The sequence below is a fragment of the Serratia bockelmannii genome, assembly GCF_008011855.1.
Classification (GTDB): Bacteria; Pseudomonadota; Gammaproteobacteria; order Enterobacterales; family Enterobacteriaceae; genus Serratia; species Serratia bockelmannii.
The window spans coordinates 1-57,671 of sequence record NZ_VOUX01000025.1 but is presented as its reverse complement, the minus strand read 5'-3'; the positions used below and the strand labels follow the sequence as shown (position 1 = coordinate 57,671).

Here is a 57,671-nt window from a genome sequence, read left to right as displayed (position 1 = left end):
GCCGCGTGCCACACCTTACGCAGTTGGCTGCCGTCCCGGGCACCGTAGGCGTGGCCGGAATGGGCCTCCACCGCATAAGCGAAGCCGTCGAGCGCATAGGCGGTAAACGTCAGCAGGTTCATCAACACCGCGTTAACCGCCACCACATCGCTCCCCAGGCGAGCGCCGAAAATGGTCAGCGACGCAAAACACAGCTGCAGCAGCAATGAGCGCAACATGATGTCGCGATTGAGCGCCAGCAGGCGGCGCAGATCGCCACGCCAGGCCTGACGCAGCATCGCCAGGGTAATACCGCGCAGACGCATCACTCGCCACGCCAGCCACAGGCCGAGCAATAGCGTGGCATATTCGGCGATGGCGGTGGCCGCCGCCGCCCCTCGTACGTTCCAGCCCAGGCCCATCACCAGCCAGATATCCAGCACGATGTTCAGCAGGTTGCCGACGATCAGCAGGATCACCGGCGCACGCACGTACTGCACGCCGAGCAGCCAGCCCAGCAGCACCAGGTTGGCCAGCGCCGCCGGTGCGCTCAACCAGCGGATCTCAAGAAAACGCCGCGCCTGCTCCAGCACCTCGCCATCGCCGCCGACGATCCGCAGCGCCAGTTCAATCAGCGGGTAGCGCAACAGGACGATCGCCCCCCCGGCCAACAACGCCAGCAGCAGCGGTTGCATAAAGGCGCGCGCCAGCGCCTGCGGGTTCTTCGCTCCCAGCGCCTGCGCCGCGAGGCCGGTGGTGCTCATGCGCAGGAACAGCAGCAGCATGAACAGGAAGCTGGTCGCCACCGCGCCGATCGCCACGCCTCCCAAATAGATCGGGCTGTCGAGGTGGCCGATCACCGCGGTGTCCACCAGCCCGAGCAGCGGCACGGTGATATTGGAGAAAATCATCGGCAGGGCGAGGCGCCACAGGGCTTTATCGGTGTCGCTGGTGAAGGCGGAAATCAGGCGCATGATGGGATGTTCCTGTGACAGAGTGACAAAGGGCGAAGTCAGAAACAAAAACGCCCCAAAACAGGGGCGATTGATACAGGGAGCGGCGGTGATGGCGCGGCGATTAAATCCAGTCGCCGTTGCGGATCACGCCGACCGCCAGCCCTTCGATCGTGAAATTCTGCTGGCGCAGATCGACCACGATCGGTTGGAATTCATTGTTCTCCGGCAGCAGCTCAACCACGTTACCGTGCTTTTTCAAGCGCTTGACCGTCACTTCGTCTTCGATGCGCGCGACCACGACCTGGCCGTTGCGCACGTCTTGCGTTTTGTGCACCGCCAGCAGATCGCCGTCCAGAATGCCGATGTCGCGCATCGACATGCCGTTCACCCGCAACAGGAAATCGGCGCTCGGTTTAAACAGGGAAGGATCCACCTGGTAGTGCCCTTCGATGTGCTGCTGCGCCAGCAGCGGTTCGCCGGCGGCGACGCGACCGATCAGCGGCAACCCTTCTTCTTCTTCCATCAACAGGCGGATACCGCGCGACGCACCGGAGACGATTTCGATCACGCCTTTGCGTGCCAGCGCCTTCAGGTGCTCTTCGGCGGCGTTAGGCGAACGGAACCCCAGACGCATCGCGATCTCGGCACGCGTTGGCGGCATGCCCGTTTGCGAAATATGATCGCGAATCAGATCGTAGACCTCTTGCTGTCTGGTAGTTAGTGCTTTCATTCCGCCCCCTGTTTGTTTATACAGTCTTGCTGTGAGTATATACAGGTAAGCGCGGATTGGGAACCGAAGAATAAATAAAAATCAGTCAGTAGGCGACTTTCGTCAGCCAAAATGCTGCCACAAGACCGTACCCCAAACGAACAGCGCCAGCACGATCGCCAGCGACACCGCCGCCGATCCCATGTCCTTGGCCCGCCCGGACAGCTCATGGTGTTCGCTGCCGATGCGATCCACCACCGCCTCGATCGCGCTGTTCAGGATCTCGACGATCATCACCAGCGCCACCGATCCGATCAATAAAATGCGCGCTATCGCACCCACGTCCAGCCAGACAGCCAGTATGATAGCCAGGAGGGTCACCACCAGTTCCTGGCGGAACGCCGCCTCGTGTTGCCAGGCGGCGGAAAGCCCTTTATAAGAATAGCCGGCGGCCTTGATGATGCGGGTCAATCCGGTTGCTTGGTTTGCCATGTTTTCGTGCCTTTCTCAGAGGTCGGTCATAATAAAAAGAGTCTAGAACAGTCCGCGCTGACGGCTCTCGGTTTTCGAACACCACAGATCTGCTACCCGGTTTCTGGTATGCTTGCGGCGCATTGCTAACAAGAGGCTTCACGTTGTTATGTCAGGTTGGCGTAAAATTTATTATAAAATATTGAATTTACCACTTAAATTGTTGGTAAGAAGTAAGGTCATCCCTTCAGATCCGGTTACCGAGCTAGGGTTGGATCCCTCACGGCCGATTTTGTATGTTTTACCTTACAATTCCAAGGCGGATTTGCTGACGCTGCGCACCCAGTGCCTGGCGCAGGATCTGCCCGATCCGCTCAACGCGCTGGAGATCGACGGCACCGTGCTGCCGAGCTACGTGTTCATTCACGACGGCCCGCGCGTGTTCCGCTACTACACCCCGAAAGAAGAGTCGGTAAAGCTGTTCCACGACTATCTGGATCTGCATCGCAGCAATCCGGATCTCGACATTCAGATGCTGCCGGTTTCGGTCATGTTCGGCCGTTCGCCGGGCCGCGAAGGTCACGGCACGCCACACCTGCGTCTGTTGAACGGCGTGCAGAAATTCTTCGCCGTACTGTGGCTCGGCCGCGACAGCTTCGTGCGTTTCTCCAACACCGTTTCGCTGCGCCGCATGGCCACCGAGCACGGCACGGATAAAACCATCGCGCAGAAACTGGCGCGCGTGGCGCGCATGCACTTCTCGCGTCAGCGCCTGGCCGCGGTAGGCCCGAGCCTGCCGGCCCGTCAGGACCTGTTCAACAAGCTGTTGGCGTCCAAAGCGATCGAAAAAGCGGTCGAGGACGAAGCGCGCAGCAAGAAGATCTCGCACGAGAAGGCCCAGCAGAACGCCATCGCGCTGATGGAAGAGATCGCCGCCGATTTCTCCTACGAAACCGTGCGTCTGTCCGACCGCGTGCTGAGCTGGACCTGGAACCGGCTGTATCAGGGAATCAACGTCACCAACGCCGAGCGTGTGCGCCAGCTGGCGCAGGACGGCCACGAGATCGTCTACGTGCCCTGCCACCGCAGTCACATGGACTATCTGCTGCTGTCCTACGTGCTGTATCACCAGGGCCTGGTGCCGCCGCACATCGCTGCGGGCATCAACCTCAACTTCTGGCCGGCCGGCCCGATCTTCCGTCGCCTGGGCGCGTTCTTCATCCGCCGCACCTTTAAAGGCAACAAGCTGTACTCGACGGTGTTCCGCGAATACCTCGGCGAGCTGTTCACTCGCGGTTACTCGGTGGAATACTTCGTGGAAGGCGGCCGCTCCCGCACCGGGCGCTTGCTGGAGCCGAAGACCGGCACCCTGTCGATGACCATCCAGGCGATGCTGCGCGGCGGCACCCGTCCGATCACGCTGGTGCCGATCTACATCGGCTACGAGCACGTGATGGAAGTGGGTACCTACGCCAAAGAGCTGCGCGGCGCCACCAAGGAAAAAGAGAGCCTGCTGCAGATGCTGCGCGGCCTGCGCAAGCTGCGCAATCTGGGCCAGGGTTACGTCAACTTCGGCGAACCGCTGCCGTTGACAGCTTACCTCAACCAGCACGTGCCGCAGTGGCGCGAGTCGATCGATCCGATCGAAGCTCAGCGCCCAAGCTGGTTGACGCCGACGGTCAACGATCTCGCCGGCCAGATCATGGTGCGCATCAACAACGCCGCCGCGGCCAACGCCATGAACCTGTGTTCCACCGCGCTGCTGGCCTCGCGCCAGCGTTCGCTGACCCGCGAACAATTGCTCGAGCAGCTCGAGTGCTACCTGCAGCTGATGCGCAACGCGCCTTACGCCCATGACGTCACCGTACCATCGCAGACGCCGGACGAGCTGCTGGATCACGCGCTGAACATGAACAAGTTCGAGGTGGAAAAGGACAACATCGGCGACATCATCATCCTGCCGCGCGAGCAGGCGGTGCTGATGACCTATTACCGCAACAACATCCACCACCTGCTGGTGTTGCCGTCGCTGATCGCCAGCATCGTCATGCATCATCGCCGGGTATCGCGCGCCGAACTGCTGCGCCAGATTGGCATGATTTACCCGATGCTGAAAGCCGAGCTGTTCCTGCATAACGACAAGGAGCAGCTGCCGGACGTGCTGCGGCCGATGATCGACGAGCTGATCCGTCAACAGCTTATCTGCGACAAAGGCGACGAGCTGGTGCTGAACCCGGCGCGCATTCGCCCGCTGCAGCTGCTGGCCGCCGGGGTGCGCGAAACCCTGCAACGCTACGCCATCACCATGTCGATCCTCAGCGCCAACCCGAGCATCAACCGCGGCGCGCTGGAGAAAGAGAGCCGCATCATGGCGCAGCGTCTGTCGGTGCTGCACGGCATCAACGCGCCGGAGTTCTTCGACAAGGCGGTATTCTCCACCCTGGTGGCGACGCTGCGCGAAGAAGGCTATATCAACGACAGCGGCGATGCGATCCGCGAGCACACCCTCGAGGTGTACAACATGCTGAGCGATCTGATCACGCCGGAAATCAAGCTGACCATCGAAAGCGTCAACATGCCGGAAGAGACCACCATCCTGCCGCAAACCGATGCGGGAGAAGAGCAAGACGAGTGATTTCGCCCGGCGCAGAAACACAAAAGGCACCCCGAGAGGTGCCTTTTTTCTTGCTGCAGGAAACCGTTACGCCGGCAGATAGCTCAGCGCGATGCCGATAAATACCACCAGCCCGACATAATTGTTCTGCAGGAAGGCCTTGAAGCAGGCTTCGCGCTCGCGCCCGGCAATCTGCTTCTGCTGGTGAATGAACAGCGCGCCCGCCAGCAACAGCGACCAGTAAAACGCGCCGCCGAGCTGCGCCAGATAACCGACCCACACCAGCAGCAACAGCGTCGCGAACTGCAACAGCCCGACGATCAGCTTGTCATAACGCCCGAACAGGATAGCGGTGGACTTGATGCCTATTTTCAGATCATCGTCGCGATCGACCATCGCATACAGCGTGTCATAGGCCACCGTCCAGCAGATGTTCGCCAGCAGCAGCAGCCAGCAGCTGAGCGGCAGCGATTCGCTGACCGCCGCATAGCCCATCGGAATGCCCCAGCCGAACGCGGCGCCCAGCACGAACTGCGGCAGGTTGGTCACCCGCTTCATAAACGGATACACCCAGGCCAGCGCCAGCGCCGCCAGCGACAGCCAGATGGTCATCGCATTCAGCGTCAACACCAGGCAGAACGAAATCAGCACCAGCACCACGAACAGCACCTTGGCCTCTTTCGCGCTCACCCGGCCGCTCGGCATCGGCCGCCCGGCGGTGCGCTTTACGTAGCCGTCCACCGCGCGATCGGCGTAGTCATTCACTACGCAGCCGGCGGCGCGCATCAGGAACACGCCGAGCACGAACACCACCAGAATCGACAGCGGCGGCACGCCTTTCCCGGCCAGCCACAGCGCCCACAGCGTCGGCCACAACAGCAACAGCGTGCCGATCGGTTTATCAATGCGCATCAAATGGCTGTAAGCCCGCCATTTACTTTGAGTCACGCTTCCCTCCAACGTCTTGCTCTCCTCTCTTATGCGGGGACCGCTGAATACAGCGGTGAAGCCGGTAAAAACAGTTCGGTCAGCAGCAGCGGCTTGCCCGCCAACCGCAGCCGTGAACGACGCGCCCACAGCGCATCCTGCCGGCCGATATGGATATAGTCGCGCGTCAGCTCGCCGCTGCTGAACAGGTAGCGCCCCAGCGGCAGCGTCCCCAGATCCACCAGCGCCTGGTCGGGGCCGGTCAGCGTATGTTCCGGGATCACCGTGCGCCCCAGCAGCCAGGGCTGGTCGTCGCCCAGCAGCACCACTTCGCGCAGCCAGTAGCGCGGGCTGTCGGGCAGGTGGTTCGCCTCGTCGCCCAGCGCCTCGCGCGTGACGAAGCATTCGCGCTGCGGTTCAACGCGCACCTGGGCGCAATGGCGTTCAAATCGGCGGGTCATGGAGCCTAACTCCATCAGCCAGTCGCTGACGGCGGCGGGCGCCGGAGGATCCTGTTCGGACAACCACTCCAGCGGCGGCAGGATGGAATCCCTGATGCCAGACATTGTTTTACTCCTCGCCTGAACCGCGGCCGGTGTGGCGCGCCAGGCGATACAAACTGTTAACAGGCCCCCATTGTAGCGCAGAAATGCGAAAGCGGCAGGCTGATTCGTGGCGAAAACGGCAGGCCTATCGGCCGGAAAAACCGGGGTTCTGTCATCTTTTTGCCATCCGCCTTCTCTATCTTCATTTCCCGGCGCGCTGACGATTCTGTGATCGCCCGCAAAGTTTCAGCTTCCTCGCGTTGTGTTATCTACGCGCGTAGATACCCTGATACAGCAGCGTTGAATCGCCATGCGTCCGACATGATTTGTCGGCACACCTTTGTTGCCGGCACCAGGGAAACCATCTTTAACCGCGCCCCTCCAGGCGCAGAACAAAAGAGGATAGCACTGCCATGAGCGAAACAACGCTTGCCCCTTCACAGACCGCCGACGCCGCGCTGGCGGCCGATGAACGCCTGGCAACCAAAGAGGGGCGCAGCCAATTTTGGCGCGCCACCTTCTCCTGCTGGCTCGGCACCGCCATGGAATACGTCGACTTCGCGCTGTACGGCCTGGCGGCCGGCATGGTGTTCGGCGACGTGTTCTTCCCGGAAGCCACGCCGCTGGTGGCGCTGCTGGCCAGTTTCGCCACCTACTCCGTCGGCTTCGTCGCGCGGCCGATCGGCGCGCTGGTGTTCGGCTGGATCGGCGACCGCAAAGGCCGCCGCGTGGTGCTGATCACCACCGTGGCGCTGATGGGCCTCTCCACCACATTGATCGGTCTGATCCCGTCCTATGCGCAAATCGGCGTCTGGGCGCCCACCTGCCTAGTGATCCTGCGCTTCGCGCAGGGGTTCGGTGCCGGTGCGGAACTGTCCGGCGGCGCGGTGATGCTGGCGGAATACGCGCCGGCCAAACGGCGCGGGCTGGTGGCGTCGATCATCGCCATCGGCTCGAACAGCGGCACCCTGCTGGCGTCGCTGGTATGGCTGCTGGTGCTGCAGCTGGACAAGGAAGATCTGATGAGCTGGGGCTGGCGCATTCCGTTCCTCGCTAGCATTCTGATCGCCGGTGCGGCGCTGTACCTGCGTCGCCACGTGCGGGAAACGCCGGTCTTCGAACGCGAGCTACAGCAAAACCACCAGCGCATGCTGGACGCCGCCCAGGCCGCGCCGGATACGCGCAGCTACCTGCAGCGCACCAAGGCGTTCTGGGTGATGCTCGGCCTGCGCATCGGCGAAAACGGCCCTTCCTACCTGTGCCAGGGCTTTATCGTCGGCTATGTCGCCAAGGTGCTGATGGTCGATAAATCGGTGCCGGCGCTGGCGGTGTTGATCGCCTCGCTGTGCGGTTTTCTGGTGATCCCGCTGGCCGGCTGGCTGTCCGATCGCTTCGGCCGCCGCATCACCTACCGGTGGTTCTGCCTGCTGCTGGTGCTGTACGCCTTCCCAGCGTTCTGGTTGCTCGACAGCCGTGAACCGGCGATCGTCATCTCGGTGATCGTGGTCGGCATGTGCATCGCATCGCTGGGGATCTTCGGCGTGCAGGCGGCCTACGGCGTCGAATTGTTCGGCGTGAAGAACCGCTACTCCAAAATGGCGTTCGCCAAGGAGCTCGGCTCGATCCTCTCCGGCGGCACCGCGCCGCTGATCGCCACCGCGCTGCTGTCCGGTTTCGGTCACTGGTGGCCTGTCGCCTGCTATTTTGTTGTAATGGCGGCCATCGGCTTAATCACCACCTTCTTTGCTCCCGAAACCCGCGGCCGCGATCTCAACCTGCCGCAGGATGCCGCGTAACGAGAAGGCGAACAGGATCCCAATTTGGATAATCACTCCGCGCGACGCGTTACCCGCGCCGACGTGGCCCGCGTAGCGGGCACCTCCGTCGCCGTGGTCAGCTATGTGATCAACAACGGCCCGCGCCCGGTGGCGGAAGCCACCCGGCTGCGCGTGCTGGCGGCGATCGAGCAGACCGGCTACCGGCCTAACGACATCGCGCGGGCATTGGCCTCCGGCAGCACGCAAACCTACGGGCTGGTGGTGCCGGATATTTCCAACCCTTTCTTCGCCACGCTGGCGCGGGCGCTGCAGCAAGAGGCCTTCAGCCGCGGCCGCGTGCTGCTGCTGGGTGACGCCGGCGATGACCGGCAGCGTGAGTATGAGCTGATCAACAACCTGCTGCGCCGCCAGGTCGACGGCCTGCTGTACACCAGCGTCGATCGCCATCCGTGGTTCGAGCTGATCCGCGCCTCCGGCACGCCCTGCGTGATGATAGACACCATCGACAGCCAGGCCGGCGTCTGCGCCATCCGCGTCGACGAGCGCGACGCCGCCTGCCAGGCGACCCGCCATCTGCTGCAGCACGGCTATCGCGACATCGGCATTTTTATCGGCCCGCTGACCATGCTCAACGCGCAGGATCGCCTGAACGGCTGGCGCGATGCGCTGCTGGAGGCGGGCATTGTGCCGCGCGACGAGTGGATTTTCGAGGTGCCCTACACCCGCCAAGGCGGCTACCAGGCCACCCAGTGCCTGGTGCAAGGCCCACGCCCACGCGCCGTTTTCACCTCTAACGAACAGCAGGCGCTCGGCTGCCTGTCGGCGCTGGCAGAGCATGGGTTGCGCGCACCGGACGATCTGGCGCTGATTTGTTTTAACGGCACGCAGCAATCCGAATTCAGCGTGCCGCCGCTCAGCGCGGTCGAGCAGCCGATCGACGCCATGGCCAAGCGGGCCATCGCCATGCTGGCCGCCGGTGCCGCGCCCGCCGAGCTGCATGAATTCGCTTTTCAACTGCGCATCCGCCATTCATGCGGCTGTTAGCGGGTTTTCAGGACACCTTATATGCGTTTAATCATTGATTGCGATCCCGGCAATGGCGTCCCCGGCGCCAACGTCGACGACGGGCTGGCGCTGGCCCTGGCGCTGGCGGCCAAACCGCAGCTGCAGCTGGAGCTGATCAGCATCGTGGCCGGCAACACCCCGCGCGAAGTGGGCTTCGCCGTCGCCACCGATCTGCTGGCGCAGAGCGGCTATCAGGTTCCTGTCGCCCTCGGCGCGGCGCGCGCCCTGAGTGAGCCGCCGGAGCCGTGGCGCGCGCATCTGGACCGCCCGATCGCCGATCCCAAGCTGGCAGCGCTGTGGCGCGACTTGCCCGCGCCCTCACTCGCCAACGCGCCCGCACCGGACGCCGCCATCGCCATCGGCGAGCTGATCTGCCGCCATCCCGGCGAGATCACGCTGGCGGCGATCGGCCCGCTGACCAACGTTGCGCACGCCATGCAGCTTTACCCGCAGATGGCGCAGGCGGTGAAAGAGATCGTAATCATGGGTGGCGTATTCAACGTCGACGGGTACATCAAGGACACCAATTTCGGCCTGGATCCGGAAGCGGCACGGCTGGTGCTGAACAGCGGCGCCGCTATCACGCTGGCGCCGCTGGATGTCACCACCCAGACCATGCTGACCCAGGCGGATCTGGCCGCACTGACGCAGCCGGATACGCCGCTGTGCCGCTATTTGCGCGCCACCACGCAGCCGTGGATCGACTATTCGCGCCATACGCGGCGCCTGCCGGGCTGCTGGATCCATGATGCGCTGGTGATCGCCTGGCTGCTGGAACCGCAGCTGGTCACGACCGAAATGTTCCATGTGGATGTGGCGCTGGAAGGGGCGTTGACGCGCGGCAGCTCACGCCGTTGGCGGCCGGACAGCCTGCGCCTGACGGTCGGCATGCAGGCGCCGCAGGGCAAGCCGGTGCGCGTCATGCAGCAGGTAGACAACGCCCGTCTGTTGGCGTTGATCGGCGCAACGCTGGCCCGCGGATGAAAAAAGGTGCGCCAAGGCGCACCAATCATCGAGCCAGCATCGGCAGCGCCGGGTGTTACCCCTTGCCTTTAACGCTGCTGATAAACGTTTTACGCGCGGTGGTCGAGCCCAGTTTCTCGGCCTCATTCATCAGTTTCAGCGCCTTGTCGATATCGCCCGCCTTCACCGCCTGCTTGATGCCATTATTGAAGTAGCTTTCGGTATCGTTGAGCATCGGCTCCGCCGGTTTCTCCGGCGTCGGTGCCGGCGCCGCCACGGCGGCCGGTGCGGTTGATCCCACCACCACCGGCGCCACGGTCGGCGCAGGCTGCAGCATACCGATCATCACGTTGCCGGTGCCCTGTTCCGCGGTCACCTTGAGCTTCAGCGTGCCGCTCGTCGCGTGGCCGGCGATTGGATCCGGGATATCCGGCACCGCGTTGCCCACGCCCTGCGCATAGGCCTTGGCCGGGTTAGTCAACTGCGTGGTTTTCGCCAAGTCCTGCCGAGTGGTGTACACCAGCAGGTAAATCTGTTTTTGACCAAGCGCCGGCGTCAGTTTCAACGTGCCTTCGAGGCGATCGGAGGACATTGCTCCCGGCGGCTGGTAAGGGAAATAGCTGCTCGGGTAATACGCCGCCGGGCGCAGATGCTCGTCCAGCACCAGCACACTCGGCGCGTACAGCGAATTGTTTTTAGCGAGGCTGCTCAGCGTCACCTCCAGCGAGCCGCGATCGGCCGGCAGCGTATAGGCGGCGATCGCCCCCTGAATCTCGCCCTGATTGAGTTGCGGACTGACGGCGTCGAGCTTCACCTCTTGCGACACCGGCGGTTGCAGCGGCTGCCACGGCAGGCTTTGCAGCGTGGCGGCGCTGATGGCCGGGGCGACGGAAACGTTAGCCGGCGTCTCGGCGTTGGCCGCCAGAGGCGCGCCGACGGTCAGCGCCAGCGACAGGCAGAGTGACAGCAGATTCTTTTTCATCGTTATATCCTCTTTCAGCGCCGCGGCGGATCAGGCAAGAGATCCGGCCGCGGCGAATGCGGTTGGGGGAGAGCCGGCGGCCCTCCCCGTCCTGTCGTCGTTACCACCAAATTTCCATCTGGGCGCCGAAGGTGACTTCGTCATCCTTGCCGCGGCTGAAGGTATGCATGCTGGTGTCGTTGTAAGCGGTGCCAGCGTTATACCCGGTGTCATCGCCGGTGGCGTAGCCCCACTTCTCATCCCACTTGGCGTAGGTGGCGAACAGGCGGATGGCCGGACGCGACCAAATGCTGTTGCCCGCCTGCCATTGCTGCGCCAGGGTCACTTTATACTGGCCGTTGCGATCGCCGGTGCGCTGAGATTTGACGTTGTCATAGCCCGCCTCCAGCAAGGTGCTCATGATCGGCGTCCATTTGTACATCGGGCGTACGCCCACGGTGTACCAGGTGGTGCCGTTGTTGTTGTCGCGGTCGATGTCCTGGAACATGGCGACGTACATCAGTGCCCACTGATCGTTGAAGTCGATGGCACCGTGATCCAACACGCGGATCATCTTGCCGTTGTTATCAATGGTGGCGCCTTCGTTGCGGCCGTTGTTCTGCGAGGTCATCGAGTCGGTGGCGTACTGCAGCACGAACTTGTTGTAACCGTTCAGGATACTCTGCGTGTGTTCGGCGGTGAACATCCAGCCGTCTTTGCTGGCGCCGTCGGCCAGGCGGTAGTTATCCTGCGCATTGGCGCGGCCGTAGTCCACGCCCAGCTCCAGGGTGCCGCCCGGGTTCAGCTCCAGCCCGGCCAAGCGCACGTCGAAGGTGTCGTTGACGGTTGGACGCTGTTTCCATTCGTTATCCAGGTAGCCGTAAGAGCCGCCGGACTCCGAGTTGCGGGTCACGGCAGCGGACAGCTTGCCGAAGCCCAGATCGATGTTTTCCAGACCGGCGCCCGGGCCGGAGATATCCCAGTAGTAGAAGTCGATCATGTGAACGTCATGACGCTGATAGAAGCGCTTACCGGCCCACAGCGTGGAGCCCGGCAGCCACTCGATCAGGTTTTTACCCTGCACGTTGACTTCGCGGAAGCCCGGGGTCACATCTTCCCAGTCGGAACGCTGCGAGACCGAATAGGCCAGGTTAGTGTCGAAATAGAAGCTCTTGTCGCCTTCTTTCCACACTTCCTGCCCCAGTTTCAGTTCGGCGTAGGTTTCGCATTCGTTGCCGAGACGGTATTTACTCGCGGCGCCGGTGGCCTTGAAGCACTGTTGCTCACCGCCGCTGCCGGTCCAGCCGATGCCGGAACGGGCATAACCGTGGAAATCCACGGCCAGCGCCTGAGTAGAGAGAACACCGGCGGCGACAGCCAGTGCCAGAGGAAGTTTGCGCAGAGTAGTCATCATTATTCTCCTGTTATACCGACTTTGATGCTTTAAACGCCCGGCTCCTGGTGCAGCCGTTTACATGCCGTACCGTCTTCACGGAACAGGTGGCAGCGGTGAGGCGGCAGGCCGATGGCGAATGTGGCACCTTCTTCTACCAGCACCACGTCATTCTGGCGGTACACCAGGTTTTGACGGATGGCCGGGATTTGGATGTGGATTTGCGTCTCGTTGCCGAGCTGCTCCACCACCTGTACGTCGCCGGTAAGCCGCACTTCTGAGGCTTCGCCGGGCAGCAGATGTTCAGGGCGAATGCCCAGTGACAGGTTGGCGCCGGGTTGAACGCCCGCGCCTTCCACCGGCAGCCAAACCAGCTGGCGGTTGGGCAGTTCGACCTGCACCTGTTGCGGCTCCGCCGCGGTCACCTTGACCGGCAGGAAGTTCATCTTCGGCGAGCCGATAAACCCGGCGACGAAGCGGTTGGCCGGGTAGTGATACAGTTCCAGCGGCTTGCCGACCTGCGCCACGCGACCGGCGTCGAGCACCACGATCTTGTCGGCCAGCGTCATCGCTTCGACCTGATCGTGGGTGACGTAAATCATGGTGCGCTGCAGGCGCTTGTGCAGACGGGAGATCTCGATGCGCATCTGCACCCGCAGCGCGGCGTCGAGGTTGGACAGCGGTTCGTCAAGCAGGAATACGTCCGGCTCGGCCACCAGCGTGCGGCCGATCGCCACGCGCTGACGCTGCCCGCCGGACAGCGCCTTCGGCCGCCGGTCGAGCAGGTGCGCCAGTTGCAGCACCTCGGAGACCTGGTTCACCCGTTGATTGATTTCCGCTTTCTTGGCGCCGGCCAGCTTCAGGCCGAACGACATGTTGTCCGCCACCGACAGGTGCGGATACAGCGCATAGGATTGGAACACCATGCCGATGCCGCGCTCGGAAGGCGGCACCTCATTCATACGTTTCTCGCCGATCAGCAGCTCGCCGGAGGTGATGTCCTCCAGCCCGGCGATCATGCGCAGCAGCGTCGATTTACCGCAGCCCGAAGGCCCGACAAACACCACAAACTCGCCGTCTTCGATGGTCAGATTGACGTCTTTGGAAATCACGGCCTCACCGAAGGCCTTATAAACGCTGCGCAGTGTCACGCTAGCCATGCGTTACTCCCCTGCTTTCGCAGTTAACATGTCGTGTGAAAATGGCGGAGGCAAAGCCCGCCAAAAACCATTGATGACCCTCTTGCTGCGCGCCGTGCTGCCATGCCAACGGCAAGGTCGCCTCAGACGGCGCGGCCGCCTGAGTATAAGGCTGCAGGTTTATCAGCGCTTCAAGGCATTGATCCTGATGGGTAATAAGTAAGCGCACCACGCCATCGCGCTGGCTGACTTCGTTCAGTTCGCCGTGCTGGATGAGCGGCGAACGACGCAGGGCCAACAGCGCCTGGCAGTAACGTAAGGTGGAGTGGCTGTCGTGCTGTTGGCGGCTGATGGCCAATGCGCGGTGTTCGATCGCCACCTGTTGATACCAGCTGATTTCGCCGGCGGTGACCTGTTCGGGGGCTTCGTGCCACGGCATCGGCGTTTGCGCGCCGCGCGGATCTTGCAGGCCGGCGGCATGCGGCAGCCCCAGCTCCTCGCCCTGATACAGGCAGATTGGCGCCGGTAGCATCGCCAGCAGCGTCAGAAAGGCGGCGGCGGAACGCAGGTCGCCCTGCCCCCAGCGGCTGACCACCCGGGGCTGATCGGCGTCCCCGGTGCTCCACAGGCTGTCCGCCAACGTGGTACGACGGGCGTGCAGCACCGCCACCAGCTTCTCCGCGCTGAACGGCATCACGTCCAGCGCCAGCGCACCGTGGGCGAACCGCCGCGGCGCGACGGCATTGCGAACGCGATTGGCTTCATCGCCGTACCACAGCGTCAGCCCTTCGCCCGTCACCGTCGCCTCGGCCCCCGGCGCCAGCGTCTGCGGCAGCAACAGGCCGTCGATCGACAGCGCTTTCAGATACGGCAGCGCCGCCAGCATGCCGTGCGCGTCGCCCACGCCGTCCCCGTTTCCGTCACGGAAACTGGCCGGATGGATCCGGTACAGGGTGGGCTGAGTAGCGATAGGCGTTGACGACATAAATCCGGTATCCCTGCTGCGCGTAGCGTTGAAAATCAATGGGCCGATAGTGCGGGAGTCGCCGGAAAGGGTAATCATCCGTAACAAGATTTTTCATGGGGGAGGAGGCGGGAGGATGAGAGAACGATCGCGGCGATGAGAAGTTCCGCGCTTAAGGCAATTCTGTGATCCGGCTGGCAAAAATCGCCCCCCTATTTTGTGCCTGACGCCACAGAATAGAGCGCAACGTTAACTGGATCACACTCCTCATCTCAGGGGCGTAGAGGGGGGGAGGATGAGAATATGTCGCGTTGTGACCCACTATTACCGCGAAACGTCTCTCCTTGATTTATGTGCCCACAAAAAGAAGGACTGGATTATGACTCGCAGCATTACCCTCGCCCGCACGCTGGCGCTCTCGGCACTGGCCACCCTGGTGCTCTCTTCTTCCGCCTTCGCCAAGATCGAGGAAGGCAAACTGGTTATCTGGATCAACGGCGACAAGGGCTATAACGGCCTGGCCGAAGTCGGCAAGAAATTCGAAAAAGACACCGGCATCAAAGTCACCGTCGAGCACCCGGACAAGCTGGAAGAGAAATACCCGCAGGTGGCCGCCACCGGTGACGGCCCTGACATCATCTTCTGGGCCCACGACCGCTTCGGCGGCTATGCGCAGTCCGGCCTGTTGGCCGAAATCCACCCGTCCAAAGCCTTCCAGGACAAGCTGTTCCCGTTCACCTGGGACGCCGTGCGCTATGACGGCAAGCTGATCGGCTACCCGATCGCCGTCGAGGCGCTGTCGCTGATTTATAACAAAGACCTGGTCAAACAGCCGCCGAAGACCTGGGAAGAAATCCCGGCGCTGGACAAACAGCTGCGCGCCAACGGCAAGAGCGCCATCATGTGGAACCTGCAGGAACCCTACTTCACCTGGCCTATCATCGCCGCCGACGGCGGTTATGCCTTCAAGTATGAAAACGGCAAATACAACATCAAGGATGTCGGCGTCGCCAATGCCGGTTCGCAGGCCGGTCTGCAGTTCATCGTCGATCTGGTGAAAAACAAACACATCAACGCCGATACCGACTACTCGATCGCCGAAGCCGCGTTCAACAAAGGCCAGACCGCGATGACCATCAACGGGCCGTGGGCCTGGAACAACATCGAGCAGAGCAAAATCAACTACGGCGTGACGCTGTTGCCGACCTTCAAAGGCAAGCCGTCCAAGCCGTTCGTCGGCGTGCTGACTGCCGGCATCAACGCCGCCAGCCCGAATAAAGAGCTGGCGACCGAGTTCCTCGAGAACTACCTGTTGACCAACGAAGGGCTGGCGGACGTCAACAAAGACAAGCCGCTGGGCGCGGTGGCGCTGAAGTCCTACCAGGAAGCGCTGGCCAAAGATCCGAAGATCGCCGCCACCATGCAGAACTCGCAAAACGGGGAAATCATGCCGAACATCCCGCAGATGAGCGCCTTCTGGTACGCCGAACGCAGCGCGGTGATCAACGCCGTCAGCGGCCGTCAGACGGTGAAAGCCGCGCTGGACGACGTGCAGACCCGTATCACCAAGTAACGACGTCGTGCGGGGTGCCACGGTGCCCCGCCGTTGCTTCACAGAAAGGAACGCCCTATGCAATTCGCTCACGCCGGGACGCCCGCGCGTAAAAAATCGAAGTGGTGGCAAAGCGACGCGCTGAAATGGCTGGTGGTCGGCCTGTTCAGCCTGGTGACCTGCTACCTGATTGTGTTGATGTATGCACAGGGTGAATACCTGTTCGCCATCCTGACGCTGATCCTGGTCAGCGCCGGGCTTTACGTCTTCGCCAACCGCCGCGCCTACGCCTGGCGCTATGTGTATCCCGGCGTCGCCGGCATGGGGCTGTTCGTCCTGTTCCCGCTGATTTGCACCATCGCCATCGCTTTCACCAACTACAGCAGCACCAACCAGCTGACTTTTGAACGCGCGCAATCGGTGCTGATGCAGCGCCAGTTCCAGAGCGGCCAAACCTTTACCTTTGGCCTCTACCCGGCGGAAAACCAGCAGTGGCGCCTGCAGCTGACGCCACCGGACAGTGAACAGCCGCTGATCTCCGAGCCTTTCCGCCTCGACGCCGCCGCGCCGCAAACCCTGAAACTGACGGCGCAGAACGCCGCGCCGCAGGGCGAACGCGCCACGCTGCGGGTGATTACCCAGAACCGGCAGGCGCTGAGCCAGCTGGTGGCGCAACTGCCCGACGGCGGGGAATTGCGCATGAGCTCCCTGCGCCAGTTCTCCGGCACCCGCCCGCTGTATGCGCTGGACAAAGACGGCAGCACGCTGACCAACAACCAGACCCAGGTACGCTACCGGCCAAACGGCGACACCGGCTTCTATCAGGCGATCAACGCCGACGGCGGCTGGGCGCAGGAAACCCTGAGCCCGGGTTATACCGTCACCACCGGCTGGAAAAACTTCCTGCGGGTGCTGCAGGACGAGGGCATTAAGAAACCGTTCGTGTCGATCTTCATCTGGACCATCGTGTTCTCGGTGATGACGGTGATCCTCACCGTGGCGGTCGGCATGGTGCTGGCCTGCGTGGTGCAGTGGGAGGCGCTGAAAGGCAAGGCGATCTACCGCGTGCTGCTGATCCTGCCCTATGCGGTGCCGTCATTCATCTCGATCCTGATCTTCAAAGGCTTGTTCAACCAAAGCTTCGGCGAGATCAACATGATGCTCAGCCATCTATTCGGCATCAAACCGGCCTGGTTCAGCGATCCGCTCACCGCCAAGAGCATGATCCTGATCGTCAACACCTGGCTCGGCTACCCCTACATGATGATCCTGTGCATGGGGCTGCTGAAGGCGATCCCGGACGATCTGTACGAAGCCTCGGCGATGGACGGCGCCAACCCGTGGCAAAACTTCTTCCGCATCACCTTACCGCTGCTGATCAAGCCGCTGACGCCGCTGATGATCGCCAGCTTCGCCTTCAACTTTAACAACTTCGTGCTGATCCAGCTGCTGACCAACGGCGGCCCGGACATGATCGGCACCACCACGCCGGCCGGCTATACCGATCTGCTGGTCAGCTACACCTACCGCATCGCCTTCGAAGGCGGCGGCGGGCAAGACTTCGGGCTGGCGGCCGCCATCGCCACGCTGATCTTCCTGTTGGTGGGCGCGCTGGCGATCCTGAATTTGAAAGCCAGCAAGATGAACTTCGATTAGGGAGAATAACGATGGCCATGGTTCAACCCAAGTCCCAGCGCCTGCGCCTGTGGATCACCCATATTTTGATGCTGTGCTTTATCGCCCTGATCATGTTCCCGCTGCTGATGGTGGTCGCCATCTCGCTGCGCGCCGGCAACTTCGCCACCGGCAGCCTGATACCGGAAACCCTCTCCTGGGATCACTGGCGGCTGGCGCTCGGCTTCAGCGTCACCCACGCCGACGGCAGCGTGACGCCGCCGCCGTTCCCGGTGCTGCTGTGGCTGTGGAACTCCATCAAGATCGCGGCGATCACCGCCATCGGCATCGTGACGCTGTCCACCACCTGTGCCTACGCCTTCGCCCGCATGCGTTTTCGCGGCAAGAGCACGTTGCTGAAAAGCATGCTGATCTTCCAGATGTTCCCGGCAGTGTTGTCGCTGGTGGCGCTGTACGCCCTGTTCGATCGCCTGGGCCAGTACATTCCGTTTATCGGCCTGAACACCCACGGTGGCGTGATCTTCGCCTACATGGGCGGCATCGCGCTGCACGTCTGGACCATCAAGGGCTATTTCGAAACCATCGACAACTCGCTGGAAGAAGCGGCAGCGCTGGACGGCGCCACGCCGTGGCAGGCCTTCCGTCTGGTGCTGCTGCCGCTGTCGGTACCGATTCTGGCGGTGGTGTTCATTCTGTCGTTTATCGCCGCCATCACCGAAGTGCCGGTCGCGTCGCTGCTGCTGCGCGATGTGAACAGCTACACGCTGGCGGTGGGGATGCAGCAATATCTCAACCCGCAGAACTATCTGTGGGGCGACTTCGCCGCCGCCGCGGTGCTGTCGGCGATACCGATTACCGCCGTGTTCCTGCTGGCGCAGCGTTGGCTGGTGGGCGGCCTGACGGCCGGCGGCGTGAAGGGGTAATTTGTGCCACTGCAGTGCGTTTGATGTTTTTCCTTATCTTTTACCCTATGGATTTCAAGTTACAGCTAGGCGACCAGCTCGCTAAGCCCAGGCGCTTACTTCAGTAAGTAACTGGGGTTAGCGAGTGCAGTCAACAACGCTGTCGCTTGAAAGACGACGGGTAATTATATCCTGTGTCTTTGGCGGCCTTTGGCCGCCATTTTTATCGCTACTCCCGTTTCAGCCGGTCGGTATTGGCCAGATAGAGCGTCACCACCAGCACCAATATCGCCGCGGCGTAGATCAGGGTATCGATGGGGTTTTTGTGGTCCACGATAATCAAACGAATAATCGCGGTAATGCCAATGTAAATAAAATAGCGCAACGGGAAATGATAACCCGACTCAAAATACTTGACGATCAAGGCGATAAATTCAAAGTACAGGAAATAAATCACGATACCTTCAATCAACAGGTAAGAAGACGACTCTTCGCTGTTGATAAATAACACCTTCGCCAGATGGATGGTTTCCTTGACCAGAAACACCACCAGAATTGCCGCCAGCAGCAACAAGCCCACGTTCAGCACTCGCTGCAGTCCTTTCGCTATCATTATCGAACGCGACGTTTTTGCCATAAAACCTCTCTCTGAATACCGCTTATATGATTCAACCGTGCCAATATAGGCATTGTCTTAAAAATTATGCCCCGCGCGAAAGCACTTTAAACCCCATTTAATTCATAAAGTTATAATAAGATGTTTCTGGCTTATAGATTTGTAGCAAATCGAAATGTCAACTATCATGGGTCACAGAGATCTTTACATAAAACCAATAACCTCGAATTAACAAGGGAATTCTTTATGCGCGCTAAACTTAACGGACTGGTCGCTGCGGGCCTGTTTACCTGTGCATTGTCCGGCCACGCCGCCGGCCTGGTAGCCCCTGACAACGATCTGCGTAACGATCTCGCCTGGTTGTCTGACCGCGGCGTTATCAACGTCAGCCTGTCCACCTGGCCGCTGAGTCAAGAAGAGATCAGTTCCGTTATCGCGCAGGCCAAGCCGGTGACCAACACCGAGAAAAACGTCATTGACCGCGTACAACGTCGTGTCGATGCCCTGAAAGCCAACATCCGCGTCAGCGGTTACGCGTCGACCGATAAACCCGGCACCCCGCAGGGCTTCGGCCAAAACGAGTACGCCGACGATCGCCTGACCATCGGCGCCGGCGCCAACGGCGAGTTCTGGGACGTGCGTCTGCAGGGCTCGGTGGAAGGCGATCAGCGCGTCAGCGACGGTTCCAAATTCAATATGAACGGCTCCTACGGCGCGGTGAAAATCTGGAATCAGTGGCTCTCCTTCGGCGAGGTTTCCCAGTGGTGGGGACCGGGCTACGACGGCAGCCTGATCCGCTCCGACGCCGCGCGCCCGGTGGCCGGCTTTATGCTGCAGCGCGCCGACCAATCACCGTTTGAAACCCCGTGGCTGTCGTGGATCGGCCGCTGGCAATATCAATTGTCCGCCGGCCAGCTGTCGCAGTACAGTTCTGTACCGCACACCAAACTGATCGGCGGCCGTTTCACCATGATGCCGACCGACTTTCTGGAGTTGGGTGCTTCACGCATCATGATGTGGGGTGGTGAAGGTCGTCCGCAGTCATGGAGCTCGTTCTGGGATGGATTTACCGGCAAAGATAACGATGATTCAGGTAAAGGCAACGATCCGGGCAACCAGCTCGCCGGTTTCGACTTCAAGCTGAAAATGCAGCCGCTGATCGGCCTGCCGGTTAGCCTGTACGGTCAGTTGGTGGGTGAAGATGAGGCGGGCTATCTGCCGTCGCAAAATACCTATCTGCTCGGTCTGGAAGGCCACCCGGAATGGGGCCCGACCACCATCAACTGGTATATCGAAGGGTCAGACACCCGTTCGGATATGAGCCGTAAAAACTATGTCTACACTCACTACACTTACAAAGGCGGCTACTACCAACAGGGTTACCCGCTGGGGCATGCGATGGGCGGCGACGGCCAGATGTTGTCCGGCCGCGTCGAGCTAGTGCTGGACGACAGCCAGCGTTGGAGCACCCGCGTAGTTTACGCCAAGGTGAACCCGCTGAGCCAAAGCATTAACCAGGCCTTCCCGAAATCCGATACGCTGAAGGGCATTCAGGTCGGCTGGGGTTACACCTTCCCGTCTCAGGTTAAGTTTGATACCAGCCTGTGGTACACCGACAACGATCACAGCACCGCCGATGACGTGGGCGCGGGCGTCAGCTTCGAAGTGCCAATCAATCTGTAACTTTCGCAGACGTAAAAAAACCCGCCGCGGCGGGTTTTTTATTGGCTTCAGCTCAGGCGCTTAGCGCCATTCCTTGAAGCGGTTGATCAGCGCATTGGTCGAGCTGTCGTGACTGCTGATTTTCTCGCTGCCCGCCAGCTCCGGCAGGATGCGGTTAGCCAGCTGTTTGCCCAGCTCCACGCCCCACTGATCGAAGGTGAAGATGTTCAGGATCGCGCCCTGAGTAAAGATCTTGTGCTCGTACAGCGCGATCAGGCTGCCCAGGCTGAACGGGGTGATTTCACGCAGCAGGATCGAGTTGGTCGGACGGTTGCCTTCAAACACTTTGAACGGCGCCACGTGTTTAACCTGCTCAGGGGTTTTACCCTGCGCCGCGAACTCCGCCTCCACCACTTCCAGCGACTTGCCGAACGCCAGGGCCTCGGTCTGCGCGAAGAAGTTGGACAGCAGTTTGGCGTGGTGATCGCCCAGCGGGTTATGGCTGATGGCCGGCGCGATGAAATCGCACGGCACCAGCTTGGTGCCCTGGTGGATCAACTGGTAGAACGCATGCTGGCCGTTGGTGCCCGGCTCGCCCCAGATGATAGGGCCGGTCTGGTAATCCACCGGATTGCCGTTGCGGTCGACGTACTTGCCGTTGGATTCCATGTTGCCCTGCTGGAAGTAAGCGGCAAAACGGTGCATGTACTGATCGTACGGCAGAATGGCTTCGGTTTCGGCGCCGAAGAAGTTGTTGTACCAAATACCGATCAGCGCCAGCAGCACCGGCAGGTTTTTCTCCGCCGGCGTTTCGGCGAAGTGCTTATCCATGGCGTGCGCGCCGCTCAGCAGCTGCTCGAAGTTGTCGTAACCGATGGACAGCGCAATCGACAGACCGATCGCCGACCACAGGGAGTAACGGCCCCCTACCCAGTCCCAGAACTCGAACATGTTGTCGGTATCGATGCCGAACTCGGCCACCGCTTTGCCGTTGGTGGACAACGCAGCGAAGTGCTTGGCCACGTGCTGTTGATCGGCGGCGCTGCTCAGGAACCAGTCGCGCGCGCTGTGGGCGTTGGTCATGGTTTCCTGAGTAGTGAAGGTTTTGGACGCCACCAGGAACAGCGTAGTTTCCGGATTCAGCGGCTGCAGCGTTTCGGCGATGTGGGTACCGTCAACGTTGGAGACGAAGTGCATGTTCAGGTGGTTTTTATACGGGCGCAGCGCTTCGGTCACCATGTAAGGGCCGAGATCCGAACCGCCGATGCCGATGTTCACCACGTCGGTAATCGGCTTGCCGGTGTAGCCTTTCCACTCGCCGCCGATGACGCGCGCGCAGAACTGTTTGATCTTGGCCAGCACCGCGTTCACTTCCGGCATCACGTCTTTGCCGTCGACCAGGATCGGGCTGTTGCTGCGGTTGCGCAGGGCAATATGCAGCACCGCGCGATCTTCGGTGCGGTTGATCTTTTCACCGGCGAACATCGATTTGATGGCGCCTTGCAGATCGGTTTCTTTCGCCAGCGCCTGCAGCTTCTCCAGGGTTTCCTGCGTGATGCGATTCTTGGAATAGTCCACCAACATTTGATCGTTGAAGGTCGCGGAGAACCGGGAGAAACGATCGCTGTCCTCGGCGAACAGGTCGGCGATCCGTACGTCTTTCATCTGTGCATAATGTTGCTGCAGGGCTTGCCAAGCAGCGGTTTGACTAGGATTGATATTTTTCATAGCAACACTCTTAGGCTTGAGAATAAAAATGACGCGTTTGTCCGATTGTAGCCTGTTCGACTGTGATTATGATCGCTTTTCTTGCGATAGGCGCTAACTGTCAACGCATTGCCGCCTCGTTTCAGCTTTCACTCTATACTTTTGGCTAACGGCCTGTTATCGGGGTTGCCGAATTGTCATCAGGCTGTGTCATCGTTACTTATTTCGTCATTTGAAAGGGATCTCGCTTATGGAATTATCCGCCCCGCTTATGTTGGTGCTTATCGGCCTGGCGTCGCTGCTGGCGCAGTGGCTGGCCTGGCTGCTGCGTCTGCCGGCAATTTTGCCGCTGCTGCTGTTCGGCATCGTGCTCGGCCCGACGGTGCATCTGGTGCAGCCGGATCTGCTGTTCGGCGATCTGCTGTTTCCACTGGTGTCGCTGTCGGTGGCGATCATCCTGTTCGAGGGGGCGCTGACGCTGCGCTTCGAGGAGATACGCGGCCTCGGCGGCGTGGTGCGTAATCTGGTCACCGTCGGCATGCTGGTCACCTTTCTGGTCATCAGCCTCGCCAGCTGGTGGTTGCTGGATTTCCCGCCGGAGCTTGCGGCGCTGATCGGCGCGGTGACGGTGGTGACCGGGCCGACGGTGATCGCTCCGCTGATGCGCGTGGTGCGACCGAACGCCAACATTAACCAGGTGTTGCGCTGGGAAGGGATCGTCATCGATCCGGTTGGCGCCATCTTCACCCTGCTGGTGTTCGAGTTCATCGTACTGAAGCAGAATGCGGAGTCCTATACCCACCTGTTTTGGACGCTAGGCGTGACTGCCGCCGTCGGCCTTATCGCCGGCGCGCTGTTCGGCTACCTGCTCGGCCTGGCGCTGCGCCGCGTCTGGCTGCCACGCTACCTGCAGAACCTGGCGGTGCTGGCGATCATGCTGACCGCCTTCGGCGTTTCCAACGCCATCGCCGACGAATCCGGCCTGTTGACCGTCACGGTGATGGGCATCTGGCTGGCCAACATGCGCGACGTCGATACCAGCGATATTCTGGCGTTCAAAGAAGAACTGTCGGCGATCCTGATCTCGGCGCTGTTCATCATTCTGGCGGCGCGGCTCGACATCCAGGCGCTGTGGAACATGGGCTGGCCGCTACTCCTGCTGCTGCTGGCGGTGCAGTTTATCGCCCGGCCGCTGTGCATCGCGGTATCGACCTGGCGCTCTTCCCTGCACTGGCGCGATCGGCTGCTGCTGTGCTGGATCGCCCCTCGCGGCATCGTCGCCGCGGCGGTCAGCTCGCTGTTCGCGCTGACGCTGCAGCGCAGCGGCTATCAGGGCGCCGACCGGCTGGTGACCGTGGTGTTCGCCATCATCATCGGCACCGTGGTGCTGCAAAGCCTGACCAGCGGCATGATGGCGCGCTGGCTGCGGGTGCAGCAGCAAAAGCCGCGCGGCGTGCTGATCGTCGGCGCCAACAGCGTGGCGCGCATGCTGGCGCAGGCGCTGATCAAGCTGAACGTGCCGGTGATCGTCACCGACAGCAGCTGGGAATACTACCGTCAGGCGCGTATGGACGGCATTCCGGCCTACTATGGCCACGCCTACTCCGAACACGCCGAGAACTACCTCGATCTGAGCAATATCGCCCAGGTGTTGGCGCTGTCGCCCAATCGCCACCAGAACGCGCTGGCGGTCTACCACTTCGGCCATCTCTTCGGCGAGGATCACGTGTTTGCCATCCGTTCGGGGGCGCCGCTGAAAGGGCGCGGTGCCAGCGCGGAAAGTTCGCGTTTCCGCCGGCATGAAATTTTATTTAATCAGGAAGCCACCTACGGCCGCCTGAGCAGCCTGCTCGCCAGGGGAGCCACCATCAAAGCAACCAAATTGAATGAAAATTTCGGTTGGCTGGAGTATTTGGAGAAACATCAGGGCGTTATCCCGTTATTCAGCCAAAAGGAGGACGGTTCTCTGCACCCGATTGGCGCCGGTTCCACGCCCACGATGCCCTGTACGCTTATCGCGCTGGTACAAGATGAAAATCCCTCACCGTCTGTACGTTGACAGAATGGCGATAACCGGCTATTCCTAACAGCCTACTTGCGCACCCGGTGCGCAAGCCAGAAGAGGCGCGTCGCCCAGGTAGAGTGTCAGAGGAGCCGTTTCTCCGTTGACGGCACCCGAGGGGGAGCGACGCCGAGGTACGATAATGGCCGGCCATTATCGTATCGACTACAGGGGCTGAATCCCCTGGGTTGTCACCAGGGGATCGCCACAGGGCGATCGACAAGGTGGGGCGCTTCTGGGTGTATCGTAGCCTGACCTCTACGCCTGCCCCCTGTTTACCGCTCTCCCCTTGTGCCAAGGCTATGGAATTACAGTGCCCCCAAACGGGCATCCCTGACACGAGGTTTCTACATGAACCAAGCAGTACCCCAGAATTCCACCGTGGTAGCCAAGTTCGGCGGCACCAGCGTCGCCGACTTTGAAGCCATGAACCGCAGCGCCGACGTCGTGCTGGCCAACCCGCAGGTCCGCCTGGTGGTGTTGTCCGCCTCGGCGGGCGTCACCAACCTGTTGGTCGCCCTGGCCGAAGGCTGCGAGGCCGACAAGCGCAACTACCAGCTTGATGAAATTCGTCGCATCCAGTGCGCCATCCTCGATCGCCTCGCGGCGCCTGCGGTGATCCGCGACGAGATAGACCGCCTGCTGGAAAACATCGCCATGCTGTCGGAGGCCGCGTCGCTGGCCACCTCGACGGCGTTGACCGACGAGCTGGTCAGCCATGGGGAGCTGATGTCCACCCTGCTGTTCGTGGAAATCCTGCGCGCCCGCAACGTGCAGGCCGAATGGTTCGACGTGCGTAAAGTGATGCGCACCGACGATCACTTTGGCCGCGCCGTGCCGGACAGCGCCGCGCTCAGCGAACTGGCCCGATCGCAGTTGCAGCCACGCCTGCAGGAAGCGCTGGTGGTCACCCAGGGCTTTATCGGCAGCGAGCCGAAAGGCCGCACTACCACGCTCGGCCGCGGCGGCAGCGACTATACCGCCGCGCTGCTCGGCGAGGCGCTCGGCGCTGGCCGGGTAGATATCTGGACCGACGTGCCGGGCATCTACACCACCGATCCGCGGGTGGTACCGGCGGCCAAGCGCATCGACAAAATCGGTTTCGAAGAGGCGGCGGAAATGGCCACCTTCGGCGCCAAAGTGCTGCATCCGGCCACCCTGCTGCCGGCGGTGCGCAGCGACATTCCGGTGTTCGTCGGCTCCAGCAAGGATCCGGCGGCCGGCGGCACGCTGGTGTGCAACACCACCGAGAATCCGCCGCTGTTCCGCGCACTGGCGCTGCGCCGCAAGCAAACGCTGCTGACGCTGCACAGCCTGAACATGTTGCACGCGCGCGGCTTCCTGGCCGAGGTGTTCAACATTCTGGCGCGCCACAACATCTCCGTCGATCTGATCACCACTTCGGAAGTCAGCATCGCGCTGACCATGGACACCACCGGCGCCACCTCCGTCGGCGGCAGCCTGCTGACCACCTCACTGCTGACCGAACTGTCGTCGCTGTGCCGGGTGGAAGTGGAAGAAAACCTGGCGCTGGTGGCGATCATCGGTAACCAGCTGTCGCGCGCCTGCGGCGTGGGCAAAGAGGTGTTCGGCGTGCTCGATCCGTTCAATATCCGCCTGATCTGCTACGGTGCCAGCAGCTATAACCTGTGCTTCCTGGTGCCGGGCGAAGAAGCCGAACAGGTGGTGCGTACCCTGCATCACAACCTGTTCGAATAAGTCATTATCCCTGATTGCGGGCGCAGCATGCTGCGCCCCTGCGTCTAAAAAATCCGTTCAAAACCTGCAGGGGTTCAGCCTGTTGAACCCGCAAAAAACACAACCACACCCATCGTTCTCAATCTGGCTAAGGAAAACCTGCATGTTGGCTCTACTCACGCGTTTATTCCCCCTGTGGGCGATACTGCTGTCCGTCGCCGCCTATTACACGCCGACCACCTTTACCGGCATCGGCCCCTACGTCAGCCCGCTGCTGATGCTGATCATGTTCGCCATGGGCGTCACGCTGCGACTGGACGACTTCAAACGCGTGCTGGCGCGCCCCGGCCCGGTGGCGGCAGGCATCTTCCTGCACTATCTGATCATGCCGCTGGCGGCCTGGATCCTGGCGATGCTGTTCCGCATGCCGCCGGATCTGTCCGCCGGCATGGTGCTGGTGGGCAGCGTGGCCAGCGGCACCGCCTCCAACGTGATGATCTATCTGGCCAAGGGCGACGTGGCGCTGTCGGTAACCATCTCGGCGGTCTCAACGCTGGTGGGGGTGTTCGCCACGCCGCTGCTGACCCGTCTGTACGTCGACGCCGAAATCAGCGTCGATATCATGGGCATGCTGTTGAGCATTCTGCAGATCGTGGTGATCCCGATCGGCCTGGGTCTGATCGTCCACCATACCCTGACCAAAACGGTGAAGCGCATCGAGCCGCTGCTGCCGGCGCTGTCGATGGTGTGCATTCTGGCGATCATCAGCGCGGTGGTGGCGGGCAGCCAAAGCCATATCGCCTCGGTCGGTCTGGTGGTGATCGTCGCGGTGATCCTGCACAACGGCATCGGTCTGCTGAGCGGCTACTGGGGCGGCAAACTGTTCGGCTTCGACGAGTCCACCTGCCGCACGCTGGCGATCGAAGTCGGGATGCAGAACTCCGGGCTGGCAGCCACGTTGAGCAAAATCTACTTCTCGCCGCTGGCCGCGCTGCCGGGCGCACTGTTCTCGGTCTGGCACAACCTCTCCGGTTCACTGCTGGCAGGGTATTGGTCCGGCCGCCCTATCAAGAAAAAATAAACCGCCTGTCGGGACGCAAACAATTGCGTCCCGTTTCTTCCCTGCGAAATTTCGTATTTCCCACTGGTCGGATTGTCATAATTCCCCCCATCCCCTATCATCCGTGAAAAATAAAAATTCAGATTCTTCCTATCCATGCCGATAATGTTGGCAAGAGGAAGAGACGTTCTACTTTTTTTAATTAATTAAGTCGCCAGGGTTGCCCGCCAAAAAAGAAGCAGCCTAATTATTATTTAGATATATACCCACCGTCTTATTTGCTGCGGCAAATCAAGATACCTCGCAATGTGCATGTCGCTCATTATTTCGGGCCGGCCCTCGGCCGCCCGTGGTTAACCTCATGGATTGGGCTGGCTGCCCCGGCGGCCTCTCATAATGGATTACAATGATAAAAAAAATCACCGCCTTGACGCTGTTGGTCAGCACGGCCCTTTCCGCCGAAACCCTGCCGGATGCCCACATGATGCGGGATATGTCGATGGGCGAGTCGCGCCGCGCGCTGCAAGACAGCACGCGTGAAGTCAACCAGTTGATTGAGCAACGCCGTTACCAGCAGCTGAAGCAGCAACGCCTGCTGGCGGAGCCGGAGCCGACCGCGCCCGCCCTGCCGCAGTCCGCGCAGTGCCTGCCGATCGCCGGCGTTTATCTACAGGGCATCACCCTGCTCTCGCCGAGCGATTTATCCGCCCTGAGCGCGTTGCCGGAACAGTGCATCAGCAGCAACGATATCAATCGCCTGACCCGTGAATTAACGCGTCTTTATGTGAAAAAGGGCTATATCACCGCGCGCGTGCAAATTGTTCGCCCTAATTCACAAGGAGAATTGGGGTTAAGCGTCACCGAAGGATTTATCGAGAAAATAGAAGGCGGCGATCGCTGGGTCAACAGCCGTTTATTATTTCCGGGGCTGGAAGGCAAGCCGTTGAAATTAACCGATCTCGACCAGGGATTGGATCAGGCTAACCGTTTGCAATCGAATACCACCAAGCTGGATATATTGCCCGGCCATCAGGTTGGCGGTTCGGTCATTCGTTTGCGCAATCAGCATGCCAAGCCCTGGCTGATTACCGCCGGCACGGATAATTACGGCCAAAAAAGCACCGGCCAGTGGCTGGCACGTGCCACCGCCACGCTGGACAGCCCGTTCGGCCTGTCGGACTTCGTCAGCCTGAACGCCAACAGCACGCTGGAAAACCCGGCTCACCGCTATAATCGCGCCTATACCCTGCTCTATTCGCTGCCGTACGGCGCGTTCACCTTCAGCGGATTCGCCAGCTTCTCGTCCTATGAGAACCACCAGCAGCTGCCGCACAACGTGGTCAAACTGCACGGCCAGACCCAACAGTACGGTCTGCGCAGCGACTACGTGTTTTACCGCGATCACGATCAGATAGACAGCCTGAGCGGACAGCTGACCTACAAGCGCATCGATAACTACTTCGAAAGCGTGCGCCTCGAGGTCAGCAGCCCCACGCTGACCCTGGCCGAGCTGAGCGCCAGCCACCTGCAGATTCTGCCCAACGGGGTGTTCAGCGCCAACCTCAGCGTCGAACAGGGCCTGCCATGGCTGGGCGCCGATCGCCACCCGAGCTCGGTGCACCTCGACAGCCAGTTCACCAAAGGCAAGCTGTTCGCCAACCTCAGCCAGCGTCTCAAGCTGGGTGACGCCACCTATCAGCTCAACAACCTGTTCTATGGCCAGTACAGCCGCGACCCGCTGCCCGGCGTGGAGTGGCTGAGCCTCACCGATCGCAGCGCCGTACGCGGCTTCAGCCGCAGTACCCAGTCCGGCGACAACGGCTGGTATCTGCAGAATACGCTGTCGCGCAGCTTCAATTTAGGCGCCGCCACGCTGACGCCGCGCCTTGGCGCCGACGTCGGCCGCATTTTGCCGCGTCAGGATAACTCGGGCTGGCGCAGCAGCGCCGGGCTGAGCAGCGGCGCCACGTTACGCTATCGCCAGGCGCTGGTCGATCTGGAGGTCAGCCGCGGCTGGATCTTGTCGAACCACGCCACGCCCGAGGATCCCGTTCAGGTGCTGGCGCGCTTTTCTTACACCTTTTAATCAGCAGTTTTGCAGGACCCCACGGCAATATACGGAGAGACATGGATGAAAAATAATAACTTCAGACTTTCGGCGGCAGGCAAACTGGCCGCCGCGCTGGCGATAATTCTCGCCGCTTCCGCCGGCGCCTACGCCGGAGAGATCGTCGCGGCCAACGGCGCCAACGGCCCCGGCGTTTCCACCGCCGCGACCGGCGCCCAGGTGGTCGACATCGTCGCACCGAATGGCAGCGGGCTGTCGCATAACCAATACCAGGACTTCAACGTCAACCAACCCGGCGCGGTGCTGAACAACTCCCGCGAGGCGGGGCTGTCGCAGCTGGCCGGGCAACTGGGTGCCAACCCGAATCTGGGCGGACGCGAAGCCAGTGTGATCCTCAATGAAGTGATCGGCCGCAACCCGTCGCTGCTGCACGGCCAGCAAGAGATCTTCGGCATGGCGGCCGACTACGTGCTGGCCAACCCGAACGGCATCAGCTGCCAGGGCTGCGGGTTCATCAACACCAGCCGCTCCTCGCTGGTGGTCGGCAACCCGCTGGTGGAAAACGGCCTGTTGCAGGGCTACAGCACCCTGGGCAACCGCAATACCCTGAGCCTCAGCGGCATCCTGAACGCCAGCGGCGTGCTGGATCTGATCGCACCGAAGATAGACAGCCGCGGCGACGTGATCGTACAAGACTTCACCCACCGCAACGGCAAAGTGACGCCGGCGGCGATCAACGCCATCAGCGGCCTTAACCGCGTGGCGCGCGACGGCAAGGTGCTGGCCAGCGAACAGCCGACGACCGCGCTGGACAGCTACTACCTCGGCAGCATGCAGGCCGGGCGCATCAACATCATCAACACCGCGCAAGGCAGCGGCGTGAAGCTGGCCGGCACGCTGGCTGCCGGCGACGAACTCAAGGTGAAAGCCTACGATATTCGCAGCGAAAGCCGCATTGAAGATGCCAGCAGCAACAAAAACGGCGGCGATAACTATCAAAATTACCGTGGCGGCATCTACGTCAACGATCGCAGCAGCAGCCAGAAGCTGACCCGCACCGAGCTGAAAGGCAAGAACATCAGCCTGGTGGCGGATAACCACGCGCACCTCACCGCCACCGATATTCGCGGCGAAGACATCACCCTGCAGGGCGGCAAGCTGACGCTCGACGGCCAGCAGTTGAAGCAAACTCAAGGTCACACCGACGACCGCTGGTTCTATTCCTGGCAATACGACGTCACCCGCGAACGCGAGCAACTGCAGCAGGCGGGCAGCACCGTCGCCGCCAGCGGCAACGCCAAACTCGTCAGTACTCGGGAAGACGTGAACCTGTTGGGCGCCAGCGTCAGCGCCGACCGGGCGTTGAGCGTCAAAGCGGCTCGCGATGTGCACCTCGCCGGGCTGGTGGAGAAAGATAAGTCCAGCGAACGCGGCTATCAGCGCAACCACACCTCCAGCCTGCGCACCGGCAGTTGGAGCAGCAGCGACGAAAGCGAAAGCCTGAAGGCCAGTGAACTGCGCAGCCAGGGCGAACTGACGGTGAAAGCTGGCCGCAATGTCTCGACTCAGGGTGCCAAGGTCCACGCCCAGCGCGATCTGACGATCGACGCAGATAACCAAATCCAGGTCGGGGTGCAGAAAACCGCCAACGCCAAAGCGGTGCGCGATGACAAAACCTCCTGGGGCGGCATCGGCGGCGGCGACAACAAGAACAACAGCAATCGCCGCGAAATCAGCCATGCTTCCGAATTGACCAGCGGCGGCACCCTGCGCCTGAACGGTCAGCAAGGCGTCACCATTACCGGCAGCAAGGCGCGCGGCCAGAAAGGCGGCGAAGTCACCGCCACCCACGGCGGCCTGCGCATCGACAACGCGCTGAGCACCACCGTGGACAAAATCGACGCGCGTACCGGCACCGCCTTCAACATCACCAGCAGTTCGCACAAGGCCGATAACAGTTATCAGAGCAGCACCGCCAGCGAGCTGAAGTCCGACACCAACCTGAAGCTGGTCAGCCGTAAGGACACCGACGTGATCGGCAGCCAGGTCGCCAGCGGCGGCGAGCTGAGCGTCACCTCGCAGACCGGCAACATCAACGTCAAGGCCGCCGAGCAGCAGCAGAACATCGACGAGCAGAAAACTGCGCTCACCGTCAACGGCTACGCCAAAGAAGCCGGCGACAAGCAATACCGCGCCGGTTTACGCATCGAACACACCCGCGACAGCGAGAAAACCACCCGCACCGAGAACCGCGGCGCCACCCTCAGCGGCGGCAGCGTGAAACTCGACGCGGATAAGGACGTCACCTTCAGCGGATCCAAATTGGTCGCCGACAAAGGCGACGCCAGCATCAGCGGCAATAAGGTTTCGTTCCTGGCGGCGGACGACAAAACCACCTCGAATACCGAGCAGACCAAGGTAGGCGGTGGTTTCTACTACACCGGCGGCATCGACAAGCTCGGCAGCGGTGTGGAGGCCGGCTACGAGAACAGCAAAACACAGGCGCAGAGCAGCAAGGCCGTCACCTCCGGCAGCGACGTCAAAGGCAACCTGACTGTCAACGCCCGTGACAAGCTGACCCAGCAAGGTGCGCAGCACAGCGTCGGCGGCACCTATCAAGAAAACGCCGCGGACGTCGATCACCTGGCCGCTGCCGACACCACCAGCAGCAACACCACCAAAACCGACGTCGGCGTGAACATCGGTGCCAACGTCGATTACAGCGCCGTGACCCGTCCGGTCGAGCGTGCGGTCGGCAAGGCGGCCAAGCTGGACGCCACCGGCGTCATCAACGACATCGGCGGCATCGGCGCGCCTAACGTCGGCCTGGATATCGGCGCACAGGGCGGCAGTAGCGAAAAACGCAGCAGCAGCTCGCAGGCGGTCGTCAGCTCGGTGAAAGCCGGCAGCATCGACATCAACGCCAAAGGCAAAGTGCGCGATCAGGGCACGCAATATCAAGCCAACAAAGGCGCGGTCACGCTGACGGCGGACAGCCACCGCAGCGAAGCTGCGACAAATCGTCAGGAAGAGCAGAGCCGCGATACCCGCGGCAGCGCCGGCGTGCGCGTCTACACCTCCACCGGCAGCGATCTGACCGTGGACGCCAAGGGCGAAGGCGGCACCCAGCGCAGCAACAGCAGCGCCAGCCAGGCGGTGACCGGCTCGATCGACGCGGCCAACGGCATCAACGTCAACGTGAAAAAAGACGCGGTCTATCAGGGCACCGCGCTGAACGGCGGCAGCGGTAAAACCGCCGTCAACGCCGGCGGCGATATCCGCCTTGATCAGGCCAGCGACAAGCAGAGCGAAAGCCACAGCGGCTTTAACGTCAAAGCCTCCGCCAAGGGCGGTTTCACCGCCGACAGTAAAAACTTCGGCGCCGGGTTCGGCGGCGGCACCCACAACGGCGAAAGCAGCAGCAGCACCGCGCAGGTCGGCAACGTCAGTGGCCAACAGGGCGTTGAGCTGAAGGCGGGCCGCGATCTGACGCTGCAGGGCACCAACGTCAAGAGCCAGGGCGACGTCAGCCTGAGCGCGGGTAACAAGGTCGCACTGCAGGCGGCGGAATCGACCCAAACGCGTAAGGAAAGCAAGCTGTCCGGCAATATCGATCTGGGCGCCGGCAGCAGCGACAGCAAGGAAAAAACCGGCGGCAACCTCTCCGCCGGCGGCGCCTTCGACATCGCCAAGGTGAATGAGTCCACGACCGAGCGTCAGCGCGCCACTATCGCCTCAGACGGCAAGGTCACCCTGTCCGCCAACGGCAAAGGCGATGACGCACTGCATCTGCAGGGGGCCAAAGTCAGCGGCGGCAGCGCCGCGCTCGAGGCGAAAAACGGCGGCATCCTGCTGGAGTCCGCCAAAAACGAGCAGCATAAGGACAACTGGAGCCTGGGCATCAAAGCCAACGCCAAAGGCGGCCAAACCTTCAACAAGGACGCCGGCGGCAAGGTCGACCCGAACACTGGCAAAGATACCCACACGCTGGGCGCCGGTCTGAAGGTCGGCGTGGAACAACAGGATAAAACCACCCACGCCAACACCGGCATCACCGCGGGCGACGTGGCGATCAACAGCGGCAAAGACACCCGTCTCGCCGGCGCGCGTGTCGATGCCGACAGCGTACAAGGCAAGGTGGGCGGCAATCTGCACGTTGAAAGCCGCAAAGACGTTGAGAACGCGGTGAAGGTCGATGTGGATGCCGGTCTGAGCCACAGCAACGATCCGGGCAGCAGCATCACCTCCAAGCTGTCGAAGGTCGGCACACCGCGTTACGCCGGTAAGGTGAAAGAGAAACTGGAGGCCGGAGTGAACAAAGTGGCCGACGCCACCACCGACAAGTACAACAGCGTGGCGCGTCGCCTCGATCCGCAGCAGGACACCACCGGCGCGGTCAGCTTCAGCAAGGCCGACGGCAAAGTCACGCTGCCGGCAACGCCGACCGGCGAAAAACCGCAAGGCCCGCTGTGGGATCGCGGCGCACGCACCGTCGGCGGCGCGGTGAAAGACAGCATCACCGGGCCGGCCGGTCGCCAGGGGCACCTCAAGGTCAATGCCGACGTGGTGAACAACAACGCGGTCGGCGAGCAATCGGCGATCACCGGTAAGAACGGTGTGGCGCTGCAGGTCGGCGGCCAAACCCAACTGACCGGCGGCGAGATCCGCAGCCAGCAAGGCAAGGTGGAACTGGGCGGTAGCCAGGTCAGCCAGCAGGACGTCAACGGCCAACGCTATCAGGGCGGCGGCCGCGTCGATGCGGCGGCCACGGTTGGCGGCCTGGCCGCCGGTGCGGCGAAACAGGGCGTTGACGGCAACGTGCCGTTCGTCAGCGGCCATGCCTCAACAAAACAGGCGGATGCCAAAGCCGGCGTGTTCAGCGGCAAATAACGCGCCTTTCCTGCACAACGCCCCCGGTTAAAACCGGGGACGTTTTTTTACAGCGTGCTCGGGGTGTCTTCCCAGTCGCGATCGTCGTCCTTGGCATCCTGGTCCAACACGTTGTAAGCCACCGCGCAGAACAGCGAGTTCAGGCGCTTCATGTCCCCCAACAATCCCAAATGCAACGAACTGGTCTCGATGCTCTGCACGTTTTGCTGGTGCAAACGATCGACGTGCGCGTGCGCGTAGCGGCGATCCAGAATGCGGAAGCGGTGCTTGGAACGGCGCAGGCGCTTGGCGCTGGTAACGTCGCCGGACAGGAACACCGACAGCCCCAGGCGCAGGTTGCCGATCAGCCGTTCGTGCAGCCCGTCCAGCTCCGCCAACCCTTCCGCCGAGAAGGCGCGGCGCGCGGCGTGCGACTTGGCGCCCACGTCGCCGGCCATGCGCTCGATGATGTCGCCCGCCTGTTCCAGGTTGAGCGCCATTTCGATGATCTCCGCCCAGCGGCGCGAGTCTTCCTCGCCCAGATCTTCCTTCTGGATCTGCGCCAGATACAGCTTGATGGCGGTGTACAGCACGTCGACGTCATCGTCGAGGCGCCGCACCTCTTTATCGACCCCCTGCTTACCGTGCAGCACTTCACGTTGCAGGATCATCATGTGTTCCACCACGTCGCCCATGCGCAGCGTTTCACGCGCCGCATTGGCCAGCGCCAGCGTCGGCGTGTCCAGCGCGCTGGCGTCCAGATGGCGCGGTCGCATGCGCGGATCGTCGGCCGCTTCGTCGACAATCAACCGCTCGCACAGCGTCGCCATCGGCCCGGCCAGTGGGATCATCACCAGGCAGCGGATCAGGTTGTAGAACACGTGGAAATAGATCACCAGCTCTTCGCTGCCGCCCGGCAGCTGAGCCATCAAATCCGCCAGATAGGAGACGAACGGCAGCACCAGTATGCAGCCCACCAGCTTGAACAGCAGGCTGCCGAGCGCTACGCGCCGCCCGGCGGCGTTCTGCCCGCTGGCGTTGATCATCGCCAGCAGGCCGCTGCCGAGGTTGGCGCCGATCACCAGACAGAGCGCCACCTTCAGCGAAATCACGCCGGTGGCGGTCAGGGTGGCGGTCAGCAGCACCGCCGCCAGGCTGGAATAGCTGACGATGGCGAACAGCGCGCCGGTCAGGGCGTCCAGCATCACGTCGCCGGTCAGCGACGAGAACAGCACTTTCACCCCGGCCGCCTGGGTGATCGGCGTGGCGGCGGCGACGATCAGCTCCAGCGCCAGCACGATCAGCCCAAGGCCGATCAGGACGCGTCCGATCTGGCCGATCCGCATTTGCTTGCGGCTGAGGAACAGGAAGACGCCGACCAGGATCAGCAGCGGCGACAACCAGGAAAGATCGAAGGTCAGCACGCGCGCCATCAGCGCGGTGCCGACGTCGGCGCCCAGCATGATCACCAGCGCAGGCGCCAGCCCCACCAGCCCCTGCGCGACGAAAGAGGTCACCAGCAGCGCGGTGGCGTTGCTGCTTTGCACCAGCGCGGTCACGCCGATGCCGGAAACGAACGCCAGCGGTTTTTTCTCAACGCTGTCGCTCAACACGCGCCGCAGATTGGCGCCGTAAACCCGCATGATCCCGGTGCGCACGATGTGGGTGCCCCACACCAACAGCGCCACGGACGAAAGCAGGTGAAGAAGGGTCAGCACGGAAGATACGCTCCATTAACGCCCGGCCAAAGGAGGCTGATACCCGATGCTTGTCACGCGACGCAGAGAGGCGAGCCAAAGGATGACGGGTACAGTGCGCGGTCCCGCCTGCCGGGCGTGGGTCTGGCAGGACAGCGGGCGGGCGGCAGACCGCAGAAGAGAAGGGTTAATGCGGCGGCGGGAAGGCCCCGGCGCCGCGCTGCGAAGTCATGCAACTTCCCGCAATACAACAGGTTCCAAGTGTAGCCCAATTTCCGCGCCGTCGGGCCGCAGGTCGGCCACCGAACGGTTGAGCACGTCAACCAGCAATTCTACCTCGCAAACCTGAATCCGATACCGTACCACATTCCCGAGCAAACTGTGACCCAGGATCACCCCGCCGATCCCCTGTCCGGCCGGCAACAGGCCGATCGACTCGGGGCGGATCGCCACCTTGCCGACATAGCTGCGCCCGGTCAAGCGGCCGGCCTGTTCGGCGCTCAGCAGGTTGTAGTTGCCGATAAAACCGGCGGCGAAGGCATCCGCCGGCTGGGTATACAGGGTTTCCGCATCGCCGCTCTGCACGATCTGCCCCTTGTTCATCAGCACGATGCGATCCGACAAGGTTAGCGCCTCTTCCTGATCGTGGGTGACGAAGATCGCCGTCAGGTTCAGCTCGCGCTGAATGCGCCGGATCTGCTCGCGCAGGTGTTTGCGAATACGCGCATCCAGCGCCGACAGCGGTTCGTCGAGCAGCAGCAGACGCGGGCGAGTGACCAGCGATCGCGCCAGCGCCACGCGCTGACACTGGCCGCCCGACAGCTGATGCGGATAGCGCTTCGCCAGATCGCTCAGCTCCACCAGCGCCAGCACCTCCTGCACCCGCTGGCCGATCTGCCCGGCCGCCAGCTTCTGCATTTTCAGGCCGAATGCCACGTTGCCTTCCACCGTCATATTGGGGAACAGCGCATAACTTTGGAACACCATGCCGATGCCGCGCTTTTGCGGCGCCAGCGGTACCAGATCCTGGCCCTGCAATAAAATTTGCCCGCTGTCGACCGGGGTCAGGCCGGCCAGGCAGCGCAGCAGCGTCGATTTGCCGCAGCCGCTCGGCCCCAGCAGGGTGACGAACTCCCCCTCTTCGGCGGTGAAATCGATATCCTGAAACACCTGGGTCTGGCCATAGTGTTTGTTCAGGCGGGTGACGTTGAGATAAGCCATCGGGTTAACCCTTGTTTTTATTCAGCAGGTTCGCCAGCCAGGTGACGAGCAGCACCACGGCGAAATAGGAGATGACCAGCGCGCTGGTGAAATGCCCGCTGCCGTTGCGCATGTTGAACAGGTAGACCTGCAGCGTTTCATACTGGCTGCCCACCAGCAGGTTGGCGAACACGAACTCACCGATCAGGAACGAGAATGACAGTAACACGGCGATCGTTCCGCCCTTGCGCAGGTTCGGCAGCACCACCCACAGCGCCGCCTGCCAGGTACTGGCGCCGAGCAGGTGGGCGGCGTCCATCAGATCGCGCAGGTTGATCGCCTGCATGTTGTTGCTGATGGCGCGGTAGATAAACGGCAGCGCGATGGTGAAATAGCAGCCGACTAAAATCCAGGGGGTGCCGAGCAGCGGCAGCGGATCGGCGGCGAACAGCTGCATCAGCCCCACCGCCGACACCACCGGCGGCACGGCGAACGGCAGCAGGATCAGCACGTTCATCACCGCGTCCAGCTTGGGAAAATAGTAAGCAATCACAAACATCGCCGGCAGGATCACCACCACCGACAGCAGCAGCGTGCCGAAGCAGATCAGCAGCGAATGCCACAGCGCCTGCAAAAAGCGCGGGTCGCTCCACAGCGCCGTCAGCCACTTCAGGGTAAAACCGTCCGGTAAAATGGTGGCGCCCCACTGGGTGGCCAGCGCATAAATCAGCGTCGCCGCCAGCGGCAGCAGCAGGATCAGCAGCAGCAGGCCGGTCACCGTGCGATGATAGAGGCGTTCAGCACGCGACATGAGCATTCTCCATCCGATTATGAGCGCGCATTGAGGTAGCTCCTGCGCAGCATCCATTGGTGGATTACCGTGATAAACGCCATCATCACCACCAGCAGCATCGCCAGCGCGCTGGCCAGGTTCGGATCGAGGGAGATGTCCCCCGCCACCAACGCCGAGATGCGGATCGGGATCACGTTGAAGTTGCCGGTGGTCAGCGCGTACACCGTGGCGTAGGCGCCCAGCGCGTTGGCCAGCAGGATGACGAAGGTGCCCATCAGCGCCGGCGCCAGCACCGGCAGGCCGATATGCCGCCAGTAGCGCCAGGGGCCGGCGCCGAGCAGCGCCGCCGACTCACGCCAATCGGCGCGCAGCGCATCGAACGCCGGATACAGCAACAGCACGCCCAACGGGATCTGGAAGTAGGTATACAGCACGATCAAGCCGCTCTTCGAATAGAGGTTGAAGCTCTCCATCAAACCGTATTTGCGCAGCAGCAGCGTCAGGCAGCCGTTCAACCCCAACAGAATGACGAAGGCGAACGCCAGCGGCACCCCGGCGAAGTTGCTGGTCATGTTGGTGAACGACATCACGAAGTCATGAAAGCGGGTCTGGCCGAGCTGGCGAAGTGAGTAACTGCCCACTAATGCAATCAGCAAGCCGTAGACGCTCGACCACAGCGAGATCTCCAGTGAGAACTGAAAGGCCTGCAGGTAGAACGGCGACGTGAGGATATCGACATAGTTGCCCCATCCCCAGCTGCTGGTCTCGCTGAAAAAGCTGTGAACCGCGATCCACACCAGCGGGGCGATCTGAAACGCGCCGAACAGCACGATAAACGGCAGCAGGCACAGTGCGGCGATCCATTTGGTTTTGCTGTTCATCGCGCATCCTGCGCCAGCAGCGCCCGGCAGCGCGGCTTGTCATGCGCCGCCTGCAGCAGATCGCAGATCGTGCCGCACAGCTCGGTTTGCTGCGGATCGGCGTCGTCCAGGCTGAAGCCCGCGCCGAACACGAACAGCGGCACCTGGCGCTCTTCCGGCAACACCCCGCCGTGGCTGCGATCGTCGTTCATGCCGTGGTCGGCAGTGACCAGCACCTGATAACCGGCCGCCAGCCACTCGGGCAGGTAGCGCGACAGCGAGCCGTCGGCGCGCCGCGCCGCGTTGCGGTACTGCGGCGAAGAGAGGCCGAAGCGGTGCCCGGCGTCGTCGATGTTCATCGGGTGGATCAGCAGGAAATCCGGCTGATGACGCTGGCGCAGGCTTTCGGCGTCGTCGAACAGATGGCTGTCGGGATAGCCGTCGTCGTAATAGAAATGGCCGTGCTGAATCGGCAGCTCGGGAGCGTCGGTGTGGCGGTCGCGCGCGGCGTCGAACGGCGTGCGGTTATACAATTCGCTGAACCAATGATACGCGGCGGCGGCGGTGGTCAGCCCGGCGGCGCGCGCGTAATGAAACACGCTTTGTTGATGAGAAAGGCGCGAGACGTGGTTGTGCACCACGCCGCTCTCCACCGGCGTGACGCCGGTGAGGATGCATTCATACAGCGGCCGGGAGAGCGAGGGCAACTCGCTCTCCAGCAGGTACAACCGCCCGCGTCCCGCCGCACATTCGGCCTGCAGATACCCCATGGCGTCGTGCGCCACCCGGTAGTTGAGGCCGTCCAGCAGCACGAGGATCGTTTTCATGGTGCGTTAACTCACTGCTGCATAAACATAATGACGTTTTCCTGCCACAGGCGCGGCAGCGCTTTGGCGCTCTGTTCCCAGGCCGCCGGATCGGCGATCGGGTGCGCATTCTTGTACTGCTCGGCCGGCAGCAGCTTGGCCTTGACGTCGTCCGGCAGCGTCAGATGTTCGGCGCGGATCGGGCGGGCATAGCCGCGCGCCAGGTTGATCTGGCCGGCGTCGGAGAAGATGTATTCGCGCGCCAGCTTGGCGGCGTTCGGGTGCTTGGCGTATTTATTGATGATGGTGGTGTAGCCGGAGGTGATCGAGCCGTCCGACGGGATCAGCACTTCAAAACGGGTTTTGTCGATCTGATCGCGGTAGTTCAGGCCGTTGAAGTCCCACACCACGCCAACCTGCACTTCCCCTTTCTCCAGCGATGCGATCACCGGGTTACTCAGGCTCAGGCGGCCGGCCTTGGCCAGCTTGCCGAAGAATTCCAGGCCCGGCTTGAGGTTTTTCTCGTTGCCGCCCATGGCGTAGGTGGCGGCCAGCACGCCGCTGGCCGCCTGCGACGCGGTGCCGACGTCGCCGATGGTGACCTGATAGCTGCCCTTGAGCAGATCGGCCCAGCTGTGCGGGATGTCTTTCACCTGCTGTTTATTGATGATAAAGGCGATGGTGCCGGTGTAAGCCAGCGCCCAGTGCCCGTCTTTGTCTTTCGCCCAGTCCGGCACCTGATCCCAGGTAGAGGGTTTGTAGGGCTGCGTTACGCCCTTCTGCACCGCCACCGGGCCAAAGGCCGCGCCGACGTCACCGATGTCCGCCGTAGCGTTGTTCTTTTCCGCATCGAATTTGGCGATCTCCTGCGCGGAGCTCATGTCGGTATCGACATGCTTCAGGCCGTACTTGCTCAACAGATCTTGCCAGGTGCCTTTCCAGTTGGCCCAGCTGTCCGGCATGCCGACGCTGTTGACTTCGCCTTCTTTCTTCGCGGCCTGCTCCAGCGCCGCCAGATCGGTATCCGCGGCCCAGCTCATCTGGCTGGATAACACGATGGCACTGGTTAACACAGAAGCGCACAAACGTTTCATAACTGATGCTCCAGGTGGTAGTGTGGGGATGGCTGGACTAGTCCAGCAAGGACCAAACCAATCTAACGGACGAATGTGATAATTATATGTCAGCTTAAAAAAGCGACAGTTTTATCACCCATTGCAACGGCGAAAACGCGACGCTGGTCTACCTTAAGGAAGGCCAAACGCACTGAAACGGGACACCCGCTGTATGAGTGAAGCACCGACGACCGTCGCCACCATCTGCCAAACGCTGAGCGCCCGCATCACCGCCGGCGAGTTCGCCGTGGACGGCAAGCTGCCCTCCGAACGCGCCCTGAGCGAGCAATTCGCCACCACCCGCATTACCTTGCAGGAGGCGCTCGGCCAGTTGGAGGCGCAGGGCGTCATCTACCGCCAGGTGCGGCGCGGCTGGTTCATCTCGCCGCCACGTTTGATCTACAACCCGCTGCAGCGCAGCCATTTTCACGCCATGGCGCAGCAGCAGGGGCGCGCCGCGCATACCGAAGCGATCGACAGCGCGGTCGTCACGCTCGACGCGCCGCTGGCCGGCCGTCTGGCGCTGCCTCCCGGCGCGCAGGCCTATCGCATTCGCCGACTGCGCTACATCGACGGGCGCGCGGTGCTGTACTGCGAGCACTACCTCAATCCGTCCTATTTCCCCGGCATTCTGGACGAAGATCTGACCCAGTCGCTGACCGCGCTGTACGCCGCGCGCTACGGCATTCACTACGGCCGGGTGCGTTTCGACATGCTGCCCACCCTGCTGCCGCAGCAGGCCGCCGCCATGCTGAAGGTGACCTACGGCAGCCCGGCGCTGTTCATTACGCGGGTGAATCGCGATCAGCACGACAGGGTGATCGATTGTGACCTGGAGTATTGGCGGTACGACGCGCTGCACATCGATGTGGAAGCGCTGTAAATGACAAGGGCGCATCGCTGCGCCCTTAAAGAGGAAAGTCAGTCGGCGTCGTAGCCGAGGTTTGGCGCCAGCCAGCGCTCGACCTCGCTCACGCTCATCCCTTTACGCGCCGCGTAGTCTTCCACCTGATCGCGCTGGATCTGCGCCACCGCGAAGTACTTGCTCTCAGGATGGCTGAAGTACCAGCCGGATACCGCCGCTCCCGGCCACATAGCGAAGGACTCCGTCAGTTCCATGCCGGTGTGGCGGTTGACGTCCAGCAGCTGCCAGATGGTCGCTTTTTCGGTGTGCTCCGGGCAGGCCGGGTAGCCCGGCGCCGGCCGGATGCCCTGATAGTTCTCGCGGATCAGTTCCTCGTTGCTCAGGCTCTCGTCGGCGGCATAGCCCCAGTGCAACTTGCGCACCTGCTCATGCAGGTATTCGGCGAAGGCCTCCGCCAAACGATCCGCCAACGCCTTGACCATGATTTTGTTGTAATCGTCATGCTGCGCGTCGTACGCCGCCGCCAGCGCGTCTTCCTCCAGCCCGCCGGTCACCGCGAAGGCGCCGAAGTAGTCGGCCTTGCCGCTGCTTTTCGGCGCCACGAAGTCCGCCAGGCAGTAGTTCGGGAAGTCGGTTTTTTCCGTCTGCTGACGCAGATGGCGGCTCACCGCCAGCACCTCGCCGCGCCGTTCGTCGCGGTACACTTCCACGTCGTCGCCGACGCGGTTGGCCGGGAACAGGCCGTAAACGCCACGCGGGTTGAGGCTGCGCTCGGCGGCCAGCCGATCCAGCATCTGATTGGCGTCGTGGAACAGGCGCTTGGCCTCTTCCCCCACCACCTCATCCTCCAGGATGCGCGGGTATTTGCCCGCCAGCGACCAGGTCATGAAGAACGGCGTCCAGTCGATATAGTGGCGCAGCGTCTCGATGCCGGCCGCCACCGGAAACACGCCGAGCTGCCGCGGCGCCGGCGGCTGATAATCGGCCCAGTCCAGCGCCATGGCGTTGGCGCGCGCCTTCTGCAAATCGACCGGCGGCGTGCGCGGTTTTTTGCGCGCGTGCTGAATGCGCACCGTTTCATACTCTTTGCGGGTGCGCGCCACAAACTCGTCGCGCTGGGTGGCGGACAGCAGCGCCGACACCACGCCCACGGTGCGCGAAGCGTTCTGCACGTAGGTGGTCGGGCCGCTGTAGTTCTGCTCGATTTTCACCGCGGTGTGCGCCTTGGAGGTGGTGGCGCCGCCGATCAGCAGCGGCAGCGTAAAGCCCTGGCGCTCCATCTCTTTGGCCACGTTGACCATCTCGTCGAGCGACGGCGTGATCAGCCCCGACAGGCCGATGATGTCCACGTTTTCCTCGCGCGCGGTGCGCAGGATTTTCTCCGTCGGCACCATCACGCCAAGATCGACGATTTCATAGTTGTTGCACTGCAGCACCACGCCGACGATGTTCTTGCCGATGTCGTGCACGTCGCCTTTCACCGTCGCCAACAGGATTTTCCCCGCGGAGGTGCCCTGCTGCTTGCTGGCCTCGATGTACGGTTCCAGGTAGGCCACCGCCTGCTTCATCACGCGGGCGGATTTCACCACCTGCGGCAGGAACATCTTGCCCTCGCCGAACAGATCGCCGACCACGTTCATCCCGGCCATCAGCGGCCCTTCGATCACTTCGATCGGGCGTTCGGCCTGCTGCCGCGCTTCTTCGGTGTCCAATTCGATAAACTCGGTGATGCCCTTCACCAGCGAGTATTCCAGCCGCTTCTCCACCGGCCAGCCGCGCCATTCCGCCTGCTGCACCGCCGCTTCGCCGTCTTTGCTGCCGCGGTACTTTTCCGCCAGTTCCAGCAGGCGTTCGGTGCCATCCTCGCGACGGTTGAGGATCACGTCTTCTACCGCCTCGCGCAGCTCGCCAGGCAGATCGTCGTAAATCGCCAGCTGCCCGGCGTTGACGATGCCCATGTCCATGCCGTTGCGAATGGCGTGATACAGGAATACCGCGTGGATCGCTTCACGCACCGGATCGTTGCCGCGGAACGAGAACGATACGTTGGACACCCCGCCGGAGATCATCGCGTGCGGCAGGTGGATTTTGATGTCGGCGCAGGCTTCGATAAAGTCGACGGCGTAGTTGTTGTGCTCGTCGATGCCGGTGGCGACGGCGAAGATGTTCGGGTCGAAAATGATGTCTTCCGGCGGGAAACCGACGCGTTCGGTCAAAATTTTATAGGCGCGGCGACAGATCTCGAACTTGCGCTCGCGGGTGTCCGCCTGGCCCACTTCGTCGAACGCCATCACCACCACCGCGGCGCCGTAGCGGCGCACCAGCCTGGCGTGGTGGATAAAGGCCTCTTCGCCCTCCTTCATCGAGATCGAGTTGACGATGCCCTTGCCCTGAATGCACTTCAGGCCTTTCTCGATAACGGACCACTTGGAGGAGTCGATCATGATCGGCACCCGGGCGATATCCGGCTCGCCGGCGATCAGGTTGAGGAAGCGCACCATCGCCGCTTCGGCGTCGAGCATCCCCTCGTCCATGTTGATGTCGATGATCTGCGCGCCGCTCTCGACCTGCTGACGCGCCACGTCGAGCGCCTCGTTGTATTTCTCTTCTTTGATCAGGCGCTTGAAGCGCGCCGAACCGGTGACGTTGGTGCGCTCGCCGACGTTGACGAACAGAGTGTTGGCGTCGATGGTCAGCGGCTCCAGACCGGCCAGGCGGCAGGCGACCGGGAGCTCCGGCAGCCGGCGCGGCGGCACGCCCTCGACCGCCTTGGCCATCGCGGCGATATGTTCCGGCGTGGTACCGCAGCATCCGCCGATGATATTGAGAAAGCCGGCCTGCGCCCACTCCCCGACCTGGCGCGCCATCTCGGCCGCATCCAGATCGTATTCGCCGAAGGCATTCGGCAAACCGGCGTTCGGGTGCGCGGTGACGTAGGTCTCCGAGATGCGCGCCAGCTCGGCGACGTACTGGCGCAGCTCGTCCGGGCCCAGGGCGCAGTTCAGGCCGAAGGTCAGCGGCTTGACGTGGCGCAGCGAATTGTAAAACGCTTCGGTGGTCTGGCCGGACAGGGTGCGGCCGGAGGCGTCGGTGATGGTGCCGGAAATCATGATCGGCAGTTCCACCCCCAGCGCTTCGAATTCGGTTTCCACCGCAAAAGCGGCGGCCTTGGCGTTCAGGGTGTCGAAGATGGTTTCGATCATGATCAGATCGACGCCGCCTTCCACCAGCGCGCGAGTCGATTCGCGGTAAGCCGCCACCAGTTCATCGAACGAGATGTTGCGGAACGCCGGATCGTTGACGTTCGGCGAGATGGACGCAGTGCGGTTGGTCGGCCCCAACACCCCGGCGACGTAGCGCGGTTTTTCCGGCGTGCGCGCCGTCCATTCGTCGGCGCAGGCGCGCGCCAGACAGGCGGCCTGATAGTTAATCTCGGCGGACAGCGACTCCATGTGGTAGTCGGCCATGGCGATGGAGGTGGAGTTGAAGGTATTGGTCTCAAGGATATCGGCGCCCGCCTCAAGATAGGCGTAATGAATGGCGGTGATCACTTCCGGCTTGGTCAGCACCAGCAGATCGTTATTGCCTTTCAGATCGCTGCGCCAGTCGGCGAAACGCTCACCGCGAAAATCGCGCTCGTCCAGGCGATAGCTCTGGATCATGGTGCCCATGCCGCCGTCCAACACTAAAATGCGCTGCGCTAACTGGCGGCGCAGTTGTTCTACTCGATTCGTCACTGTAACCCCTTCCATTGCCATCCAGCCCATTGCTCAACTGCCGCAAAAACCAACGAGTCATCCTAGCACAGCTTGTAAGGACAAAGGGCCAGGCGACAATTGAGAGTTTTTCAGGTTGTGCGTCAACACCTCCGATGAGCTGACGGCGGCTTGCAATTCATCGACAAAAAACGAAAATGAATTCCATCATACGGAAAAAGGAATCTCACCCATGGCCACCCCTGCTCCCGCCAAGCGCGGCAAGAAGCCCCGCGCAGCAGCCCCCGCCGCCAGTGCGGCGACCGGTCAGGTACAATCGTTGACCCGTGGCCTGAAACTGTTGGAATACATTTCGGAAGCCCAGGGCAACGTGGCGCTGACCGATCTGGCCCAGCAGGCCGGCCTGCCGAATTCCACTACTCACCGCCTGCTCACCACCATGCAGCAGCAGGGATTCGTGCGCCAGGTCGGCGATCTCGGCCTGTGGACCATCGGCTCGCACGCCTTTGTGGTCGGCAGCAGCTTCCTGCAAAGCCGCAACCTGCTGGCGATGGTGCATCCGACGCTGCGCCGCCTGATGGAGGAGTCCGGCGAAACCGTCAACCTGGCGGTGCTGGATACCAGCGAGTACCAGGCGATCATCATCGATCAGGTGCAGTGCACGGCGCTGATGCGCATGTCGGCGCCGATCGGCGGCAAACTGCCGATGCACGCCTCCGGCGCCGGCAAAGCGTTCCTCGCCACCCTGCCGGACGATCAGGTGACCAAACTGCTGCACAAGAAAGGCATGCACACCTACACGCCGCATACCCTGACGCCACACAACCTGAAAGAGGGGCTGGCGCAGATCCGCAAACAGGGCTTCTCCTTTGACGACGAAGAGCACGCGCTCGGCCTGCGCTGCGTGGCGGCCTGCATCTTCGACGAGCACCGCGAAGCCTTCGCCGCCATTTCCATCTCCGGCCCGGTGTCGCGCATCACCGACGATCGCGTGATCGAGCTGGGCGCGCTGGTGATCCACGCGGCGAAAGAGATCAGCCTGGCCTACGGCGGCGTGCGCTGATCCAGCCCATCCGAGGGGCGCCCCAGCGCGCCCCTGCTCCCCTGCCATGCTCTGTTGTCAGCATGTAACAGGCTGTCGGCATCCTGTTTAGCACACAGGCAAAAAGCTTGAAGCCGATCACAGTTAACGATCCTCACGGCGAAAGCCCATTGCAACCGCTCAAACTTCCTTCGACAATGTTACCGATAACATGTTACCGGTAACAATCAGACTGAACGAAGGTAACGTCACCCGGTGTTTTGGAGCCAAGCCATGACCAACAATCAAAATCGTATTTACGTCGTTATGGGCGTTTCCGGCAGCGGCAAGTCCGCCGTCGCCGCCGCCGCGGCCCGCCAACTCTCCGCCGGCTTCCTCGACGGCGACTTCCTGCACCCGCGCAGCAATATCCTGAAGATGGCCGCCGGCGAAGCGTTGAACGACGACGATCGCGCGCCGTGGCTGGCCGCGCTCAACGACGCCGCCTTCGCCATGCAGCGCACCAACAACGTGTCGATCATCGTCTGTTCGGCGTTGAAAAAGCAGTATCGCGACCGCCTGCGCGCCGGCAACGGCAACCTGTCATTCATCTATCTGCACGGTGAGTTCCCGGTGATCGAATCCCGCCTGGCGGCGCGCAACGGCCACTTCTTCAAGCCGCAGATGCTGGTCACCCAGTTCGCCGCGCTGGAGCAACCGGGCGCCGACGAGAACGACGTGATGGCGATCGATATCAATCAGCCGCTGGACGCGGTGATCGCCGATACCGTGCGCCATATCCAGAGCTTCCTGCCGCAGGACGTGTGCGCGTGAGTACCGTAACGCTGGTCGGTACCGCAGTCGGCTCGGTTTTACTGCTGTTATTCCTGGTGATGAAGGCGCGCATGCACGCCTTCGTCGCGCTGATGCTGGTGTCCATCGCCGCCGGCATTTTCTCCGGCATGCCGCTGGAACACATCGCCGACACCATGCAAAAAGGCATGGGCGACACGCTGGGCTTCCTGGCGATCGTGGTGGCGCTCGGGGCGATGTTCGGCAAGATCCTGCATGAGGTCGGCGCGCTCGATCAAATTGCGGCGCAATTGCTGAAACGATTCGGACAAAGCAAGGCGCACTACGCGCTCGGCATCGCCGGCCTGATCTGCGCGCTGCCGCTGTTCTTCGACGTGGCGGTGGTGCTGCTGATCGGCATCGTGTTCGCCGTGGCGCGCCGCACCGACGGCAATATCGTCAAGCTGGCCATCCCGCTGTTCGCCGGTGTGGCCGCTGCCGCCTCCTTCCTTCTGCCGGGGCCGGTGCCAATGCTGCTGGCATCGCAGATGAAGGCCGATTTCGGCTGGATGATCGCCATCGGCCTGGTGGCGGCCGTGATCGGCATGCTGATCGCCGGCCCGCTGTACGGCAGCTTTATCAGCCGCTTCGTCAACTGGCCAATGCCGCCGGAAGAGAACGAGCCGACGCTGACCAAGGGCAATCTGCCGTCGTTCGGCTTCAGCCTGGCGCTGGTGCTGTGCCCGCTGGTACTGGTCGGCATGAAGACTATCGGCGCGCGGCTGGTCACTCCCGGCTCGCAGCTGCAGCAGTGGCTGGAGTTTATCGGCCACCCGTTCACCGCCATTCTGCTGGCCTGCCTGATCGTGATTTACGGTCTGGCGAAACCGCGCGGCATGAGCAACGAACAGACCCTGGCCATCTGCTCCGCCGCCGTGCAGCCGGCCGGAATCATCCTGCTGATGACCGGCGCCGGCGGGGTGTTCAAGCAGATCCTGGTGGATTCCGGTGTAGGGCCAGCGCTGGGTGACGCCATGATCGGCGCCGGCCTGCCGATCGCTGTGGCAGCGTTCGCGTTGTCCGCCATGGTGCGGGTGATCCAGGGCTCGGCCACCGTCGCCTGCCTGACCACCGTCGGCCTGGTGCTGCCGGTCACCAGCCAGCTCGGGCTGAACGGCGGGCAGTTGGCCGCGCTGGCCATCTGCATCGCCGGTGGCTCCATCGTGCTGAGCCACGTCAACGACGCCGGTTTCTGGCTGTTCGGCAAATTCACCGGCGCCAACGAACTGCAAACGCTGAAAACCTGGACGGTGATGGAAACCATTCTGGGCAGCGTCGGCGGCGCCATCGGCATGATTGCATTCACGATGTTTTAAATCCTGAATCGCCCCCGGCCTTGCACACCAGGGCTGCAAATCACCCCCGGGGGCACCGCCACAGGCGGCGACTATAACAACAGCAATGTGAGGAAGGCATGATTAACCCAACCTTGTCCCGTGTCACACAGCGCATCATCCACCGTTCCCAAGCCAGCCGCGCCGCCTATCTGGCGCGCATCGAAGCGGCCCGCGCCCAAACCGTCCACCGCGCGCAGCTGGCCTGCGGCAACCTGGCCCACGGCTTCGCCGCCTGTCAGCCCGATGACAAGACGTCGCTGAAAAACATGGTGCGCAGCGATATCGCCATCATCACCGCTTATAACGACATGCTGTCGGCCCACCAGCCGTATGAGCACTACCCGCAGCGGCTGAAGCAGGCGCTGAAAGCGGTCGGTGCCGTGGGCCAGGTGGCCGGCGGCGTGCCGGCGATGTGCGACGGCGTGACGCAGGGACAGGACGGCATGGAGCTGTCGCTGATGAGCCGCGACGTGATCGCCATGTCGGCCGCCGTCGGCCTGTCGCACAATATGTTCGACGGCGCGCTGTTCCTCGGCATCTGCGACAAGATCGTGCCCGGACTGGTGATGGCCGCCCTCTCCTTCGGCCACCTGCCCGCGCTGTTCGTGCCGGCCGGCCCGATGAGCAGCGGCCTGCCGAACAAGGAAAAGGTGCGCGTGCGCCAACTGTACGCCGAGGGCAAGGCCGACCGTCTGGCGCTGCTGGAAGCCGAGGCCGCGTCCTATCACGGTATCGGCACCTGTACCTTCTACGGCACCGCCAACACCAACCAGATGGTGATGGAAGTGATGGGCCTGCACCTGCCGGGCGCCTCTTTCGTGCATCCGGACACGCCGCTGCGCGACGCGCTGAACGACGCCGCCGCGCGCCAGGTGACCCGGCTGACCGACACCGCCGGCAACTACCTGCCGATCGGCCGTCTGGTGGACGAGAAAGTGGTGGTGAACGGCATCGTCTCGCTGCTGGCCACCGGCGGCTCCACCAACCTGACCATGCATCTGGTGGCGATGGCGCGCGCAGCAGGCATCATCATTACCTGGGACGATTTCTCGGAGCTGTCGGAGGCGGTGCCGCTGCTGTGCCGCATCTATCCGAACGGCCCAGCCGACATCAACCAGTTCCAGGCCGCCGGCGGCGTGCCGCTGGTGGTGCGCGAGCTGCTGCAACACGGGCTGCTGCACGAAGACGTGCATACCGTGGCCGGTTTCGGCCTGCACCGCTACACCCAGGAACCGTGGCTGGATAATGGCCAGCTGGTGTGGCGCGAAGGCGTGGCCGGCTCGCTCGACGCCAGCGTGATCGCCAGCGTCGCTCAGCCGTTTGAGCATCACGGCGGCACCAAAGTGATGGCCGGCAATCTGGGCCGTGCGGTGATGAAAACCTCGGCGGTGCCCGCCGACAACCAGATCATCGAAGCGCCGGCGGTGGTGTTCGACAGCCAGCACGACATCGTGCCGGCGTTCGAAGCCGGCAAGCTGGATCGCGATTGCGTGGTGGTGGTGCGCTTCCAGGGGCCGCAGGCCAACGGCATGCCGGAGCTGCACAAGCTGATGCCGCCGCTGGGCGTGCTGATGGATCGCGGCTTCAAAGTGGCGCTGGTGACCGACGGCCGCCTGTCAGGCGCCTCCGGCAAGGTGCCTTCCGCCATCCACGTCACCCCGGAAGCCTATAGCGGCGGCCTGCTGGCGAAAGTGCGCGACGGCGATCCGATCCGCGTCAACGGCCGCAGCGGCGAGCTGCAGGTGCTGGTCGACGCCGACGAGCTGGCGCGGCGCACGCCTTGCCAACCCGATCTGAGCGCCGAACACATCGGTTGCGGCCGCGAGCTATTCGGCGCGCTGCGCAGCCAGCTGTCCGGCGCCGAGCAGGGCGCCTGCTGCATCAAATTTTAATCGATAGCCTGGCCGCATCGCCGCCTGGCGGCGGCCACAGAGGAGAACGTCATCATGAACAAGTGGAAAACAAGCGCCGAGCAGATCCTGACGGCGGGGCCGGTGGTGCCGGTCATCGTTGTCAACAAGCTGGAACATGCGGTGCCGCTGGCGAAAGCGCTGGTCGCCGGCGGCGTGCGGGTGCTGGAGGTGACGCTGCGTACCGCCTGCGCCATGGACGCCATTCGCGCCATCGCCCAAGAGGTGCCGGAAGCGATCATCGGCGCCGGTACGGTGATCAATCCGCAGCAGCTGCGTGAAGTGACCGAAGCCGGCGCGCAGTTCGCCATCAGCCCAGGATTGACCGACGAACTGCTCAAGGCGGCCACCGCCGGGTCCATTCCGCTGATTCCGGGCATCAGCACCGTTTCCGAGCTGATGCTGGGCATGGATTACGGCCTGCGCGAGTTTAAATTCTTCCCGGCGGAAGCCAACGGCGGCGTAAAAGCGCTGCAGGCGATCGGCGGCCCGTTCCCGCAGGTGCGTTTCTGCCCGACCGGCGGCATCTCGCCGGACAATTACCGCAGCTATCTGGCGCTGAAAAGCGTGCTGTGCATCGGCGGCTCCTGGCTGGTGCCGGCGGACGCACTCGAAAGCGGCGACTACGCGCGCATTACCGAACTGGCGCGCGCCGCCGTCGCGGGCGCCCAGGCCTGATTTACATCGCAGCGGTGGCGGCCGGCAGCGCCGCCCCGCTGCGCTGGCTGAACCGCTGCTTCTTGCGATAAGCAAATACGTCTTCCACATGCCCTTCGCGGATGCGCTGCTGCAACCCGCGCCAATACTCCGCGGTAAACAGATCGCTGTGCAACTCTTCAAACACCAGCCGAATGCGCCGATCGCCGCACAGGAAGTGGCGGAACTCTTCCGGGAACACATCGTTGGGCGCGATGCTGTACCACGGCTCGCTGGCCAGCTCGTCCTCCGGATAACGCGGCGGCGGAATGTCGCGGAAGTTGACCTCGGTCATGTAGCAAATTTCGTCGTAGTCGTAGAACACCACCCGCCCGTGGCGCGTCACGCCGAAGTTCTTGAACAGCATATCGCCGGGGAAAATATTGGCGGCGGCCAACTGCTTGATCGCGTTGCCGTACTCTTCAATCGCATCGCGCATTTGCTGGTCGTTGGCCTGCTCCAGATACAGGTTCAGCGGCGTCATGCGCCGTTCCATATACAGGTGTTTGATCACGATGCGATCGCCGAGATCTTCCAGCTTGTCCGGCACTTCGCGCCGAAGCTCCGCCAACAGCTCAGGGCTGAGACGCGCCTTGTCGACGACGAAATTCTCGTACTCCTGGGTATCCGCCATGCGCCCGACGCGATCGTGCTCTTTCACCAGCTGATAGCAAGCCATCACCTGCGCCTGCGTCACCTCTTTTTGCGGGGCGAATTCGTCTTTGATCACTTTAAACACCCGATCGAAGGACGGCAGGGTGAACACCAGCATCACCATGCCCTTCACCCCCGGCGCGATGATAAATTGCTCCTGCGACTGCGCCATAAAGGTCAGGTATTCGCGATAGCATTCGGTTTTACCGTGCTTCTGGCAGCCGATCGCCATGTACAGCTCGGCGGTGGTTTTGCCCGGCAGGATCTCGCGCAGCCACTCCACCATCGCCGCCGGCAGCGGCGCGTAGACCATGAAATAAGAGCGGGCGAAGCCGAAGACAATGCTGGCCTCGGCCTTGCCGGTCAGGCAGGCATCGATAAACAGCGCGCCCGACTCGCTGTGGTGGATCGGGAGCAAGAACGGATAAACACCGTCGGCCAGGCGCAGCTTGCCGACCAGCCAGGCGGCCTTGTTGCGATAGAACAGTTCGTTGGCTATCTGGAAGGTTGCGCCCGCCAGCTGCGGTGCGCTGAAGGCGCGTTGCAGCGCCTGAGTGATGTCGCGAATATCGCGCGCCAAGTCCTCCCACGGCAGCCGCAGCGGCAGATCGCTCAGCACACTGCGCAGCATCGCCGGCAGATCGCCATTGGGGGTAAAATCGCGCGCCAGCGGACGCGGTATGTCGCGAAAGCGCCGTTCCGGCTGCGAACTGAAGACGAACAGCTTGTCCGGCGTCAGATCGCGGTGCTTGAACAGCCGGCAATAGACCGAGTTAAAGAAGCTTTCGGCGATCTCGAAACGCGGATAGTCCGGCAGCAGGTCGATATAAACCGCTTTAACCCGGCTGGGGAAGTCGGCATCGAAGTATTTCTGCCCGGTGATGCATTTGAGCTGCTCCACCACCAGGCCGACGTGATGGTCATACAGATGGATGCGCTTTTTCATCGCCTGCTGCACCGCCGGCCAGTCCGCCTGCTCGAAGCGCTGCTGCGCGCCGGCGGTCACTTCCAGAAAGCGGCCGTACTGCGCATCGAAGCCCTGCAGGATCGTCTGTGCGATCAACAACTCCAGTTTTGCCGCCATCCTTACCCCCGCCAGAAAAAGAAGCCTGCGCATGCAGGCTCCGGGTGAAACGTCTTCAAGCTTGCCGCATCAGAACTGCTGTTCTTCCGTCGAACCGGTCAGCGCGGTGACCGAAGAGGCGCCGCCCTGAATGACGGTGGTGACCTTGTCGAAGTAGCCGGTACCCACCTCCTGCTGGTGCGACGCGAAGGTGTAACCGCGATCCACCGCGGCGAACTCCGCCTGCTGCACCTTCTCGACGTAGTGTTTCATCCCCTCGCCCTGCGCATAGGCGTGCGCCAGGTCGAACATGTTGAACCACATGCTGTGGATGCCCGCCAGCGTGATGAACTGATACTTGTAGCCCATGTCCGACAGCGCCTGCTGGAAGCGGGCGATGGTCTGGTCGTCGAGGTTCTTCTTCCAGTTGAACGATGGCGAGCAGTTGTAGGCCAACAGCTTGCCTGGATATTTGGCGTGGATGGCGTCGGCGAAGCGCTGGGCGGCATCCAGATCCGGCGTTGAGGTTTCGCACCACACCATATCGGCGTAAGGGGCATAGGCCAGGCCGCGGCTGATCGCCTGTTCGACGCCGGCATGGGTGCGGAAGAAGCCTTCCGCCGTACGCTCGCCAGTGACGAAGGCGCTGTCATACGGATCGCAGTCAGAGGTCAGCAGGTCGGCCGCATCGGCGTCGGTACGGGCGATCACCAGCGTCGGCACGCCGAGCACGTCGGCCGCCAGGCGCGCGGCGACCAGTTTCTGGATCGCTTCTTGCGTCGGCACCAGCACTTTGCCGCCCATATGGCCGCATTTCTTCACCGCCGCCAGCTGATCTTCGAAGTGCACCCCGGCGGCCCCGGCGGTAATCATCGCTTTCATCAGCTCAAAGGCGTTCAACACGCCGCCGAAGCCGGCTTCCGCATCGGCGACGATCGGCAGGAAATAATCGGTGTACCCTTTGCTGCCCGGCTCAATCTGGTTCGCCCATTGGATCTGATCGGCACGGCGGAAGGTGTTGTTGATGCGCTCGACCACCTTCGGCACCGAGTCCACCGGATACAGCGATTGGTCAGGGTACATGGCCGCCGCGCTGTTGGCGTCGGCCGCCACCTGCCAACCGGACAAGTAGATGGCCTCGACGCCGGCTTTGGCCTGCTGCAGCGCCTGGCCGCCGGTCAGCGCGCCCAGGCAGTTCACGTAGCCTTTGCGCGCCTTGCCGTTCAACAATGCCCACAGTTTGGCGGCGCCGTTTTGCGCCAGGGTGCATTCCGGGTTGACCGAACCGCGCAGGTTGATCACGTCTTCGGCGCTATAGGGGCGGGTAATGCCTTCCCAACGGGCCGATTTCCATTCCTGTTCCAACTGCTGGATCTGTTGAGAGCGAGAGGTAGACATAATTTTTATCCTTTCAGTCATGTAGGGTTGATTGGGAAAATTCAGGCCAGCAGCTCATAGCCGGGCAGCGTCAGGAAATCGATTAATTCATCTTGCGTGGTGATGCGCTCCATCAGGCTCGCCGCCTCTTCGAACCGGCCGGCGTTAAAGCGCGCTTCCCCTACTTCTTCACGCACCACCAACATCTCTTCTTGCAGCATCTGGCGGAACAGCGCCTTGGTGACCGGGCGCCCGTCGTTCAGGCTCTTCTCGTGGTGGATCCACTGCCAGATAGACGTGCGGGAGATCTCCGCCGTCGCCGCATCCTCCATCAAACCGTAAATCGGCACGCAGCCGTTGCCGGAGATCCAGGCTTCAATGTACTGCACCGCCACGCGGATATTGGCGCGCATCCCTGCTTCGGTGCGTTCGCCGTCGCACGGTTCCAGCAGCTGTGCGGCGCTGATCGGCGCATCCTGCTCACGCAGCACGTCCAGCTGGTTTTGACGATCGCCCAATGCGTTGCCGAACACCTCCATCACCGTGTCCGCCAAGCCCGGGTGCGCCACCCAGGTGCCGTCGTGGCCATTGTTGGCCTCCAGCTCTTTGTCCGCCCGTACCTTGTTCAGCACCCAGGCGTTTTTTTCGGCGTCTTTGCTCGGGATAAACGCCGCCATGCCGCCCATGGCGAACGCGCCGCGCTTATGACAGGTTTTGATCAACAGGCGCGAATAGGCGCTGAGGAAAGGTTTTTCCATGGTCACCGACTGACGATCCGGCAGCACGCGATCGCCGTGGTTCTTCAGCGTTTTGATGTAGCTGAAGATGTAATCCCAACGGCCGCAGTTCAGACCGACGATGTGATCGCGCAGGTGGTAGAGGATCTCGTCCATCTGGAACACCGCCGGCAAGGTTTCGATCAGCACGGTCGCCTTAATGGTGCCGCGCGGCAGATCGAAACGATCCTCGGTAAAGCTGAAGACATCGCTCCACCAGGCCGCTTCCTCCCAGGACTGGGTTTTCGGCAGGTAGAAATACGGGCCGCTACCCTTGGCCAACAGCTGGCGATAGTTGTGGTAGAAGTACAGCGCGAAATCGAACAGGCCGCCGGGGATGGCTTCATCACGCCACAAGACGTGTTTCTCCGGCAGGTGCAAGCCGCGCACGCGAGCGATCAACACCGCCGGATTCGGTTTCAGCTGGTAGATCTTGCCGGCTTCATTGGTGTAGGAGATGGTGCCGTTAACCGCATCGTGCAGATTGATTTGACCGTCGATGACTTTGTCCCAGCTTGGCGCCAGCGAGTCTTCGAAGTCCGCCATAAACACTTTTACGTTGGCGTTCAGCGCATTGATCACCATCTTGCGCTCGACCGGCCCGGTGATCTCTACCCGGCGATCGCGCAGGTCTTGCGGAATGCCGCGGATTTGCCAGTCACCTTCACGAATGGAAGCGGTTTCCGAAATAAACCCCGGCAGTTCACCGCGATCGATATTTTGTTGCCAGCGGACACGCGCCGCCAGCAACTCGTTGCGCCGCGGCGTGAATTTCCCCACCAGGTCCGCCAGGAATTCAACCGCTTCATCCGTTAACACCTGGCGCTCCGCTGCGGCGAAACCCTGAGTAAACCTTAATTCCGTGCCTGCTATCTGTTGCGTCATGACCTTGCTCCTTCCCATCGTTGCGCCCGCGCGACCGGCGCATTTTCATCAGAAATCACTGTGGATCAGGGCGGATGAAACGATCCTCAACTGGTCAGATCTCATCCCGATAGCTCTAAGAATACTCAACAAAAAATAAAAATCAAAAACCATTTCCATTTTATTATTAAATATTTTATTAACACTTTATTATCAATTGGTTAGGATAAATAACACGATAAACAGGTAAGGAAATCGGTTCCAATAGAATTGCAAAGACGGACTAACGCTTTGTTAGGCAATGGTTTTTTAGGAAAATTGACGGGTAAAAAGAGGATCGGGCAGAGGATGAGCAGTGCGGCGGCCTCGATTCAGCCGCCGGCAGGCAGAAAAGATCAGTCGAGCGTCGGATTCATATGGCGCAGATCGTAAGGCGTGATCTGGTAGACGTAATAGTTGAGCCAATTGGAAAACAGCAGGTGGCCATGGCTGCGCCAGGTGGCTTTCGGTGTCAGTGCGGGGTTGTCATCGGGGAAATAGTTGAGCGGTACGGCAGGATCGAGGCCAGCTTCGTTGTCGCGACAATACTCTCCTGCCAGGGTCAACGTATCGTATTCCGGATGGCCGGTGACGAACGCCAGGCGCTTATCCCTGCTGGCGAACAGGTAGGCTCCGGCCTGTTCGGATTCGGCCAAGATGTCCAGGTCGGTATATTGGCGAATCACCTCGGTCGGGAAATCGGCATAGCGCGAATGCGGCGCCAGGAAGCTTTCGTCGAAGCCGCGCGTCAGCAACGCATGCTGCTGCAGCGTTTGGTGCGGATAAACCCCGGAGAGCTTCACTTCACGCGTCATCTTGGGAATGCCGTACAGAATATTCAACGCCGCCTGTACCGCCCAGCACACGAACAGCGTGGAGGTAACGTGGTTCTTAGCCCAGTCGATCACCCGTTCGATCTGCGGCCAGTAGGCAACATCGCAAAAATCAACCAGCCCCAGCGGCGCGCCGGTGACGATCAGGCCATCGAAGTTCTCATTCTGGATATCCTCGAAGTCGCAGTAGAAGTTGTTCAGATGCTCGGCCGGCGTGTTCTTCGATTCGCGGCTGTCGATGCGCAGCAGCTGGATATCAATCTGCAGCGGCGAGTTGGAAAGCAGGCGCAGAAACTGGTTTTCCGTTTCGATCTTCTTTGGCATCAGGTTAAGGATCAGCACTTTCAGCGGCCTGATTTCCTGTGTTTTTGCCCGCGAGGATGTCATCACGAAGACATTCTCACCGCGCAAGAAATTGACCGCAGGTAACTCATCAGGAACACGAATCGGCATTGCTTAACCCTCACACATCCATTTATACGTTTAGACTTCTAGATGCCCGAAGATAGCGTTTTTTTCCGTCGCTGTCGAGCATTCAGCGGAAAGGTGAAAATGTTTCATTGCGCGAACTGCGTCAGGATCTTTGGCAGGGAGGATGAGAGGTACTGAAAGCAAAAAGGCCATCCTTTCGGATGGCCTCTTGGCTTATTTGGTGCTTGGCAGTGTCCTACAGTATTCGTCTCATCCTGAGACTCTCCCCTGCGGGGCCGCCGCAAGCGGCGTTAAGGCCCGTTCCCGACGGGCCTTTCGCATGCCCATGCTCGAGCAGAACACCAAATAACAGACAAAACAAAAAGCCCCATGCTTTCGCATGAGGCTTGTTGTTTTATTTGATGCTTGGCAGTGTCCTACTCTCGCATGGGGAGACCCCACACTACCATCGGCGCTACGGCGTTTCACTT

General features: G+C 61.8%; 41 protein-coding genes and 1 riboswitch (1 of these 42 running past the window's edge). Of the genes, 19 read left to right on the top strand and 22 right to left on the bottom strand.

Annotated features, from left to right (window positions below; genetic code table 11):
- From dinF to FOT55_RS13185, 3 genes are all read right to left on the bottom strand, one after another.
- Positions 1 to 953, bottom strand: the 5' portion of a protein-coding gene (gene dinF, locus FOT55_RS13195; RefSeq protein WP_147823553.1) for an MATE family efflux transporter DinF. It extends 385 nt beyond the left edge of the window; only the first 953 of its 1,338 coding nucleotides appear in the window; its start codon is at positions 951 to 953; its stop codon lies off the left edge, out of view.
- Between the two features lie 103 nt (positions 954 to 1,056).
- Positions 1,057 to 1,665, bottom strand: coding sequence for a transcriptional repressor LexA (gene lexA, locus FOT55_RS13190; RefSeq protein WP_025160136.1), 609 nt, complete (start codon positions 1,663 to 1,665; stop codon positions 1,057 to 1,059).
- 102 nt (positions 1,666 to 1,767) lie between these two features.
- Entirely contained in the window at positions 1,768 to 2,136 is a 369-nt protein-coding gene (locus FOT55_RS13185) for a diacylglycerol kinase (protein WP_015379225.1), read from the bottom strand.
- Between the two features lie 148 nt (positions 2,137 to 2,284).
- Between FOT55_RS13185 and plsB the strand changes: the two genes are divergently transcribed.
- Positions 2,285 to 4,750 carry a glycerol-3-phosphate 1-O-acyltransferase PlsB gene (plsB, locus tag FOT55_RS13180; protein ID WP_060434712.1) on the top strand — a complete coding sequence of 822 codons (2,466 nt, stop codon included), beginning with the start codon at positions 2,285 to 2,287 and terminating at the stop codon, positions 4,748 to 4,750.
- A 66-nt stretch (positions 4,751 to 4,816) separates the two neighbouring features.
- Here the strand turns inward: plsB and ubiA are convergent, their stop codons facing one another.
- Together ubiA and ubiC are read right to left on the bottom strand one after the other, a co-directional pair.
- Complete coding sequence (gene ubiA / locus FOT55_RS13175) at positions 4,817 to 5,689, bottom strand: 4-hydroxybenzoate octaprenyltransferase (protein WP_025304455.1); 873 nt, start codon at positions 5,687 to 5,689, stop codon at positions 4,817 to 4,819.
- A gap of 17 nt (positions 5,690 to 5,706) precedes the next feature.
- A complete protein-coding gene (gene ubiC, locus FOT55_RS13170; protein ID WP_025304456.1) occupies positions 5,707 to 6,222 on the bottom strand; it encodes a chorismate lyase in 516 nt (171 codons plus the stop codon).
- Between the two features lie 392 nt (positions 6,223 to 6,614).
- Here ubiC and FOT55_RS13165 point away from each other — a divergent pair, with 392 nt between their 5' ends.
- The 3 genes from FOT55_RS13165 to FOT55_RS13155 are packed head-to-tail and all read left to right on the top strand — an operon-like array spanning position 6,615 to position 10,028.
- The gene (locus FOT55_RS13165; RefSeq protein WP_025304457.1) at positions 6,615 to 7,997 is read left to right on the top strand and encodes an MFS transporter; all 1,383 of its coding nucleotides are present in this window, start codon (positions 6,615 to 6,617) and stop codon (positions 7,995 to 7,997) included.
- A gap of 24 nt (positions 7,998 to 8,021) precedes the next feature.
- Positions 8,022 to 9,023, top strand: coding sequence for a LacI family DNA-binding transcriptional regulator (locus FOT55_RS13160; protein WP_049204318.1), 1,002 nt, complete (start codon positions 8,022 to 8,024; stop codon positions 9,021 to 9,023).
- 21 nt (positions 9,024 to 9,044) lie between these two features.
- Positions 9,045 to 10,028, top strand: a complete 984-nt coding sequence (locus tag FOT55_RS13155) for a nucleoside hydrolase (protein WP_147823552.1) — start codon at positions 9,045 to 9,047, stop codon at positions 10,026 to 10,028.
- A gap of 55 nt (positions 10,029 to 10,083) precedes the next feature.
- Here the strand turns inward: FOT55_RS13155 and malM are convergent, their stop codons facing one another.
- The 4 genes from malM to FOT55_RS13135 all read right to left on the bottom strand — a co-directional run bounded on the left by malM (position 10,084) and on the right by FOT55_RS13135 (position 14,485).
- Positions 10,084 to 10,989, bottom strand: coding sequence for a maltose operon protein MalM (gene malM, locus FOT55_RS13150; RefSeq protein ID WP_025304460.1), 906 nt, complete (start codon positions 10,987 to 10,989; stop codon positions 10,084 to 10,086).
- A gap of 100 nt (positions 10,990 to 11,089) precedes the next feature.
- A complete protein-coding gene (locus FOT55_RS13145; protein WP_025304461.1) occupies positions 11,090 to 12,379 on the bottom strand; it encodes a maltoporin in 1,290 nt (429 codons plus the stop codon).
- A 32-nt stretch (positions 12,380 to 12,411) separates the two neighbouring features.
- Positions 12,412 to 13,521: a maltose/maltodextrin ABC transporter ATP-binding protein MalK gene (gene malK, locus FOT55_RS13140; RefSeq protein ID WP_025304462.1), complete on the bottom strand. Its 1,110-nt coding sequence runs from the start codon at positions 13,519 to 13,521 to the stop codon at positions 12,412 to 12,414.
- Positions 13,514 to 14,485, bottom strand: a complete 972-nt coding sequence (locus tag FOT55_RS13135; RefSeq protein WP_147823551.1) for an alpha-amylase family glycosyl hydrolase — start codon at positions 14,483 to 14,485, stop codon at positions 13,514 to 13,516. Before FOT55_RS13135 ends, malK begins: the two co-directional genes overlap by 8 nt.
- A gap of 358 nt (positions 14,486 to 14,843) precedes the next feature.
- Between FOT55_RS13135 and malE the strand changes: the two genes are divergently transcribed.
- The 3 genes from malE to malG are packed head-to-tail and all read left to right on the top strand — an operon-like array spanning position 14,844 to position 18,574.
- Positions 14,844 to 16,037: a maltose/maltodextrin ABC transporter substrate-binding protein MalE gene (gene malE / locus FOT55_RS13130; protein ID WP_025304464.1), complete on the top strand. Its 1,194-nt coding sequence runs from the start codon at positions 14,844 to 14,846 to the stop codon at positions 16,035 to 16,037.
- Between the two features lie 57 nt (positions 16,038 to 16,094).
- Positions 16,095 to 17,672: a maltose ABC transporter permease MalF gene (malF, locus tag FOT55_RS13125; protein WP_025304465.1), complete on the top strand. Its 1,578-nt coding sequence runs from the start codon at positions 16,095 to 16,097 to the stop codon at positions 17,670 to 17,672.
- Positions 17,673 to 17,683: 11 nt separating this feature from the next.
- The gene (malG, locus tag FOT55_RS13120; protein ID WP_025304466.1) at positions 17,684 to 18,574 is read left to right on the top strand and encodes a maltose ABC transporter permease MalG; all 891 of its coding nucleotides are present in this window, start codon (positions 17,684 to 17,686) and stop codon (positions 18,572 to 18,574) included.
- Positions 18,575 to 18,782: 208 nt separating this feature from the next.
- Here malG and psiE read toward each other — a convergent pair whose 3' ends face one another.
- The gene (psiE, locus tag FOT55_RS13115) at positions 18,783 to 19,190 is read right to left on the bottom strand and encodes a phosphate-starvation-inducible protein PsiE (protein WP_015379238.1); all 408 of its coding nucleotides are present in this window, start codon (positions 19,188 to 19,190) and stop codon (positions 18,783 to 18,785) included.
- 225 nt (positions 19,191 to 19,415) lie between these two features.
- Between psiE and FOT55_RS13110 the strand changes: the two genes are divergently transcribed.
- Positions 19,416 to 20,852: a capsule assembly Wzi family protein gene (locus FOT55_RS13110; RefSeq protein WP_025304467.1), complete on the top strand. Its 1,437-nt coding sequence runs from the start codon at positions 19,416 to 19,418 to the stop codon at positions 20,850 to 20,852.
- Between the two features lie 60 nt (positions 20,853 to 20,912).
- On the opposite strand, the gene pgi is transcribed toward FOT55_RS13110, so the two are convergent.
- Complete coding sequence (gene pgi, locus FOT55_RS13105; RefSeq protein WP_004936690.1) at positions 20,913 to 22,559, bottom strand: glucose-6-phosphate isomerase; 1,647 nt, start codon at positions 22,557 to 22,559, stop codon at positions 20,913 to 20,915.
- A gap of 229 nt (positions 22,560 to 22,788) precedes the next feature.
- Between pgi and FOT55_RS13100 the strand changes: the two genes are divergently transcribed.
- From FOT55_RS13100 to FOT55_RS13080, 5 genes are all read left to right on the top strand, one after another.
- Positions 22,789 to 24,597 carry a cation:proton antiporter gene (locus tag FOT55_RS13100; RefSeq protein ID WP_025304469.1) on the top strand — a complete coding sequence of 603 codons (1,809 nt, stop codon included), beginning with the start codon at positions 22,789 to 22,791 and terminating at the stop codon, positions 24,595 to 24,597.
- 52 nt (positions 24,598 to 24,649) lie between these two features.
- A riboswitch (Lysine riboswitch) is annotated at positions 24,650 to 24,843 on the top strand.
- 108 nt (positions 24,844 to 24,951) lie between these two features.
- The gene (lysC, locus tag FOT55_RS13095; protein WP_147823550.1) at positions 24,952 to 26,319 is read left to right on the top strand and encodes a lysine-sensitive aspartokinase 3; all 1,368 of its coding nucleotides are present in this window, start codon (positions 24,952 to 24,954) and stop codon (positions 26,317 to 26,319) included.
- A gap of 142 nt (positions 26,320 to 26,461) precedes the next feature.
- On the top strand, positions 26,462 to 27,379 hold the full coding sequence (gene panS / locus FOT55_RS13090) for a ketopantoate/pantoate/pantothenate transporter PanS (RefSeq protein WP_147823549.1): 918 nt from the start codon (positions 26,462 to 26,464) through the stop codon (positions 27,377 to 27,379).
- A 385-nt stretch (positions 27,380 to 27,764) separates the two neighbouring features.
- Positions 27,765 to 29,444, top strand: a complete 1,680-nt coding sequence (locus FOT55_RS13085) for a ShlB/FhaC/HecB family hemolysin secretion/activation protein (protein WP_060434725.1) — start codon at positions 27,765 to 27,767, stop codon at positions 29,442 to 29,444.
- 45 nt (positions 29,445 to 29,489) lie between these two features.
- Positions 29,490 to 34,316 carry a hemagglutinin repeat-containing protein gene (locus FOT55_RS13080; RefSeq protein ID WP_147823548.1) on the top strand — a complete coding sequence of 1,609 codons (4,827 nt, stop codon included), beginning with the start codon at positions 29,490 to 29,492 and terminating at the stop codon, positions 34,314 to 34,316.
- 47 nt (positions 34,317 to 34,363) lie between these two features.
- On the opposite strand, the gene FOT55_RS13075 is transcribed toward FOT55_RS13080, so the two are convergent.
- The 6 genes from FOT55_RS13075 to FOT55_RS13050 all read right to left on the bottom strand — a co-directional run bounded on the left by FOT55_RS13075 (position 34,364) and on the right by FOT55_RS13050 (position 40,745).
- Positions 34,364 to 36,013 (bottom strand): Na/Pi cotransporter family protein, encoded by a 1,650-nt coding sequence (locus FOT55_RS13075; protein ID WP_016930295.1) that lies wholly within the window; start codon positions 36,011 to 36,013, stop codon positions 34,364 to 34,366.
- Between the two features lie 207 nt (positions 36,014 to 36,220).
- Complete coding sequence (locus FOT55_RS13070) at positions 36,221 to 37,213, bottom strand: ABC transporter ATP-binding protein (protein WP_147823547.1); 993 nt, start codon at positions 37,211 to 37,213, stop codon at positions 36,221 to 36,223.
- Positions 37,214 to 37,217: 4 nt separating this feature from the next.
- Complete coding sequence (locus tag FOT55_RS13065; RefSeq protein ID WP_025304475.1) at positions 37,218 to 38,003, bottom strand: ABC transporter permease; 786 nt, start codon at positions 38,001 to 38,003, stop codon at positions 37,218 to 37,220.
- Positions 38,004 to 38,020: 17 nt separating this feature from the next.
- Positions 38,021 to 38,866 (bottom strand): ABC transporter permease, encoded by an 846-nt coding sequence (locus tag FOT55_RS13060; RefSeq protein ID WP_147823546.1) that lies wholly within the window; start codon positions 38,864 to 38,866, stop codon positions 38,021 to 38,023.
- Positions 38,863 to 39,672 carry an alkaline phosphatase family protein gene (locus FOT55_RS13055; protein ID WP_043139627.1) on the bottom strand — a complete coding sequence of 270 codons (810 nt, stop codon included), beginning with the start codon at positions 39,670 to 39,672 and terminating at the stop codon, positions 38,863 to 38,865. The genes FOT55_RS13060 and FOT55_RS13055 overlap by 4 nt, the downstream gene beginning before the upstream one ends.
- A gap of 11 nt (positions 39,673 to 39,683) precedes the next feature.
- On the bottom strand, positions 39,684 to 40,745 hold the full coding sequence (locus FOT55_RS13050; RefSeq protein WP_004936660.1) for an ABC transporter substrate-binding protein: 1,062 nt from the start codon (positions 40,743 to 40,745) through the stop codon (positions 39,684 to 39,686).
- A gap of 193 nt (positions 40,746 to 40,938) precedes the next feature.
- Between FOT55_RS13050 and FOT55_RS13045 the strand changes: the two genes are divergently transcribed.
- Entirely contained in the window at positions 40,939 to 41,649 is a 711-nt protein-coding gene (locus FOT55_RS13045; RefSeq protein ID WP_147823545.1) for a UTRA domain-containing protein, read from the top strand.
- 38 nt (positions 41,650 to 41,687) lie between these two features.
- Here the strand turns inward: FOT55_RS13045 and metH are convergent, their stop codons facing one another.
- Positions 41,688 to 45,383: a methionine synthase gene (gene metH / locus FOT55_RS13040; protein ID WP_147823544.1), complete on the bottom strand. Its 3,696-nt coding sequence runs from the start codon at positions 45,381 to 45,383 to the stop codon at positions 41,688 to 41,690.
- Positions 45,384 to 45,579: 196 nt separating this feature from the next.
- Here metH and iclR point away from each other — a divergent pair, with 196 nt between their 5' ends.
- From iclR to FOT55_RS13015, 5 genes are all read left to right on the top strand, one after another.
- Positions 45,580 to 46,410 carry a glyoxylate bypass operon transcriptional repressor IclR gene (gene iclR / locus FOT55_RS13035; RefSeq protein WP_004936648.1) on the top strand — a complete coding sequence of 277 codons (831 nt, stop codon included), beginning with the start codon at positions 45,580 to 45,582 and terminating at the stop codon, positions 46,408 to 46,410.
- Between the two features lie 252 nt (positions 46,411 to 46,662).
- Positions 46,663 to 47,202, top strand: a complete 540-nt coding sequence (gene gntK / locus FOT55_RS13030) for a gluconokinase (protein ID WP_004936645.1) — start codon at positions 46,663 to 46,665, stop codon at positions 47,200 to 47,202.
- Positions 47,199 to 48,536 carry a gluconate transporter gene (gntU, locus tag FOT55_RS13025; protein WP_025304479.1) on the top strand — a complete coding sequence of 446 codons (1,338 nt, stop codon included), beginning with the start codon at positions 47,199 to 47,201 and terminating at the stop codon, positions 48,534 to 48,536. The genes gntK and gntU overlap by 4 nt, the downstream gene beginning before the upstream one ends.
- 98 nt (positions 48,537 to 48,634) lie before the next feature.
- Positions 48,635 to 50,449: a phosphogluconate dehydratase gene (gene edd, locus FOT55_RS13020; RefSeq protein WP_147823543.1), complete on the top strand. Its 1,815-nt coding sequence runs from the start codon at positions 48,635 to 48,637 to the stop codon at positions 50,447 to 50,449.
- A gap of 54 nt (positions 50,450 to 50,503) precedes the next feature.
- Positions 50,504 to 51,145 carry a bifunctional 4-hydroxy-2-oxoglutarate aldolase/2-dehydro-3-deoxy-phosphogluconate aldolase gene (locus FOT55_RS13015; RefSeq protein ID WP_147823542.1) on the top strand — a complete coding sequence of 214 codons (642 nt, stop codon included), beginning with the start codon at positions 50,504 to 50,506 and terminating at the stop codon, positions 51,143 to 51,145.
- A 1-nt stretch (position 51,146) separates the two neighbouring features.
- Here the strand turns inward: FOT55_RS13015 and aceK are convergent, their stop codons facing one another.
- The 4 genes from aceK to metA all read right to left on the bottom strand — a co-directional run bounded on the left by aceK (position 51,147) and on the right by metA (position 57,222).
- A complete protein-coding gene (aceK, locus tag FOT55_RS13010) occupies positions 51,147 to 52,901 on the bottom strand; it encodes a bifunctional isocitrate dehydrogenase kinase/phosphatase (protein WP_049208262.1) in 1,755 nt (584 codons plus the stop codon).
- Between the two features lie 69 nt (positions 52,902 to 52,970).
- Positions 52,971 to 54,278: an isocitrate lyase gene (gene aceA, locus FOT55_RS13005; RefSeq protein WP_025304483.1), complete on the bottom strand. Its 1,308-nt coding sequence runs from the start codon at positions 54,276 to 54,278 to the stop codon at positions 52,971 to 52,973.
- A 41-nt stretch (positions 54,279 to 54,319) separates the two neighbouring features.
- Entirely contained in the window at positions 54,320 to 55,918 is a 1,599-nt protein-coding gene (gene aceB, locus FOT55_RS13000; RefSeq protein WP_049296303.1) for a malate synthase A, read from the bottom strand.
- Positions 55,919 to 56,292: 374 nt separating this feature from the next.
- Complete coding sequence (gene metA, locus FOT55_RS12995; RefSeq protein ID WP_063988506.1) at positions 56,293 to 57,222, bottom strand: homoserine O-acetyltransferase MetA; 930 nt, start codon at positions 57,220 to 57,222, stop codon at positions 56,293 to 56,295.
- Between the last annotated feature and the right edge of the window lie 449 nt (positions 57,223 to 57,671).

Excerpts from the sequence above, each read along its gene's own strand:
- lexA (WP_025160136.1), bottom strand. The coding sequence starts at position 1,665 with ATGAAAGCACTAACTACCAGACAGCAAGAGGTCTACGATCTGATTCGC.
- FOT55_RS13185 (WP_015379225.1), bottom strand. The coding sequence starts at position 2,136 with ATGGCAAACCAAGCAACCGGATTGACCCGCATCATCAAGGCCGCCGGC.
- plsB (WP_060434712.1), top strand. The coding sequence starts at position 2,285 with ATGTCAGGTTGGCGTAAAATTTATTATAAAATATTGAATTTACCACTT.
- ubiC (WP_025304456.1), bottom strand. The coding sequence starts at position 6,222 with ATGTCTGGCATCAGGGATTCCATCCTGCCGCCGCTGGAGTGGTTGTCC.
- FOT55_RS13165 (WP_025304457.1), top strand. The coding sequence starts at position 6,615 with ATGAGCGAAACAACGCTTGCCCCTTCACAGACCGCCGACGCCGCGCTG.
- FOT55_RS13155 (WP_147823552.1), top strand. The coding sequence starts at position 9,045 with ATGCGTTTAATCATTGATTGCGATCCCGGCAATGGCGTCCCCGGCGCC.
- malM (WP_025304460.1), bottom strand. The coding sequence starts at position 10,989 with ATGAAAAAGAATCTGCTGTCACTCTGCCTGTCGCTGGCGCTGACCGTC.
- FOT55_RS13145 (WP_025304461.1), bottom strand. The coding sequence starts at position 12,379 with ATGACTACTCTGCGCAAACTTCCTCTGGCACTGGCTGTCGCCGCCGGT.
- malK (WP_025304462.1), bottom strand. The coding sequence starts at position 13,521 with ATGGCTAGCGTGACACTGCGCAGCGTTTATAAGGCCTTCGGTGAGGCC.
- FOT55_RS13135 (WP_147823551.1), bottom strand. The coding sequence starts at position 14,485 with ATGTCGTCAACGCCTATCGCTACTCAGCCCACCCTGTACCGGATCCAT.
- malE (WP_025304464.1), top strand. The coding sequence starts at position 14,844 with ATGACTCGCAGCATTACCCTCGCCCGCACGCTGGCGCTCTCGGCACTG.
- malF (WP_025304465.1), top strand. The coding sequence starts at position 16,095 with ATGCAATTCGCTCACGCCGGGACGCCCGCGCGTAAAAAATCGAAGTGG.
- malG (WP_025304466.1), top strand. The coding sequence starts at position 17,684 with ATGGCCATGGTTCAACCCAAGTCCCAGCGCCTGCGCCTGTGGATCACC.
- psiE (WP_015379238.1), bottom strand. The coding sequence starts at position 19,190 with ATGGCAAAAACGTCGCGTTCGATAATGATAGCGAAAGGACTGCAGCGA.
- FOT55_RS13110 (WP_025304467.1), top strand. The coding sequence starts at position 19,416 with ATGCGCGCTAAACTTAACGGACTGGTCGCTGCGGGCCTGTTTACCTGT.
- pgi (WP_004936690.1), bottom strand. The coding sequence starts at position 22,559 with ATGAAAAATATCAATCCTAGTCAAACCGCTGCTTGGCAAGCCCTGCAG.
- FOT55_RS13100 (WP_025304469.1), top strand. The coding sequence starts at position 22,789 with ATGGAATTATCCGCCCCGCTTATGTTGGTGCTTATCGGCCTGGCGTCG.
- lysC (WP_147823550.1), top strand. The coding sequence starts at position 24,952 with ATGAACCAAGCAGTACCCCAGAATTCCACCGTGGTAGCCAAGTTCGGC.
- panS (WP_147823549.1), top strand. The coding sequence starts at position 26,462 with ATGTTGGCTCTACTCACGCGTTTATTCCCCCTGTGGGCGATACTGCTG.
- FOT55_RS13085 (WP_060434725.1), top strand. The coding sequence starts at position 27,765 with ATGATAAAAAAAATCACCGCCTTGACGCTGTTGGTCAGCACGGCCCTT.
- FOT55_RS13080 (WP_147823548.1), top strand. The coding sequence starts at position 29,490 with ATGAAAAATAATAACTTCAGACTTTCGGCGGCAGGCAAACTGGCCGCC.
- FOT55_RS13070 (WP_147823547.1), bottom strand. The coding sequence starts at position 37,213 with ATGGCTTATCTCAACGTCACCCGCCTGAACAAACACTATGGCCAGACC.
- FOT55_RS13065 (WP_025304475.1), bottom strand. The coding sequence starts at position 38,003 with ATGTCGCGTGCTGAACGCCTCTATCATCGCACGGTGACCGGCCTGCTG.
- FOT55_RS13060 (WP_147823546.1), bottom strand. The coding sequence starts at position 38,866 with ATGAACAGCAAAACCAAATGGATCGCCGCACTGTGCCTGCTGCCGTTT.
- FOT55_RS13055 (WP_043139627.1), bottom strand. The coding sequence starts at position 39,672 with ATGAAAACGATCCTCGTGCTGCTGGACGGCCTCAACTACCGGGTGGCG.
- FOT55_RS13050 (WP_004936660.1), bottom strand. The coding sequence starts at position 40,745 with ATGAAACGTTTGTGCGCTTCTGTGTTAACCAGTGCCATCGTGTTATCC.
- FOT55_RS13045 (WP_147823545.1), top strand. The coding sequence starts at position 40,939 with ATGAGTGAAGCACCGACGACCGTCGCCACCATCTGCCAAACGCTGAGC.
- metH (WP_147823544.1), bottom strand. The coding sequence starts at position 45,383 with ATGGAAGGGGTTACAGTGACGAATCGAGTAGAACAACTGCGCCGCCAG.
- iclR (WP_004936648.1), top strand. The coding sequence starts at position 45,580 with ATGGCCACCCCTGCTCCCGCCAAGCGCGGCAAGAAGCCCCGCGCAGCA.
- gntK (WP_004936645.1), top strand. The coding sequence starts at position 46,663 with ATGACCAACAATCAAAATCGTATTTACGTCGTTATGGGCGTTTCCGGC.
- edd (WP_147823543.1), top strand. The coding sequence starts at position 48,635 with ATGATTAACCCAACCTTGTCCCGTGTCACACAGCGCATCATCCACCGT.
- FOT55_RS13015 (WP_147823542.1), top strand. The coding sequence starts at position 50,504 with ATGAACAAGTGGAAAACAAGCGCCGAGCAGATCCTGACGGCGGGGCCG.
- aceK (WP_049208262.1), bottom strand. The coding sequence starts at position 52,901 with ATGGCGGCAAAACTGGAGTTGTTGATCGCACAGACGATCCTGCAGGGC.
- aceA (WP_025304483.1), bottom strand. The coding sequence starts at position 54,278 with ATGTCTACCTCTCGCTCTCAACAGATCCAGCAGTTGGAACAGGAATGG.
- aceB (WP_049296303.1), bottom strand. The coding sequence starts at position 55,918 with ATGACGCAACAGATAGCAGGCACGGAATTAAGGTTTACTCAGGGTTTC.
- metA (WP_063988506.1), bottom strand. The coding sequence starts at position 57,222 with ATGCCGATTCGTGTTCCTGATGAGTTACCTGCGGTCAATTTCTTGCGC.